This is a genomic window from Microbacterium sp. HSID17254, from assembly GCF_003989315.1.
GTDB lineage: Bacteria > Actinomycetota > Actinomycetes > Actinomycetales > Microbacteriaceae > Microbacterium.
Map to the genome: position 1 here is coordinate 1 of NZ_RBLT01000019.1, position 56,596 is coordinate 56,596.

At 71.5% G+C, this 56,596-nt stretch carries 49 protein-coding genes and 1 riboswitch (1 of these 50 cut by a window edge); of the genes, 26 read left to right on the forward strand and 23 right to left on the reverse strand.

Going from position 1 to position 56,596, the window contains the following annotated elements; translation table 11 throughout:
• From D8M34_RS11765 to D8M34_RS11780, 4 genes are all read right to left on the reverse strand, one after another.
• Positions 1-1,024 (reverse strand): sensor histidine kinase (locus D8M34_RS11765; RefSeq protein ID WP_126894094.1); only part of this gene is annotated, 1,024 nt, incomplete at its 3' end.
• Between the two features lie 29 nt (positions 1,025-1,053).
• Positions 1,054-1,815, reverse strand: a complete 762-nt coding sequence (locus D8M34_RS11770) for an ABC transporter permease (protein WP_085606807.1) — start codon at positions 1,813-1,815, stop codon at positions 1,054-1,056.
• Between the two features lies 1 nt (position 1,816).
• Positions 1,817-2,791, reverse strand: coding sequence for an ABC transporter ATP-binding protein (locus D8M34_RS11775; protein ID WP_126894095.1), 975 nt, complete (start codon positions 2,789-2,791; stop codon positions 1,817-1,819).
• A gap of 80 nt (positions 2,792-2,871) precedes the next feature.
• A complete protein-coding gene (locus D8M34_RS11780) occupies positions 2,872-4,743 on the reverse strand; it encodes an FAD-dependent monooxygenase (RefSeq protein ID WP_025103815.1) in 1,872 nt (623 codons plus the stop codon).
• A 128-nt stretch (positions 4,744-4,871) separates the two neighbouring features.
• Here D8M34_RS11780 and D8M34_RS11785 point away from each other — a divergent pair, with 128 nt between their 5' ends.
• Entirely contained in the window at positions 4,872-5,579 is a 708-nt protein-coding gene (locus tag D8M34_RS11785) for an IclR family transcriptional regulator (protein ID WP_126894096.1), read from the forward strand.
• A gap of 57 nt (positions 5,580-5,636) precedes the next feature.
• On the opposite strand, the gene D8M34_RS11790 is transcribed toward D8M34_RS11785, so the two are convergent.
• Complete coding sequence (locus D8M34_RS11790) at positions 5,637-7,016, reverse strand: MFS transporter (protein ID WP_085606813.1); 1,380 nt, start codon at positions 7,014-7,016, stop codon at positions 5,637-5,639.
• A gap of 143 nt (positions 7,017-7,159) precedes the next feature.
• On the opposite strand from D8M34_RS11790, the gene D8M34_RS11795 reads away from it, so the two are divergent.
• From D8M34_RS11795 to D8M34_RS11830, 8 genes are all read left to right on the forward strand, one after another.
• Complete coding sequence (locus tag D8M34_RS11795) at positions 7,160-8,632, forward strand: fumarylacetoacetate hydrolase family protein (protein ID WP_085606815.1); 1,473 nt, start codon at positions 7,160-7,162, stop codon at positions 8,630-8,632.
• On the forward strand, positions 8,629-9,315 hold the full coding sequence (locus D8M34_RS11800; protein ID WP_025103811.1) for a GntR family transcriptional regulator: 687 nt from the start codon (positions 8,629-8,631) through the stop codon (positions 9,313-9,315). Before D8M34_RS11795 ends, D8M34_RS11800 begins: the two co-directional genes overlap by 4 nt.
• Positions 9,312-10,811 (forward strand): 5-carboxymethyl-2-hydroxymuconate semialdehyde dehydrogenase, encoded by a 1,500-nt coding sequence (hpaE, locus tag D8M34_RS11805; RefSeq protein WP_126894097.1) that lies wholly within the window; start codon positions 9,312-9,314, stop codon positions 10,809-10,811. The genes D8M34_RS11800 and hpaE overlap by 4 nt, the downstream gene beginning before the upstream one ends.
• A 30-nt stretch (positions 10,812-10,841) precedes the next feature.
• Positions 10,842-12,008, forward strand: coding sequence for a 3,4-dihydroxyphenylacetate 2,3-dioxygenase (gene hpaD / locus D8M34_RS11810; RefSeq protein ID WP_025103809.1), 1,167 nt, complete (start codon positions 10,842-10,844; stop codon positions 12,006-12,008).
• Between the two features lie 9 nt (positions 12,009-12,017).
• Positions 12,018-12,803 carry a fumarylacetoacetate hydrolase family protein gene (locus tag D8M34_RS11815; protein ID WP_062766317.1) on the forward strand — a complete coding sequence of 262 codons (786 nt, stop codon included), beginning with the start codon at positions 12,018-12,020 and terminating at the stop codon, positions 12,801-12,803.
• Positions 12,788-13,591, forward strand: coding sequence for an HpcH/HpaI aldolase family protein (locus tag D8M34_RS11820; RefSeq protein WP_126894098.1), 804 nt, complete (start codon positions 12,788-12,790; stop codon positions 13,589-13,591). Before D8M34_RS11815 ends, D8M34_RS11820 begins: the two co-directional genes overlap by 16 nt.
• Positions 13,592-13,672: 81 nt before the next feature.
• A complete protein-coding gene (locus D8M34_RS11825; RefSeq protein ID WP_161973068.1) occupies positions 13,673-14,917 on the forward strand; it encodes an MFS transporter in 1,245 nt (414 codons plus the stop codon).
• A 22-nt stretch (positions 14,918-14,939) separates the two neighbouring features.
• Positions 14,940-15,662: a DUF6882 domain-containing protein gene (locus tag D8M34_RS11830; RefSeq protein ID WP_126894100.1), complete on the forward strand. Its 723-nt coding sequence runs from the start codon at positions 14,940-14,942 to the stop codon at positions 15,660-15,662.
• A gap of 81 nt (positions 15,663-15,743) precedes the next feature.
• Here the strand turns inward: D8M34_RS11830 and D8M34_RS11835 are convergent, their stop codons facing one another.
• Together D8M34_RS11835 and glyA are read right to left on the reverse strand one after the other, a co-directional pair.
• A complete protein-coding gene (locus tag D8M34_RS11835) occupies positions 15,744-16,622 on the reverse strand; it encodes a bifunctional methylenetetrahydrofolate dehydrogenase/methenyltetrahydrofolate cyclohydrolase (RefSeq protein ID WP_025103804.1) in 879 nt (292 codons plus the stop codon).
• Positions 16,619-17,893 carry a serine hydroxymethyltransferase gene (gene glyA / locus D8M34_RS11840; RefSeq protein WP_025103803.1) on the reverse strand — a complete coding sequence of 425 codons (1,275 nt, stop codon included), beginning with the start codon at positions 17,891-17,893 and terminating at the stop codon, positions 16,619-16,621. The genes D8M34_RS11835 and glyA overlap by 4 nt, the downstream gene beginning before the upstream one ends.
• Before the next feature lie 38 nt (positions 17,894-17,931).
• Positions 17,932-18,016, reverse strand: a riboswitch (ZMP/ZTP riboswitch).
• A 116-nt stretch (positions 18,017-18,132) separates the two neighbouring features.
• Here glyA and D8M34_RS11845 point away from each other — a divergent pair.
• The 6 genes from D8M34_RS11845 to D8M34_RS11870 all read left to right on the forward strand — a co-directional run bounded on the left by D8M34_RS11845 (position 18,133) and on the right by D8M34_RS11870 (position 25,582).
• Positions 18,133-19,644 carry a family 20 glycosylhydrolase gene (locus D8M34_RS11845; protein WP_126894101.1) on the forward strand — a complete coding sequence of 504 codons (1,512 nt, stop codon included), beginning with the start codon at positions 18,133-18,135 and terminating at the stop codon, positions 19,642-19,644.
• A complete protein-coding gene (locus D8M34_RS11850) occupies positions 19,641-20,813 on the forward strand; it encodes an N-acetylglucosamine-6-phosphate deacetylase (protein ID WP_126894102.1) in 1,173 nt (390 codons plus the stop codon). Before D8M34_RS11845 ends, D8M34_RS11850 begins: the two co-directional genes overlap by 4 nt.
• 519 nt (positions 20,814-21,332) lie before the next feature.
• Positions 21,333-23,426, forward strand: coding sequence for a sigma-70 family RNA polymerase sigma factor (locus tag D8M34_RS11855; RefSeq protein ID WP_161973069.1), 2,094 nt, complete (start codon positions 21,333-21,335; stop codon positions 23,424-23,426).
• 9 nt (positions 23,427-23,435) lie between these two features.
• Positions 23,436-23,807 carry a YrdB family protein gene (locus tag D8M34_RS11860; protein ID WP_126894104.1) on the forward strand — a complete coding sequence of 124 codons (372 nt, stop codon included), beginning with the start codon at positions 23,436-23,438 and terminating at the stop codon, positions 23,805-23,807.
• A gap of 10 nt (positions 23,808-23,817) precedes the next feature.
• Positions 23,818-25,182, forward strand: coding sequence for an FAD-binding oxidoreductase (locus tag D8M34_RS11865; RefSeq protein WP_126894105.1), 1,365 nt, complete (start codon positions 23,818-23,820; stop codon positions 25,180-25,182).
• Positions 25,175-25,582 (forward strand): NUDIX hydrolase, encoded by a 408-nt coding sequence (locus D8M34_RS11870; protein WP_025103797.1) that lies wholly within the window; start codon positions 25,175-25,177, stop codon positions 25,580-25,582. The genes D8M34_RS11865 and D8M34_RS11870 overlap by 8 nt, the downstream gene beginning before the upstream one ends.
• A 9-nt stretch (positions 25,583-25,591) precedes the next feature.
• Here D8M34_RS11870 and nagB read toward each other — a convergent pair whose 3' ends face one another.
• From nagB to D8M34_RS11895, 5 genes are all read right to left on the reverse strand, one after another.
• Complete coding sequence (nagB, locus tag D8M34_RS11875; RefSeq protein ID WP_126894106.1) at positions 25,592-26,371, reverse strand: glucosamine-6-phosphate deaminase; 780 nt, start codon at positions 26,369-26,371, stop codon at positions 25,592-25,594.
• Positions 26,364-27,329: an ROK family protein gene (locus D8M34_RS11880; protein ID WP_062766292.1), complete on the reverse strand. Its 966-nt coding sequence runs from the start codon at positions 27,327-27,329 to the stop codon at positions 26,364-26,366. The genes nagB and D8M34_RS11880 overlap by 8 nt, the downstream gene beginning before the upstream one ends.
• A 31-nt stretch (positions 27,330-27,360) precedes the next feature.
• Positions 27,361-28,548 carry an ROK family transcriptional regulator gene (locus tag D8M34_RS11885; protein WP_025103794.1) on the reverse strand — a complete coding sequence of 396 codons (1,188 nt, stop codon included), beginning with the start codon at positions 28,546-28,548 and terminating at the stop codon, positions 27,361-27,363.
• A gap of 79 nt (positions 28,549-28,627) precedes the next feature.
• Positions 28,628-31,897 (reverse strand): family 20 glycosylhydrolase, encoded by a 3,270-nt coding sequence (locus D8M34_RS11890; protein ID WP_126894107.1) that lies wholly within the window; start codon positions 31,895-31,897, stop codon positions 28,628-28,630.
• Positions 31,888-33,105 (reverse strand): alanine racemase, encoded by a 1,218-nt coding sequence (locus tag D8M34_RS11895; RefSeq protein WP_082758484.1) that lies wholly within the window; start codon positions 33,103-33,105, stop codon positions 31,888-31,890. Before D8M34_RS11895 ends, D8M34_RS11890 begins: the two co-directional genes overlap by 10 nt.
• Before the next feature lie 25 nt (positions 33,106-33,130).
• Here D8M34_RS11895 and D8M34_RS11900 point away from each other — a divergent pair, with 25 nt between their 5' ends.
• Together D8M34_RS11900 and D8M34_RS11905 are read left to right on the forward strand one after the other, a co-directional pair.
• Positions 33,131-33,535: a RidA family protein gene (locus D8M34_RS11900; protein ID WP_025103791.1), complete on the forward strand. Its 405-nt coding sequence runs from the start codon at positions 33,131-33,133 to the stop codon at positions 33,533-33,535.
• A 115-nt stretch (positions 33,536-33,650) separates the two neighbouring features.
• Positions 33,651-35,138, forward strand: a complete 1,488-nt coding sequence (locus D8M34_RS11905; RefSeq protein ID WP_238695650.1) for a L,D-transpeptidase family protein — start codon at positions 33,651-33,653, stop codon at positions 35,136-35,138.
• An 85-nt stretch (positions 35,139-35,223) separates the two neighbouring features.
• Here the strand turns inward: D8M34_RS11905 and D8M34_RS11910 are convergent, their stop codons facing one another.
• Positions 35,224-37,443: an NADP-dependent isocitrate dehydrogenase gene (locus D8M34_RS11910; protein WP_025103789.1), complete on the reverse strand. Its 2,220-nt coding sequence runs from the start codon at positions 37,441-37,443 to the stop codon at positions 35,224-35,226.
• A 153-nt stretch (positions 37,444-37,596) separates the two neighbouring features.
• On the opposite strand from D8M34_RS11910, the gene D8M34_RS11915 reads away from it, so the two are divergent.
• Entirely contained in the window at positions 37,597-38,055 is a 459-nt protein-coding gene (locus D8M34_RS11915) for a GNAT family N-acetyltransferase (protein ID WP_025103788.1), read from the forward strand.
• Positions 38,056-38,140: 85 nt separating this feature from the next.
• Here the strand turns inward: D8M34_RS11915 and D8M34_RS11920 are convergent, their stop codons facing one another.
• The 8 genes from D8M34_RS11920 to D8M34_RS11955 all read right to left on the reverse strand — a co-directional run bounded on the left by D8M34_RS11920 (position 38,141) and on the right by D8M34_RS11955 (position 48,932).
• A complete protein-coding gene (locus D8M34_RS11920; protein ID WP_126894108.1) occupies positions 38,141-38,962 on the reverse strand; it encodes a hypothetical protein in 822 nt (273 codons plus the stop codon).
• A 91-nt stretch (positions 38,963-39,053) separates the two neighbouring features.
• Complete coding sequence (locus D8M34_RS11925) at positions 39,054-40,865, reverse strand: ABC transporter ATP-binding protein (RefSeq protein WP_060923216.1); 1,812 nt, start codon at positions 40,863-40,865, stop codon at positions 39,054-39,056.
• Positions 40,862-42,808 (reverse strand): ABC transporter ATP-binding protein, encoded by a 1,947-nt coding sequence (locus D8M34_RS11930; protein WP_238695651.1) that lies wholly within the window; start codon positions 42,806-42,808, stop codon positions 40,862-40,864. Before D8M34_RS11930 ends, D8M34_RS11925 begins: the two co-directional genes overlap by 4 nt.
• A gap of 309 nt (positions 42,809-43,117) precedes the next feature.
• A complete protein-coding gene (locus D8M34_RS11935) occupies positions 43,118-43,615 on the reverse strand; it encodes a methylated-DNA--[protein]-cysteine S-methyltransferase (RefSeq protein ID WP_025103784.1) in 498 nt (165 codons plus the stop codon).
• Entirely contained in the window at positions 43,612-45,120 is a 1,509-nt protein-coding gene (locus tag D8M34_RS11940; RefSeq protein WP_126894109.1) for a DNA-3-methyladenine glycosylase 2 family protein, read from the reverse strand. The genes D8M34_RS11935 and D8M34_RS11940 overlap by 4 nt, the downstream gene beginning before the upstream one ends.
• Positions 45,121-45,264: 144 nt before the next feature.
• The gene (purH, locus tag D8M34_RS11945) at positions 45,265-46,872 is read right to left on the reverse strand and encodes a bifunctional phosphoribosylaminoimidazolecarboxamide formyltransferase/IMP cyclohydrolase (RefSeq protein ID WP_025103782.1); all 1,608 of its coding nucleotides are present in this window, start codon (positions 46,870-46,872) and stop codon (positions 45,265-45,267) included.
• A gap of 32 nt (positions 46,873-46,904) precedes the next feature.
• On the reverse strand, positions 46,905-47,492 hold the full coding sequence (gene purN / locus D8M34_RS11950; RefSeq protein ID WP_025103781.1) for a phosphoribosylglycinamide formyltransferase: 588 nt from the start codon (positions 47,490-47,492) through the stop codon (positions 46,905-46,907).
• 60 nt (positions 47,493-47,552) lie between these two features.
• Entirely contained in the window at positions 47,553-48,932 is a 1,380-nt protein-coding gene (locus tag D8M34_RS11955; RefSeq protein WP_025103780.1) for a cell division protein PerM, read from the reverse strand.
• A gap of 91 nt (positions 48,933-49,023) precedes the next feature.
• Between D8M34_RS11955 and D8M34_RS11960 the strand changes: the two genes are divergently transcribed.
• Entirely contained in the window at positions 49,024-50,490 is a 1,467-nt protein-coding gene (locus D8M34_RS11960) for an NCS2 family permease (protein WP_126894110.1), read from the forward strand.
• A gap of 253 nt (positions 50,491-50,743) precedes the next feature.
• Here D8M34_RS11960 and sucD read toward each other — a convergent pair whose 3' ends face one another.
• Both sucD and sucC read right to left on the reverse strand, forming a co-directional pair.
• Positions 50,744-51,646, reverse strand: coding sequence for a succinate--CoA ligase subunit alpha (gene sucD, locus D8M34_RS11965; RefSeq protein ID WP_025103778.1), 903 nt, complete (start codon positions 51,644-51,646; stop codon positions 50,744-50,746).
• 28 nt (positions 51,647-51,674) lie between these two features.
• Positions 51,675-52,841, reverse strand: a complete 1,167-nt coding sequence (gene sucC / locus D8M34_RS11970; RefSeq protein ID WP_025103777.1) for an ADP-forming succinate--CoA ligase subunit beta — start codon at positions 52,839-52,841, stop codon at positions 51,675-51,677.
• A gap of 170 nt (positions 52,842-53,011) precedes the next feature.
• Here sucC and D8M34_RS11975 point away from each other — a divergent pair, with 170 nt between their 5' ends.
• The 7 genes in view from D8M34_RS11975 to D8M34_RS12005 are tightly spaced (at most 9 nt apart) and all read left to right on the forward strand, a layout consistent with a single transcriptional unit that may run on beyond the window.
• On the forward strand, positions 53,012-53,425 hold the full coding sequence (locus D8M34_RS11975) for a YbaB/EbfC family nucleoid-associated protein (protein WP_062635924.1): 414 nt from the start codon (positions 53,012-53,014) through the stop codon (positions 53,423-53,425).
• Positions 53,425-53,754, forward strand: a complete 330-nt coding sequence (locus D8M34_RS11980; RefSeq protein WP_025103775.1) for a type VII secretion target — start codon at positions 53,425-53,427, stop codon at positions 53,752-53,754. The genes D8M34_RS11975 and D8M34_RS11980 overlap by 1 nt, the downstream gene beginning before the upstream one ends.
• Positions 53,751-55,214 (forward strand): TNT domain-containing protein, encoded by a 1,464-nt coding sequence (locus D8M34_RS11985; protein ID WP_126894111.1) that lies wholly within the window; start codon positions 53,751-53,753, stop codon positions 55,212-55,214. The genes D8M34_RS11980 and D8M34_RS11985 overlap by 4 nt, the downstream gene beginning before the upstream one ends.
• Positions 55,211-55,495: a hypothetical protein gene (locus D8M34_RS11990; protein ID WP_126894112.1), complete on the forward strand. Its 285-nt coding sequence runs from the start codon at positions 55,211-55,213 to the stop codon at positions 55,493-55,495. The genes D8M34_RS11985 and D8M34_RS11990 overlap by 4 nt, the downstream gene beginning before the upstream one ends.
• A complete protein-coding gene (locus tag D8M34_RS11995; protein WP_126894113.1) occupies positions 55,492-55,935 on the forward strand; it encodes a glycohydrolase toxin TNT-related protein in 444 nt (147 codons plus the stop codon). The genes D8M34_RS11990 and D8M34_RS11995 overlap by 4 nt, the downstream gene beginning before the upstream one ends.
• Positions 55,932-56,219: a hypothetical protein gene (locus tag D8M34_RS12000; protein ID WP_126894114.1), complete on the forward strand. Its 288-nt coding sequence runs from the start codon at positions 55,932-55,934 to the stop codon at positions 56,217-56,219. Before D8M34_RS11995 ends, D8M34_RS12000 begins: the two co-directional genes overlap by 4 nt.
• Positions 56,220-56,228: 9 nt before the next feature.
• A protein-coding gene (locus tag D8M34_RS12005; protein WP_126894115.1) for a TetR/AcrR family transcriptional regulator crosses the window boundary here: on the forward strand, positions 56,229-56,596 show its 5' portion. 298 nt of this gene lie beyond the right edge of the window; only the first 368 of its 666 coding nucleotides appear in the window; its start codon is at positions 56,229-56,231; its stop codon lies off the right edge, out of view.

The following is a 56,596-nucleotide window of genomic DNA, read 5'->3' on the forward strand; positions in this document are numbered from 1 at the left end:
TCTCGCGATGCCCGGTCGCGGACGCGGGCCCGACACCGTCGTCCTCCACGGTGAGCACGCCCGGAGCGATGCGCACACGGACGGCCGCGGCACCGGAGTGCCGCAGCGTGTTGGTCGTCGCCTCGCGGAGGATCCAGCTCGCCGTGATCGCCTGGACCGGCGAGAGGGCGTCCGGGGTCCCGTCCACGACGAGCGCGATGTCCGCGGCGCGCAGCGAATCCTCGGTCGACGCGAGCTGCTCGACGAGGGTCGTCGCCCGCGCACCCGCGACGGTCTGCCGCACTCCGGCGATGGCCTCCGCGGTCAGACGTTCGATGTCGGCGAGCTCGGCCTTGGCGCGCTCCGGGTCGGAGTCCATCAGCCGCCGCACGAGCTGGGCCTTGAGTCCGACGACCGTCAGCGAGTGGCCGATGAGGTCGTGCACGTCGCGCGCCACGGCCTCCCGCCCCTCGCTGGTCGCCAGCTCCCTGCCCAGCCGCTCCGCCTCCGCCGAGCGCACGATGAGCCAGGTCGAGACCGTGTTCACGACGCCGAGGAGGGCGACGATCGCGAGGACGGACAGGTAGGAGAGGTTGTCGGGGATGAGGAAGACGCAGCCGGCCGCCACCACGAGCGCGGCGATGGTCGTGATCCAGTGCCAAGCACGGGTCAGTCCGTACGAGGCGAACGACATGATGAACGGCAGGAAGCTCAGCGCCGACCCGCCCACGGCCGGGATCGTGACCAGCGCGCACGCGATGAGCGCGGCGAACGTGATCCACTGTCGCCGCGAGGGGGTGCGACCGAGGCCCCCTCCGCCGCGCATGCCGTGCAGGAACCCCGTCACATAGAGGACGATGAACGCGACCAGCGCCACCCACCCCGTGACGACCCACGCCGGCGGAGCGGCGGAGGCGAGCAGCGCGAGGACCGGATAGATCAGGAACACGAGCCAGACGACCGCCATCAGCCAGCCGAACCGCGCCCAAGGGTCCTTGCCCGTCCCGGATCGGGCGTCCGCCTCCCGGCCCTCCTGCATCGTCATCCGTCCAACCTACTGTCGCGCCGGGGCGCTCACCGTCGTGACCGCGAGCGCCGCACGCCCACCGTCACCAGCACCGCGAAGACGACGAGCCAGACCGCGACGTTGAGGAGCAGCATCCACAGCTCATCCGTCTGCCCCGTCGTCAGCACGCCCTCCGTCAGCGGCCACCGACTCAGGGCGACGAAGCCGTACAACGGGGTGAATCGGGCGATGTCGAGCATGACGCCGTCGAGCGGCATGAACACGTTGCCGAAGAAGGCGAAGAAGGTCATCGAGATGGACGCGAGCGCGGCGGCGGAGTCGGAGCCGAAGAACAGGCCGACCCCGAGCCCGTAGAGGCCGAACATGAGGCCGATGCCGAGGATGAGGGCGGCGGTCACGACCCAGCGCCAGGCACCGTCCGCCTCCGCCCCGGTGAGCAGCCCGGCGACGAACACCGCGACGAGGGCGAGCGCCGCAAACGACACGGCGGTGAGCAGCTTCGTCAGGGCGTAGCCGGTGGTCGTCAGCGGCGTCATCGCGAGCTGCCTTCCCCACCCCTGCTTGGCCTCGGTGGCCGCGAGCGAGGTGAGCGAGCTCATCGCCACCGCGGTGCCGTAGGCCGCCATCGAGACCATCACGGAGAAGGAGACGTTGCCGTTGCCGGCGGAGAGCGTGCCGTACCCCATGCCCGCACCGAAGAGCAGGTACATGGCCACGGGCATGGCGAGGGTGAAGGCGAGCGTGTAGGGGTTGCGCAATTGGCGCAGCCCCTCGATGCGCAGCATGGTGGGCGAGACGGTCGTGGTCATGTCAGTCCTCCGTGAGGGCGGTGAAGGCGGTCTCGAGCGTGGGGGCGGCGATCTCCAGGTCGTGCGCTCCCCCGTCGAGCAGCAGGCGGGCGGCGGCGTCGGAGTCGGTGGCGCGGAGGCTGAGGCGGTCCCCGTCGATGCGCACACCGTTCACGCCCTCCGCGGCGGTCAGGGCGGCGACCAGCGCGTCCGACACGTCGGGCACGGTGGCCGAGACCGTACGCTCGCCCAGGCTCGCACGGAGCAGGGCGGTGGGCGCGTCCGCGACAACGGTGCCCCGATGCATGACCACCGTGCGGCGGGCGAACTGCTCCGCCTCCTCCAGATAGTGCGTGGCGAACACGATCGTGCGCCCCGCGTCCGCGTCGGCACGCATCACGTCCCAGAAGTGGCGCCGCGCGGTGACGTCCATACCGGCGGTCGGCTCGTCGAGCACGAGGATGTCGGGATCGGAGATCATCGCGAGCGCGAACTTCACGCGCTGCTGCTCGCCGCCCGAGCACTTGGACACCCGGCGGCGCGCGAGACCGGCGAGGTCGGCACGGCGCATCACCTCCGGCACGCGTGCGAGGGCTTCCCGCCCGTACAGCGAGGCGATCAGCCGCACGGTCTCGCCGACGGTGAGGTCGCCGAGCAGGCCCCCGGTCTGCAGCACGGCTCCGATGGCCCCGTTCGCGGTGGCCCGTTCCGGAGCCGCCCCGAGCACGCGCACGGTCCCGCTGCTGGGGGCGGTGAGCCCGAGGAGCATGTCGAGCGTGGTGGTCTTGCCCGCGCCGTTGGGGCCGAGCAGGGCGACCACCTCGCCGCGCCGGATGGAGAGGTCGACACCGTCGACGGCCGGCACGCGGCGCTCGCCGGTGCCGAAGTGCTTGCGCACGTCGATCAGCTCCAGCGCCACGGGTCTGTCATCGACGGCGGGGGACGCGGAGGACGACGCGACGCGCGGTGCCGCCTCCTGCACGGATGTCTCGTTCATGCCTCCAGCCTCGCGCCGGAGCGCGCGGCCGTCCGGAGGGCGGTGTCATCTCCTCGGCATGACACGTGTCATGCCGAGGTTCAGCGCGCGGGAAGCAGCGCCCCGTCCAGGAAGCCCGCCAGCTCGTCCACGCCGTCCACCCCGTCCAGCGGGAGGATCGCGGCGACGTACTGGTCCGGGCGCACGACGATCACGACGCCGTCACGGGACAGCTCCCGCGCCTCGAAGATGTCCGTGCCGCACCACTTGCTCGGGCCGGCCGCGTAGACCTTCTCCCAGTCGGTGAGTCCGAGCGGGCCGGTCTTCGGCTGGAAGAGCTCGGGCGTCGTCGTGACCTCGACCTCCTCGAAGGGCTGCTGATACACGGCCTTCACGTCGAACACGGCGTCGGCGTCGGCGTCCGCCGGGGTGAACCGTGCGAACACGGGCGCCGCCATCTCCGCCCACGCGGCGAGCGCTTCGCCGGTCCGGTCGCCGAACGCGTAGACCCGCCACCGGCCGTCGGCCTTCGCGTGGTGTCCGAGGTGGACGACGTTGCCGTCCCCGACCCGCACGACCTCCGCCGACTTGAAGCGCTTGCCCAGCGGGTACCCGACGGCGAGCGCCTGGTGGGCGTCCGTGCCGGTGATCATGGAGGACGTGTACTGGGTCATGAACCCGGACGGGAACTCGGCCGTCGCCAGGTAGTACGTGGCCAGCTCGTTCGGGTCGGAGATCTCCTCGGGCTTGCGCGCCATGAGGCTGGACCACTCGCGGTCGAAGTCGATGAGCTGCTGCGCGACGGGACGACGCTCGGCGCCGTACGTGGCCAGCAGCGACTCGGGCGCACGGCCGCTCAGCACGGAACCGAGCTTCCAGCCGAGGTTGAACCCGTCCTGCATCGACACGTTCATGCCCTGGCCGGCCTTGGCGCTGTGGGTGTGGCAGGCGTCGCCGGTGAGGAAGACGCGCGGGCTGCGGTCGACGCCGGGGTCGACGTCGTCGAAGCCGTCGGTCACACGGTGGCCGACCTCGTAGACGCTGTGCCAGGCGACCTGCTTCACATCGAGCGTGTAGGGGTGGAGGATCGCATTGGCGCGCCGGATGATCTCCTCGATGGGCGTCTGGCGCACGCGGTGGTCGTCGTCCGCCGCGACCTCGCCGAGGTCGATGTACATGCGGCTGAGGTAGCCGCCCTCCCGCGGGATGTGCAGGATGTTGCCCGCCTTCGAGTTGATCGCGCACTTGGTGCGCCAGTCCGGGAAGTCGGTGTTGACGAGCACGTCCATGACGCCCCAGGCGTGCGCGGCGCTCGCGCCGACGTGCGTGCGTCCGATCGCCTGACGCACGCCGCTCCGGGCGCCGTCGCAGCCCACCACGTACTTCGCCCGGACGACGCGTTCGTCGGCTTCGCCGACATGGCGGACGCGCACCTCGACCGGGTACTCGCCCTCCTCATGCACGGTGAGCCCGAGGAATTCGACGCCGTAGTCCGGCACGATCCGTCCGGGGCCGTCGGCCGCCGCTTCGGCGAAGTAGTCCAGCACGCGGGCCTGGTTGACGATGAGGTGCGGGAACTCGCAGATGTCGTAGGCGTAGTCGGCGGTGCGGGTGGTCCGCACGATCTGATCGGGGTGCTCGGGGTCGGGGCCCCAGAAGTTCATCCAGCCGATGTTGTAGGCCTCGGCGATGATGCGCTCGGCGAAGCCGAAGGCCTGGAAGGTCTCCACGCTGCGGGGCTGGATGCCGTCGGCCTGTCCGAGGACGAGGCGGCCCTCGCGCTTCTCGATGATGCGGGTCGTGATGTCGGGGTACTGCGACATCTGTGCCGCGAGCAGCATGCCCGCGGGCCCGGAGCCGACGATGAGGACGTCGACCTCGTCGGGCAGGGCGGCGGGGCGGTCGATCCCGGTGCCGGCGGCGTCCTGCACGCGCGGGTCTCCGGACACATAGCCGTGGTGGTGGAACTGCATCGTCGTCGATTCCTTCCGGACGTCTTCGTCGGGTGTTGCGTCCAGGAACACTGTGTTCTATATTCGAACACAGTGTTCTACTATTGAACACAGCCTAGACCGGTGCCTCGCGCATCGCAAGGAGAGCCATGTCCGAGCGCCCCGCCGCCCCCGCCTCGCAGACGCTGAGCCGCGGCATCCGCATCCTCGAGGTGCTCGCCGACGCCCGCGGTGCGCTGACCATCGACGACATCGCCGGACGCCTCGAGGTGCATCGCTCCATCGCCTACCGGCTTCTCCGCACCCTCGAGGATCACGGTCTCGTCACCCGCGACGCGAGCGGCGCCGTGAGCCTCGGCGCTCGCATGGCCGCCCTCGCCGCCGGTGTCGCCCACGACCTCCAGGCCGAGGCCCTGCCGGAGCTCACCGCCATCGCGAACGAGCTCGGCATGACCTGCTTCCTCGCCGTCCTGGACGGGGCCGAGTGCATCACCCTCGCCAGCGTCGAGCCGCGGCACGCCGTCGCCAGCGTCGCCCAGCGGCCCGGCGCGCGGCACTCCGTCACGGTCGGCGCCCCAGGGAAGGCGATCCTCGCGCAGCTCGACGGCGCGGAGGTTCCCGTCGCCATCTCCCCCGCCCTGCGCGCCGACGTCGACAGCGCCGCCGCGCGCGGCTACGCCACGAGCCACGACGAGGTCATCCCCACGGTCCAGTCCGTCGCCGTCCCGCTGCGTCTGCGCGGCCAGCGTCCCGCCGCGATCGCGGTCGTGCACGTCGCGACCGACCTGGACGACGGGGAGATCGCCGCGCGCCTCCGGCGCTCCGCCGACCTCATCCGCGAGGCCCTCGAGGGCTGAGCCGGAACACACGAGAGCGCACGCCCCTCAGGGACGTGCGCTCTCGTGGCAGGGAGGTCAGACCTTCGCGAGCCCGCGGATCGGGCTGACGGACTGCTCCTCCTCGTGGTCCGGACCGAGCGGGATGCCCGAGCGGTCGCGCAGCAGGAGCGTGGCGACGAGGCCGAGGAGGGTCATGCCCGCGAGGTACCAGGTGACCGCCTCGGTGGAGCCGGTCTGATCGACGATGAACGTCGCGATCGTGGGCGCGAAGGCGCCACCGGCGATCGCGCCGATCGCGTACGAGATGGAGACGCCGGAGAACCGGATGCTCGCGGGGAACAGCTCGGTGTACAGCGCCGCCTGCGGCCCGTAGGTGAAGCCCAGGCCGATCGTGAGGATCGCGAGACCGGCGAACAGCAGCCCCACCTCGCCGGTGTTGACGAGCGGGAACAGCGTGAACACGCCGACGAGCTGGAGCACCCAGCCGATGAGGTAGGTCGTGCGACGGCCGATGCGGTCGGACACCCAGCCGGCCAGCAGCGTGGTGAGCAGCCAGGTGACGGCCGATCCGGTGACCGCCCACAGCACGGGCCCGCGCTCGAGGCCGATGGGCCCCTCGGGGTTCGTGGCATAGCCCTGGATGTAGCCGCCGGTGGTCATGTAGCCCACGGCGTTGTTCCCGGCGAAGACGAGGGCGGCGATGATGACGAGCAGCAGGTGCTTGCGGAAGAGCTGCACGATCGGCATCTTCGCCTTCTCCTTGCGCTCGGCGAGCTCGGCGAACACCGGGCTCTCCTCCACGCGACGGCGGACGTAGTAGCCGACGAGGATCAGCACGACGCTCAGCAGGAACGGCACGCGCCAGCCCCAGGCGAGGAACTGGTCCCCCGGAGCGATCGCGGTCATCAGCGCCATGACCCCCGACGCGAGCAGCAGGCCGAGCGGCACGCCGATCTGCGGGGAGGCGCCGAAGATGCCGCGCTTCTTGCGCGGGGCGTGCTCGACGGCCATCAGCACCGCGCCGCCCCACTCGCCGCCGGCCGAGATGCCCTGCACGATGCGCAGCAGCACGAGGAGGATCGGCGCCATGACGCCGATGGTCTCGTACGTGGGGAGCAGACCGATCAGGGCGGTCGCGGCCCCCATGAGGATCAGCGTCCACATCAGCACGGCCTTGCGGCCGAGCTTGTCGCCGTAGTGGCCGGCGAGGAACGCGCCGAGGGGCCGGAAGAGGAAGCTCACACCGACCGTGGCGAAGCCGACGAGAGCGCTGTTGGCGCCGAGCGGCGCGAAGAAGAGCTGTCCGAAGACCAGCCCGACCGCCGTGGCGTAGATGAAGAAGTCGTACCACTCGACGGTGGTCCCGACGACGGTGGCGAAGACGACACGACGCCGGTCGGCCGCCGTCGCGATGGTTCCGGTGGGCGTGAACCCACCCTGTGACTGCCCGCTCATGGGGTGTCTCCTTTGTGCTTGTGACCGCGTTGTCACGGCGCGCCCGGACGTGAATCCGATCCGCTTGCCGAGGGGTGAGACGATGATATATGATTTCGGATACGACGCACAATGCGTCCTGACGAGCGCGAGGAGGCGCATCCGTGACGGACACCATCGCCCGCCCGGGGAAGATCATCGCGATCCACCTGAGCTACGCCTCGCGGGCCGACCAGCGCGGTCGACGCCCCGCCCACCCCTCCTATTTCTTCAAGCCGGCCAGTTCGGTCGGGGTCTCCGGCGGCACCGTCGAGCGTCCCGCCGGCACCGAGCTGCTCGCGTTCGAAGGGGAGATCGCGCTGATCATCGGCGCCCCGGCCCGCCGGGTCGCCCTCGCCGACGCCTGGGACCACGTACAGTGGGTGACCGCCTCGAACGATCTCGGTCTCTACGATCTGCGCGCCAACGACAAGGGCTCCAACGTCCGCTCCAAGGGCGGCGACGGGTACACCCCGCTCGGTCCGGAGCTGATCGACGCCCGCACGGTCGACCCGGCGGCCCTCCGCGTGCGCGCCTGGGTGAACGGCGAGCTCCGCCAGGACGACACCACCGCCGGCCTCATCTTCCCGCTGGCCCAGCTCGTCGCCGACCTCTCCCAGCACTTCACGCTGGAGACCGGCGACGTGATCCTCACGGGCACCCCCGCGGGCTCGTCGGTCATCGTCCCCGGCGACGTGGTCGAGATCGAGGTCGACGCCCCGGACGCCCCCGGCGCCCCCACGTCCGGCCGCCTGGTCACGACGGTCACGCAGGGGGATGTCCCCTTCGACGGCGACCTCGGCTCGCTCCCCGCGGTGGACGACCTCCAGCGCACCGAGGCCTGGGGCTCCCGCGAGCTCGCCGGCCTGCCCGCCGAGGACACCGCGCCCACGCTCACCCCCGAGCTCCGCGCCCAGCTCCTCGAAGCCCCCACCGCCGGCCTCTCGGCCCAGCTGCGCAAGCGCGGACACCACTCCTGCTTCATCGACGGCGTCTCCGCCAACCTCCCGGATACGAAGATCGTCGGCACCGCCAAGACCCTCCGCTTCGTGCCGTTCCGCGAAGACCTGTTCCGCAGTCACGGCGGCGGGTACAACGCCCAGAAGCGCGCGTTCGACGCGGTCGCCGCAGGCGAGGTCATCGTCATCGAGGCCCGCGGCGACGCGACCACCGGCACGCTCGGCGACATCCTCGCCCTGCGCGCGCAGACCCGCGGCGCGGCGGGCGTGGTCACCGACGGCGGTGTCCGCGACTTCCAGGCCGTCGCCGAGATCGGGCTTCCCGTCTTCTCGCAGGGTGCGCACCCCTCGGTGCTCGGCCGCAAGCACGTGCCGTGGGACGTCGACGTGACGATCTCGTGCGGCGGTGCCACCGTGCAGCCCGGCGACATCATCGTCGGCGACAGCGACGGCGTGATCGTGATCCCGCCGGCTCTCGCCGCCGAGGTCGCCGCCGACGCCGTGGCCCAGGAGATCGAGGACGCCTGGATCGCCGAGCAGGTCGCCGCCGGGCACCCGGTCGACGGCCTCTTCCCGATGAACGCCGAATGGCGCGCCCGCTACGAGCAGGCGACCGGCACCGGAGCGGAGCGGAAGTGAGCACGGTCGAGAGCGCCAGCAAGTCGGAGCAGGCGTACGCCTGGATCCGCGCGCGCATCTCGGCGCACACCTACGGCCCTGGCTACCGCCTGGTCCTCGGTCCGATCGCCGAGGAGCTGGGGATGAGCGTGGTCCCGGTGCGCGAGGCGATCCGCCGCCTGGAGGCCGAGGGGCTCGTGACCTTCGAGCGCAACGTCGGCGCCCGCGTGACCCTCGTGGACGAGGGCGAGTACGCCCACACGATGCAGACGCTCGGACTCGTCGAAGGGGCGGCCACCGCGCTGTCCGCTCCCCTGCTCGACGCGGACGCGCTCGCGCAGGCCGCCGAGGTCAACGAGCGCATGAGCCGCCTGCTCGACCACTTCGACCCGCACACGTTCACCGAGCTCAACCGGCAGTTCCACTCCGTGCTGTTCGAGCCGTGCCCCAACCCGCACCTGCTCGACCTCGTGCACCGCGGCTGGGCCCGGCTGTCCGGCATCCGCGACTCGACCTTCGCCTACGTGCCCGGCCGCGCCCACCACTCGGTCGACGAGCACACCCAGATCCTCGAGCTGATCCGCGACGGCGCTGAGCCGCTGGAGATCGAGCTCGCCGCCCGCAACCACCGGTGGCGCACGAGGGACGCGTTCCTCGACGCCCTGCACACCCGTTCCGTCCCCGCCGAAGGAGAAGCATCATGACCGACTCCCGCATCCCCGCCGACCTGCCCGACCACATCCAGCACTACATCGACGGCGCCTTCGTCGACTCGATCGACGGCGACACGTTCGACGTGCTCGATCCGGTGACGAACCAGACCTACACGACGGCCGCCGCCGGCAAGAAGGCCGACATCGAGCGGGCCGTCGCCGCCGCCAAGCGCGCCTTCGACGAAGGTCCCTGGCCGCGGATGCTCCCGCGTGAGCGCTCGCGCGTGCTGCACAGGATCGCCGACATCGTGGAGTCGCGGGACGCCCGGCTCGCGGAGCTGGAGTCGTACGACTCCGGCCTGCCGATCACGCAGGCCCTCGGTCAGGCCCGCCGCGCCGCCGAGAACTTCCGCTTCTTCGCCGACCTGATCGTCGCCCAGGCCGACGACGCCTTCAAGGTGCCGGGCAAGCAGATGAACTACGTCAACCGCAAGCCGATCGGCGTCGCCGGGCTCATCACCCCGTGGAACACGCCGTTCATGCTCGAGTCCTGGAAGCTCGGCCCCGCGCTCGCCACCGGCAACACGGTCGTCCTCAAGCCTGCCGAGTTCACGCCCCTCTCCGCCTCGCTGTGGGCGGGCATCTTCGAGGAGGCGGGCCTGCCGCAGGGCGTCTTCAACCTCGTCAACGGCCTCGGCGAAGACGCCGGCGACGCGCTGGTGAAGCACCCCGACGTGCCGCTCATCTCCTTCACCGGCGAGAGCCGCACGGGGCAGATCATCTTCGGCAACGCCGCGCCGTTCCTCAAGGGCCTGTCGATGGAGCTCGGCGGCAAGTCGCCCGCCGTGGTCTTCGCGGACGCCGACCTGGAGGCCGCCGTCGACGCGACCATCTTCGGCGTCTTCTCCCTCAACGGCGAGCGCTGCACCGCCGGGTCCCGCATCATCGTGGAGCGCTCGATCTACGAGGAGTTCGTGGAGCGCTACGCCGCGCAGGCGCAGCGCGTCAAGGTCGGCTACCCGCACGACCCCGAGACCGAGGTCGGCGCTCTCGTGCACCCCGAGCACTACGACAAGGTGATGTCCTACGTCGAGATCGGCAAGACCGAGGGCCGTCTGGTCGCCGGCGGCGGTCGTCCCGAGGGCTTCGAAGAGGGGAACTTCGTCGCCCCGACGGTGTTCGCCGACGTGGCCCCCGACGCCCGCATCTTCCAGGAGGAGATCTTCGGCCCGGTCGTCGCGATCACCCCGTTCGACTCCGACGAGGAGGCGCTGGCGCTCGCGAACAACACGAAGTACGGCCTCGCGGCCTACATCTGGACGAACGACCTCAAGCGCGCCCACACGTTCGCGCAGTCCGTCGAGGCCGGCATGGTGTGGCTGAACAGCAACAACGTCCGCGACCTCCGCACGCCGTTCGGCGGCGTGAAGGCGTCGGGCCTGGGCCACGAGGGCGGCTACCGCTCCATCGACTTCTACACCGACCAGCAGAGCGTGCACATCACGCTCGCCTCGACCCCGCACAACCCGACGTTCGGCAAGAACTGACGCCCGCCGGACACAAGCAAGGACGCTGACATGACCGACAAGACCGCCAAGACCCTCACCTCCTCCGGCTACTACGTGAGCCAGGAGGCCCCGATCCAGAGCGACAACCCCGTCGCGACGCCGAAGAGCACGCCGCCGGACATCCTGCGCTGCGCGTACATGGAGCTCGTCGTGACCGACCTGGCCGCCTCGCGGCAGTTCTACGTCGACATCCTGGGCCTGTACGTGACCGAGGAGGACGACGAGGCGATCTACCTGCGCTCGACCGAGGAGTTCATCCACCACAACCTCGTGCTGCGTCAGGGGCCCATCGCCGCGGTCGCCGCGTTCTCATACCGGGTGCGCGCCGCGGAGGACCTCGACCGCGCCGTGGAGTTCTACACCGAGCTCGGCTGCGACGTCCGTCGTCAGGAGAACGGCTTCGTGAAGGGCATCGGCGACTCCGTGCGCGTCGTCGACCCGCTCGGCTTCCCGTACGAGTTCTTCTACGCCACCGAGCACGTGGAGCGCCTGTCCTGGCGGTACGACCTGCACACCCCCGGCGAGCTCGTGCGCCTCGACCACTTCAACCAGGTCACCCCCGACGTGCCGCGCGCGGTGCGCCACTACCAGGACCTCGGCTTCCGCGTGACGGAGGACATCCAGGACGACGAGGGCACCGTGTACGCCGCGTGGATGCGCCGCAAGCCCACCGTGCACGACACCGCGGCGACGGGCGGCGACGGTCCGCGCATGCACCACGTCGCCTTCGCGACGCACGAGAAGCACAACATCCTCGCGATCTGCGACAAGCTCGGGGCGCTGCGCCGCTCCGACGCCATCGAGCGCGGCCCCGGCCGGCACGGCGTCTCCAACGCGTTCTACCTCTACCTGCGCGACCCGGACGGCCACCGCGTCGAGATCTACACGCAGGACTACTACACCGGCGACCCGGACAACCCGGTCGTCACGTGGGACGTGCACGACAACCAGCGCCGCGACTGGTGGGGCACCCCGGTGGTGCCCTCCTGGTACACCGACGCCTCGCTCGTGCTCGACCTCGACGGCAACCCGCAGCCCGTCGTCGCCCGCACGGACTCCAGCGAGATGGCCGTGACGATCGGCGCCGACGGCTTCTCCTACACCCGCGCGGACGAGGGCGAGACCTCGATGCCCGAGTACAAGCAGGGCGAGTACAAGCTCGGCCACCAGCTCTAGGAGACGCTCATGCTGCCTGAGGAGACCATCGCGCAGATCGCCGCGGAGCTCGCGGAAGCCGACCGCACGCACGGGGTGATCCCGCGCATCACCGCGCGGTACCCGGAGGCGACCGTGGAGGACTCCTACGCCATCCAGGGCGTGTGGCGGGATTCGCAGGTCGCGGCGGGCCGCCGGCTGGTCGGGCGCAAGATCGGCCTGACGTCGAAGGCCATGCAGCAGGCGACGGGGATCACCGAGCCCGACTACGGCGTCATGTTCGACGACACCGTGTACGAGTCGGGCGCGGAGATCCCCACGGATCACTTCTCCAACGTCCGCATCGAGGTCGAGCTGGCGTTCGTGCTCAAGGAACCGCTGGAGGGCCCCGACTGCACACTGGAGGACGCCCTCGCCGCGATCGACTACGCCGTGCCGGCCCTCGAGGTGCTGAACTCGCACATCGAGCTCGAGGGCCGCACGATCGTCGACACCATCAGCGACAACGCCGCGTACGGGGCGATGGTGCTGGGGACGGTGCGCAAGCGCCCGGACGAGATCGACCTGCGGTGGGTGCCCGGCGTGCTGTCCCGCAACGGGGAGATCGAGGAGACCGGTGTCGCCGCCGGCGTGCTCGGGCATCCGGCCACCGGGGTCGCGTGGCTCGCGAACAAGTTCCATCAGCACGGCGCGCGTCTGGAGGCGGGCGAGATCATCCTGGCAGGATCGTTCACACGCCCGATGTGGGTGTCGCGCGGCGACGAGGTGCTGTGCGACTACGGACCGATGGGGACCATCACATGCCGCTTCGTCTAGACCCGTCCTTCCGCGCGCAGCTCGCCGCGTCCGATCGTCCCTTCGTGGGGATGTGGGTGTGCTCCGGGAGCCCGCTGCTCGCCGAGGTCGCCGCGGGCTCCGGGCTGGACTGGCTGCTCATCGACATGGAGCACTCGGCGAACACGCTCGAGTCCGTGCTGACCCAGCTCCAGGCGGTCGCGGCCTATCCGGTCGCCCCGCTCGTCCGGGTGCCCTTCAACGATGCGGTCGCGATCAAGCAGGTGCTCGACCTCGGCGCGCAGAACCTCATCGTGCCGATGGTGTCGTCCGCCGACGAGGTCAGGGCTGCCGTGGCCGCGACCCGTTATCCCCCCGAGGGCGTCCGCGGCGTCGGCAGCGCCCTCGCCCGCAGCGCCCGCTGGAACCGCGTCGACCGCTACCTGCAGGAGTCGGCGCAGCACGTGTCGCTCACGGTGCAGATCGAGACGGCCGCGGGGGTCGGGGCCGCCGCCGACATCGCCGCGGTCGACGGGGTGGACGCGGTGTTCGTCGGCCCCTCCGACCTGTCCGCGTCGATGGGCCTGCTCGGACAGCAGACGCATCCGGACGTGGTCGCCGCTGTGGAGTCGGTGTTCGCCGCGGTGCACGGTGCCGGGAAGCCCGTGGGCGTGAACGCCTTCGATCCCTCCGCCGCCGACGCGTATCTCGCGGCGGGTGCGGACTTCGTGGCCGTGGGCGCCGACGTCGCCCTCCTCGCCCGTGCCTCCGAGGCCCTCGCCGCCCGCTTCCTCCCCCGCTCCGACGCCTCCGGCCGCCCCAGCTACTGACTTCGAGTCGCGCACCTGGCTCCATCCGCGGCCGGAATGGGGCCATTTGCGCGATTCGAAGCGGCCGGGAAGGATGAGCCGGTGCACAGACTGGCGGCGATGCAGGACCGCAAATTCCGGTGGTTCTTCCTCGCGCGCACCCTGACGCTCGTCACGGGCTCGATGTCGGCCATCGCCCTGGCCTTCGCGGTGCTCGAGATCGACAACGACGCCCGGTCGCTCTCGATCGTGCTGGCCGCCTTCACGATCAGCAACATCGTGTTCGTCCTGTTCGGGGGCGTCGTCGCCGACCGCCTCCCCCGCGCTCTCATCATCCAGTCCTGCTACGTCGTGGACATCCTGTCGGTCGGAGCGATGGCGGCTCTCCTGTTCACCGGCACGGCCACGGTCCCGCTCCTCGCCGTGCTCTCCGCGATCAACGGCGCCTCGTCCGCGTTCGTGCTCCCCGCGATGCAGGGCATCATCCCGCAGCTGACCACCCCCGCGCACCTCCAGCAGGCGAACGCGATGCTGTCGTTCGTCCGCTCGGCCGTCACGATCGGCGGACCGGTCGTCGCGGGCGTCCTGGTCGCCACCGCAGGACCCGCGTGGGCCATGGTCGTGCAGGCGGCGGGGTGGCTGCTCGCGATCCCGGTCCTCGCGCTCGTGAAGCTCCCGCCGCCCGCGGCCTCCGGCGGCACCACGATGTTCCACGACCTCCGGGTGGGGTGGCACGAGTTCTGGAGCCGCTCCTGGCTGTGGACCATCGTGCTGGCCTTCATGATCATGAACGCGATCCACGTGGGCGCCTGGGGCGTCGTCGGCCCGTACATCGCGAAGAACGACGATCGCCTCGGCATCTCCGGCTGGGGGTGGGTCGTGAGCGCGGAGGGCGCAGGAGTCCTGGTGATGACCCTGCTGCTGATGTGGTTCCCGCTCCGCCGGCCCCTGCGCTACGGGATGATCGGGATGGCGGCGTTCGCCCTGCCGCTCACCCTCCTCGGCGTGCACCCGGCCGTGGTCATGCTCGCGATGGCGGCGTTCGTCGCCGGAGCCGGAGCCGAGGTCTTCGCGACAGGCTGGAACCTCGCGATGATGGAGAACATCCCCGGGGAGAAGCTCTCGCGGGTCGCGAGCTACGACATGCTCGGCAGCTTCGTCGTGATGCCCATCGGCACGCTCGTGTACGGCTGGCTCATCACGCACGCGGAGCCGGCCACCGTGCTCACCACCTCCGCGGTCCTCTATGCGGCGATCGCCCTGATCACCCTGCTCGTCCCCGCGGTGTGGCGGATGGGGCGGCCCGCGGCGGCCGTCCCGGAGCGCGCGGGAGTGGCGGATTCATAGCAATCCCGGCGAGACTGTGGGCATGACCTTCCCCCCGCTGCAGCCCCTCGCCGACCGTGCCGCCCTCTTCACCGCGCTCCGCCAGGACGCCCTCTCCGCGGCCGCCGATGCGCTCGGCGAGCACCGGTGGGACGCCGACCTCGCGGCGGGAACGCTGACCTTCACCGCGAACGACGACCCGACCCGGCAGCTCGTGACCCGCGCGCACCTCATCGCCACGATCGCCCCCGGCCCCCGCTCGCTGCTGTGGGCATGGGCGCACCCCCAGGGCGACCCCCAGGGTGTCGCAGCGCGGCTCCGCGCGTACGGCGAGCAGCACGGGATCGCCGATCTCACCGCCCCCGAGGTCCCGTTCCCGGCCGATGCCTCGGGCGACGCGGAGTGGATCGCCCGCGCGGCGCACACGATCGGCGGCGTGGCGGTGGAGCTCACCGGGCGCTCCCCCTACTACTCGGCCCCCGTCGACGGCGGCACCCGCGCGGTGTTCCTGCTCGACGCCCCGCTCGCCCCGCTCACGGTCGCCGACACGGTGGCGGCCCTGCCCCGCACCCTCGCGCAGACGCCCCTCCCCGACGCCCGCACGGCGGTCTGGGACCTCGCGCGTCTCGCCGGCTGGACCCTCACCTGGACGGACGAGTCCTTCTCCGGCGCCACGGTGACGGACGCCTCGGGCACCGCGACGATCCGCTTCGACGAGCAGGCCCGGATCAGCGGCGTGGAGAGTTCGCTGCACGGCCAGGGCTGAGTCCGCCGAATCGCACGAACGCCGCAGAGATCCCCGGGATCCCTGCGGCGTTCGCGTGAATCTGCGGGCGCGGCGCGGAGGTCAGACCGTCCGCTCGGCCGCCTCGACGACGTTGGTCATGAGCAGGGCGACGGTCATCGGCCCCACCCCTCCCGGATTCGGCGACAGGTACCCGGCGACCTCGGCGACCTCGGGAGCGACGTCGCCGAAGACGAGGTTCTTCCCGGTCTCCGGGTCGGTCTCGCGGGTCACGCCGACATCCAGCACCGCGGCTCCGGGCTTGACGTCCTCGGCGCGGATGAGGTGCTTCACGCCGGCCGCCGCCACGATCACGTCGGCCTCGCGGAGGTAACGCGGCATGTCGACCGTGCCGGTGTGCGTCAGCGTGACCGTGGCGTTGAGGTCGCGACGCGTCAGCAGCAGCCCGATCGAACGCCCGATCGTGACACCCCGACCGACGACCACGACGTGCTTGCCTTTGAGGTCGTAGTCGTTGCGCAGCAGCAGCTCGATGACCCCGCGCGGGGTGCACGGCAGCGGCGTGTGGATCGGCGCGTTCACGTTGAGGACGAGGCGCCCGAGGTTGGTCGGGTGCAGCCCGTCCGCGTCCTTCGCCGGATCGATCCGCTCCAGGATCGCGTCGGTGTCGAGGTGCTTCGGCAGCGGCAGCTGCACGATGTACCCGTGGCAGGCGGGATCGGCGTTGAGCTCGTCGATCAGCGCCTCGACGTCGGCCTGGGTGGCGTCAGCCGGCAGCTCGCGCTGGATCGAGTTCATCCCGATCGCCTCGGACTGCCGGTGCTTCATGCCCACGTAGAGCTGCGAGGCGGGGTCGGCTCCCACCAGCACCGTGGCGATGCCGGGGGTGACGCCCTTCTCCTTCAGCGCAGCGACCCGCTCCGTCAGCTCGGCGCGGATCTCGGCCGCCGCCGCCTTGCCGTCGAGGACGACCGCGGTCACTGCTGCAGGTCCGGGTAGAGCGGGAAGGCCGCGGCGAGCGCGTCCACGCGGGCGCGGAGCGCCTCGATGTCGGCACCGGGGAGCAGCGCGAGGGCGATGATGTCGGCCACCTCGGTGAACTCGGCGTCGCCGAAGCCGCGGGTCGCGAGCGCGGGCGTGCCGATCCGCAGGCCCGAGGTCACCATCGGCGGACGCGGGTCGTTCGGCACGGCGTTGCGGTTCACGGTGATGTGGATGTCGTGGAGGAGGTCCTCCGCCTGCTTGCCGTCGATCTCGGCGTCGCGGAGGTCGACGAGCACGAGGTGCACGTCCGTGCCGCCCGAGCGCACGGCGATGCCGGCGTCCTTCACGTCCTGCTGCGACAGGCGCTCGGCGATGAGCTTCGCCCCGCGCAGCACACGCTCCTGGCGCTCCTTGAACTCCGGCGTGCCGGCGAGCTTGAAGGCGGTCGCCTTCGCCGCGATCACGTGCATCAGCGGACCACCCTGCTGGCCGGGGAAGACCGCGGTGTTGATCTTCTTGGCGAGGTCGGCGTCGTTGGTGAGGATGAAGCCCGAGCGGGGGCCGCCGATGGTCTTGTGCACGGTGGAGGACACGACGTGCGCGTGCGGCACCGGGTTGGGGTGCAGGCCGGCGGCGACGAGGCCGGCGAAGTGCGCCATGTCGACCCAGAGGATCGCGCCCACCTCGTCGGCGATGGCACGGAACGCGGCGAAGTCCATCGTCCGCGGGTAGGCGGACCACCCGGCGATGATGACCTTGGGCTTGTGCTCGATGGCGAGGCGGCGGACCTCGTCCATGTCGATCGTCGAGGTCTCGGCGTCGACCCCGTAGGCCACGATGTCGTACAGGCGGCCGGAGAAGTTGATCTTCATGCCGTGCGTGAGGTGGCCGCCCTGGTCGAGCGAGAGGCCGAGCAGGGTGTCGCCGGGGCGGGCGATCGCGTGCAGGACCGCGGCGTTCGCGGACGCACCGGAGTGCGGCTGGACGTTCGCGAACTCGGCGCCGAACAGGCTCTTGGCGCGGGAGATGGCGAGCTCCTCCGCGACGTCGACCTCCTCGCAGCCGCCGTAGTAGCGGCGGCCGGGGTAGCCCTCGGCGTACTTGTTGGTGAGCACCGAGCCCTGCGACTGCAGGACCGAGACGGGGACGAAGTTCTCCGAGGCGATCATCTCGAGGAAGGTCTGCTGACGCTTCAGCTCGCGATCGAGGACCTCGGCGATCTCCGGGTCGACCTCGGACAGCGGGGCGTTGAAGTAACGGTCGGTCATGACGTGCTCCTTTTGACGACGGATTCGAAAAGGGTGTTCCTATCGGCCCAGGCGCGCGGTCGAATTCCGTGGTCAGTCGCTCCCCGGTGGTTGTCCACCCAGACGCCAGTCGCGACGGTTACGAGCATAGCCGATGCGCGACGCCGCGCACGCGGTCGTTTCGGGCATCGTGCCCACCGTCTGCAGAATCGTTTCGATCCCCTGTTCCCCTGCGGCGTTTCGTTGGCTAGGTTTTGTTCATGGTCCTACCTCTTGATCTGCCCCTCGTCCCCGCTCCGGTGTCCGCGAAGGCCAGGGAGGGACGTCTGCCGCTCGCCGCGACGACGCGCGTGCTCGGCACCTCCCCCGCCGCCGGACAGCTGATCGACGCCGTCGAACGCCGCACCGGCCTCCGCCTCACCGCGGTGGACTCCGGCCCCGCCGAGATCGAGCTGTTCGTCGACGCGGCCTCGTCCGCGCCGGAGGGCTACGCGCTCGAGGTCGGCGACCGCGCCATCCTCATCGGCGCCGATGAGGCGGGGCTCTTCTACGGGGTCCAGACGCTGCTGCAGCTGCTCCGGGAGGACGACGCCGGCTGGGCGCTGCTCCGCGCCGACATCGCCGACGCCCCGCGCTTCGCCCGCCGCGGCGTGATGCTCGACGTGGCGCGGCACTTCTTCGGGGTCGACGACGTGAAGCGGTTCATCGACAGCACCAGCGCGCTGAAGTTCAACCACCTGCACCTGCACCTCACCGACGACCAGGGCTGGCGCGTGCACATCGACTCCTGGCCGCTGCTCACCGAGCGCGCCGCCGCCACCGCGGCCGACGGCGCCCCCGGCGGCTTCTACACCAAGGACGACTACCGCGAGATCGTGGCGTACGCGGCGGCGCGCCACATGATCGTGATCCCCGAGGTCGACCTCCCCGGCCACACCCACGCGATCGGCGTGGCCTATCCGGAGCTGGTCGAGGCCCCGGTGCTGAACGACGCGCTGGTCGCCCAGTCCGAGCAGCTCGGCCAGCCGCTCCCCGTGGCCGGAGAGCCCTACCTGGGCTGGGGCGTCGGGCACTCCAGCGTGCGCATCCACGAGGAGGAGACGTACCGGTTCGTCCGCGACGTCGTCCGCGAGCTCGCCGAGATGACCCCGGGGCCCTACATCCACATCGGAGGAGACGAGTCCCTCGGCACACCCCAGGCCGACTTCGACCTCTTCGCGGAGCGTGCGACGGCGATCGTCGTCGAGGAGGGCAAGACCCCGGTCGCGTGGCACGAGATGGGGTCGGCGGCCGGCATCGCCCGCGGCACGATCGGGCAGTACTGGGGCATGACGACGCCGACGGGCACGCATGCCGAGGAGGCCGCGCACTTCGTCGAGCGCGGCGGAGCCCTCATCATGTCGGCGGCGGATGCGACCTATCTCGACATGAAGTACACGGCCGAGTTCCCGCTCGGACTCACCTGGGCCGCCATCATCGACGTCCGCCGCGCGTACGAGTGGGAGCCGACCGTCGTCCTCGACGTGCCGGACGAGGCGATCCTGGGGATCGAGGCGCCGCTGTGGTCCGAGACCACCCGCACGCTCGACGAGGTGGAGCAGCTCGTGTTCCCCCGTGCCGCCGCGCAGGCCGAGATCGCCTGGTCGCCGCGCGAGGGCGTGGGCCGCACGTGGGAGTCCTTCCGCGCCCGGGTCGGCGCCCTCGCGCCGCTGTGGAAGGCTGAGGGGGTCGATTTCCACCCCGCCCCCGAGATCCCCTGGAGCGCCCGTTGAAGACCCTCTCCTCCGCGACCGGTTCCCTCGTCATCCACTCCGCCCGCCTCGTCGATCGCGGGGAGATCGTCGAGGACGGCTGGGTGCGCATCGAGGACGGCGTCGTAGCGTCCCGCGGCACCGGACCGGACTGGGAGCCCGCGACGGAGGTCGTGGACGCGACCGCCGTGGCGGGCGCGGGCGCGCTGCTCACGCCGGGCTTCGTCGACATCCACGGTCACGGCGGAGCGGGTGCGGCGTACGACGACGGTGTGGACGCCATCCGGACCGGGCGGGATCTGCACCGCGAGCACGGCACCACCAGGGCCGTCATCTCGCTCGTCACGGGCACGATCGACGACCTCGCCCGCAGCGTCGCCCTGATCGCCACCCTGACCAGGACCGACCCGGACGTCCTCGGCTCGCACCTGGAGGGCCCGTTCCTCGACCCCGGGCACCACGGCGCCCATGAGCCCTCGCTGCTGCGGCACCCCGTCCCGGCCGACGTGGCCCGTCTGCTGGATGCCGGAGAAGGCACCGTCCGTCAGGTCACCATCGCGCCGGAGCTCCCCGGAGGGATCGACGCGGTCCGTCAGATCGTCGCGGCGGGTGCCGCGGCCGCGGTGGGGCACACCGACGCCGACGCCGCGATGGCCGTCGCCGCCTTCGAGGCCGGTGCCTCGCTGCTGACCCACGCGTTCAACGCGATGCCCGGCATCCACCACCGCGCGCCCGGACCGGTGCTGGCTGCGGCCGCCGACCACCGGGTGATCTTGGAGGCCATCGCCGACGACGTGCACCTCGACCCGCACGTCGTCAAGCTCGTGTTCGACGCGGCGCCGCAGCGCGTGGCGCTCATCACCGACGCCATGGCCGCGGCCGGGAGCGCCGACGGCAAGTACGACCTCGGTGCGGTCAAGGTCACCGTCGAGAACGGCGTGGCCCGCGCCGACGACACCGGCTCGATCGCCGGCTCCACCCTGACCCAGGACGTCGCGCTGCAGCGGGCGGTGGCGGCGGGCGTGCCGCTGCCGGAGGTCGTGCGGGCGCTCACGGAGACCCCGGCCCGCGCGATCGGACGTGACGCCCACCTCGGCGCGCTGCGCCCCGGCCTGCTCGGCGATGCGGTGCTCCTGGACGCGGAGCTGCGCGTCGCGCGGGTCTGGACGGGACCGGCGCTGCCCGCCTAGGACGACAGCGCTCCGCGCGACGCGCAGCACTGCGGTCTCCGGTCGATCGGACGAGACGGTGTCACCGGACTCCCCAGATCGGTGACGTGCGTCTCGCAGGTGTGGGAGTGGTGGGCCGCCGTTCTCCCCAGATCGGCGGCCCATTCCCTCCCGCTCGAGCGGGCGGGGCCGGGAGCTCCTCCCCCGAGGATCCCGACCCGCCCACTGGTGCAGTACCCCCCGCACCAGCGCCGGAACTCCGCCCCCCGGTGGAGTCCATTTCGGCTGTCTCTACCGGAAGAGACGAGGGTGCCCCCGGTTCATTACGCGGTTCTCCGAAAAAGTTTGAGAATTCTTCGCCGCTCCCTTCCGCGGGCGTCGTCACCGCGCTCGAGGAGCCGATCCCGAGCATCGGCTCCGAGTCCGTCCTGGGGCTGGCCAGCATGCCGATTTCGCGAGACAATGGAGGGACCGCGTAATGAAAGACGCCTTCTCGCGTCTCTCCTCCTGGGGACGGTTGTGTGCCCCGGGACCAGATGGATGACCGTGCACCGAGAGAACACCACACCAGACGACACCATCGGCGATGCCGACCTGATCCTCCGCGTCCGCTCCGGCGACAAGGGGGCGTTCGGGGAACTCTGGAGGCGGCACTACCCGTCCGGAATGGCGGTCGCACGCTCGGTGACCTCCTCGATCGATCCGGACGACCTGGTGCAGGAGTCCTACACCCGCATCTACCAGGCGATCCTCAAGGGCGGCGGCCCCAACGGCTCGTTCCGCGCCTACCTCTTCACGAGCATCCGCAACACGGCGGCCGCCTGGGGACGAGCACGCCGCGAGACCGCGATCGACGAACTCGACACGGTCGCCGACCCGGACAGCACCGAGCACGCCACGAACGAGGCGCTCGACCGCAGCCTCACGGCCCAGGCGTTCCGCAGCCTCCCCTCCCGGTGGCAGGAAGTTCTCTGGTACACCGAGATCGAGCAGATGAAGCCCCAGGAGGTGGCTCCGCTCCTCGGCATGAAGGCCGGCGCGGTGTCGCAGCTCGCCTTCCGGGCCCGCGAAGGGCTCCGCGAGGCGTGGATCCAGGCGCACCTGCGCAGCGCGAGCCCCGGCTCCGAGTGCCAGTGGACGATCGAGCATCTCGGCGCCTACTCGCGCGGCAACCTCGCCACCCGCGACCACCGTCGCCTGGAGCTGCACCTCGACGAGTGCGCGCGCTGCATGATCGTCGCCGCCGAGGCCAAGGACGTCTCCAAGCGCCTCGCCCTCGTGCTGCTCCCGCTCGTCCTCGGCGCCACCGGCGCCTCCGGGTACCTCGCCGCCCTCCAGGGCGGTGCACCGGTCCTGGCAGTGGCGGGGATGTCGTCGACCATTCCGGGTGCGGTCTTCGTCGGCGACGGCGGCATCGGTCAGGCCGCGGCAGCCGGCTCCGGCGCCGCCGGGTCGGGAGCCGGCTCCGCCGGCGGCACGGGCGCGAGCACGGGTGGCGTCTTCACGGGCATGGGCGCCGTCGTCGGTGCCGGGTCCGCCGCCCTCGTGGTGGCCGGAGTGGTCGCCGCTGCGGCGATCGTCCCCGGCCTCACCGGTTCGAACCCGGCGACCTCGCTGCCCAGCGCCTCCGACACCGATCCGTCGTCGATCACGACCGACATCGCGCCGGACTCGTCGCTCGACCTCGACGAGCCCGTGGTGATCGAGATGCCGGACGTCGAGCAGCCGCCGGCTCCGCCCGCAGAGGACGAGGCGGCTCCGCCGGTCTCCTCGGAGACCGGACCCGACGCGGCTCCCGCCGCCCCGGATGTCCCCACGGCGCTTCCTGAGGCCACGCTGCCGCCCGTCGCTCCGGTGGACCCGATCGATCCCGTGGACCCTGTCGATCCGGTCGACCCCGTGGATCCGGTGGACCCTGTCGATCCGGTCGACCCTGTGGATCCGGTGGACCCTGTCGATCCGGTCGACCCCGTGGATCCCGTGGATCCGGTGGACCCTGTCGACCCGGTGGACCCCGTCGGCCCTGTGGACCCCGTGGATCCTGCGATCCCGACGGAGCCGCCCACCTGGAGCCCCGCCGACTACTGGCTCGGCGATGATCTGCACTGGTACTACCTCGTGCCGATCGCCGGAGCCCCGGGCACGATCGTGCAGGCTCTCCTCGGCACCGCAGACGCCGGCAGCGTCGTCCTCGGCGAGGACGGCACCGGCACCCTCGAACTCCGCGCCTCGCTGGACCAGTTCGTGTTCGCCAGTCTCGTGCCCGTGACCTTCCGCTACGTCCTCCCCTCCGGAGCGGGCGCCCCGTCGGCCGTCACCACGCTCTACGCCTTGCAGCCCGAGGACGCGGCGGCCGATGAGCGCGCTGCGGCCGCTGCGCCCGTCGAGCAGACGGCGGTCGTCATCGACGAGGCCGAGCCGGTGACCGCTCCGGTCGAGGCCCCGGCGCCCGCCGTCTCTGAGGACACCGCGACACCCGCCGACGAGGTCGAGGCAGCTCCTGCACCCGTGGAGCCCGCGCCGACGGAGCCCGCACCGGCCCCCGAAGCTGCACCGGCTGCTCCCGCCCCGGCCGAGGAGGCCCCGGCCGCGGAGGCCCCGGCTCCGGCGGAGGACGCTCCGGTCGCGGAATAGACTGGACGCATGACCCCGGATTCCTCCCCTGTCGCCGGCGTCGATCGTCCGGCCCTCACGGCCCTCGACATCGTGCGCGTCGTCGTCCTCATCGCGGCGATCGCCTCGCTCGCCCTGTGGGGGTTCGCGAGCTGGGACCTGCCGTGGAACGTCGTGATCGGCGTCGGCGCCCCCGTCGTCGCCCTCCTGCTGTGGGCGCTGTTCCTCTCCCCGCGCCCGGTGCTCCGCGTGCACCCCTTCCTCCGCGCGGTCGTCGAGCTCTTCATCTACGTCGGCGTGACCATCGCGTGGTGGTCCATGGGCCAGGCCCTCATCGGCACGGCGTTCGCGCTGGTGGCCGTCGTCGCCGGGGTCCTCAGCGGACGCCGCGCGCTGGCATGAGCGCACGGTCGTGAGCGTCGTCTCGCTGCTCCGCGACGCCCTCGGGGCGCGCGTGGACGTCAGCGAGCAGGCGCGGCGCGAGGCCAGAGCCGACCGCTCCGGTCATGCCGCGGTGGGCCTCCCCCTGGCCGTCGTCCATGCCGAGAGCGTGGACGACGTGCAGCAGACCCTGCGCATCGCCACGGCCACGCGCACGCCCGTCGTCGTTCGCGGTGCCGGGACCGGGCTCGCCGGGGCCGCCAACGCCGGTGAGGGGGAGATCGTCCTCTCCCTCCGCCGGATGGACGCCGTCCTCGAGGTGCGGCCGGACGACCTCCTCGCCGTGGTCGAGCCCGGCATCCTCAATGCCGACCTCAACGCGCACCTGGCGGCCCAGGGACTCTGGTGGCCGCCCGACCCCGCCAGTCGCGACATCTCCACCGTCGGCGGCAACATCGCGACCGGAGCCGGCGGACTGCTCTGCGCGAAGTACGGCGTCGTCCGCGATGCGGTCCTCGGCGTCGATCTCGTCCTCGCCGACGGACGCCTGCTCCACCTCGGGCACCGCAGCGTGAAGGGCGTGACCGGGCTCGACCTCACCGCCCTCGTCGTGGGGTCGGAGGGAACGCTCGGCGTCGTCGTCGGAGCCACGCTCAAGCTGCGCCGCCTGGTGCCGGGCGAGACCTGCACCGTGACGGCGACCTTCCCCGGTGTACGGGCGGCGGCCGCAGGCTCCGCGGCCGTGACCGCCGCGGGGATCCAGCCCGCGATCATGGAGCTCATGGATGCCGCGAGCCTCGCCGCCGTCCACGCCCTGCTCGCCCTCCCCGCGCCGACCCCGGGCGCCGCACAGCTGACGATCCAGACCGACGGTCCGGCCGCGCGTGCGGAGGCGGACGCCATCGCCGCGATCCTGAGCGCCCACGAGGGCGTCCCCGTGGTCTCGCACGACCCCGTCGAGGGCGATCGCCTGCTGGCGATCCGGCGGTCGATGCACGCCGCGATGGCGTCGCTGGGGACCACCCTCATCGAGGACGTCTCGGTGCCGCGGAGCGCCATGCCCGCGATGTTCGACGAGATCGCCCGGATCGAGCGCCAGTTCGACATGGTGATCCCGACCGTGGCCCACGCCGGCGACGGCAACCTGCACCCGAACTTCATCTTCGAGGGTCCGGAGACCCCGCCGCAGGTATGGGCGGCGGCCGACGAGCTCTTCCGCGCCGCGATCCGGCTGGGCGGCACCCTCACCGGCGAGCACGGCATCGGCGTCCTCAAGCGGCGCTGGCTGGCCGACGAGCTCGGCGACGACCAATGGCGCCTCCAGCGCGACATCGCCGCGGTGTTCGACCCCCTCGGCATCCTCAACCCCGGAAAGGTCTTCTCTCACGATGCCTGACATCCACGTGAGCGCGGCCGTGATCGTCGATGCGGAGGGGCGGGTCCTCGTCGTCCGCAAGCACGGCACCACCCGCTTCATGCAGCCCGGGGGCAAGCCGGAGCCGGGCGAATCCCCCGTCGAGACCCTCATCCGCGAGCTGCACGAAGAGCTCGGGCTCGAGCTCACGGACGCCGATCTCCGGCCCCTGGGGCGCTTCGTGTCGGCGGCCGCCAACGAGCCGGGGCACCGCGTGGTGGCCGACGCGTTCTCGGCCTCGATCGATCCCGACGGGGTCCGCGTGCAGGCCGAGCTCGCCGAGCTGCGCTGGATCACCCCGGAGGACGCCGCGGCGCTCCCGCTGGCCCCGCTGAGCGTCGAGCATCTGCTGCCGCTCGCGTGGCCGGCCGGAGCGCGCTAGCGCCTCGGATCAGATGCCCTGCCAGGCCGGCTTGTTCTCGAACGTGTAGCGGTAGTAGTCGGCGAGCTGCAGCTTCGACGCGGCGGCCTCGTCGACGACGATGGTCGCGTGCGGGTGCAGCTGGATGGCCGAACCAGGCAGCAGGGCCGTGAGCGGCCCCTCGACCGCACCGGCCACGGCCTCGGCCTTGCCCGCGCCGAACGCCAGCAGCACGAGGTGACGCGCTTCCAGGATGGTCCCCAGCCCCTGCGTGATGCAGTGCATCGGGACGTCGTCGATCGAGTCGAAGAACCGGGCGTTGTCCTCGCGGGTCTGCTCCGTCAGGGTCTTCACCCGGGTGCGGGAGGCGAAGGAGGACCCGGGCTCGTTGAACCCGATGTGCCCGTCGGTGCCGATGCCGAGGATCTGCAGGTCGACCCCACCGGCCGCGGCGATGGCCGCGTCGTAGTCCTCACCCGCGTGCTGGATGGTCGCCTCCGCGCCGTTCGGCACGTGGATGCGCTCCGGGTCGAGGCCCAGCGGCTCCACCACCTCGCGGGTGATCACCGAGCGGTAGCTCTCCGGGTGGGAGGGGTCGATCCCGACATACTCGTCGAGTGCGAAGCCCCGCACCTGCGAGACGTCCCGGCCCGCGAGGCGGCTGCGGAGAGCCTGGTACACCGGCAGCGGCGTGGAGCCGGTCGCGAGTCCGAGCACCGCGTCGGGGCGGCGGTCGATGAGCTCGACGATCTCGGTGGCGACCAGGGCGCCGGCGGCCTCGGCATTCTCGACGATGACGACCTCAGCCATGCGGAACGATCTCCTTCTCAGAAATGGATGCGCCCACCAGAGCGGCGCCGAAAGCGGCGGCGGGGGAACCCGCGGGGAGCAGTTCGATTCTCTCATCCAGCCGCAGGGACTTCAGGAACGGTGACGCCTGGGCGCCCGCGTGCAGGGCGGCGCGGATCCCGTCCGCGAGCCGACCACCGAGCGCGGTGAGACCGCCGCCGATGACCACCGTCTCGACGTCGGCCGAGAGCACGAGCACGCGCACGGCCGCCGCGGCCCCGAAGAAGAGGTCCGCCTGCAGGGCGAGGGCGTGCGGATCGCCGGCGTCGGCCGCCTCCACGATGTCCTTGACCGGGAGCGCGCCGGGGCGTCCCCAGGCCTTGGCCAGCGCCCCGCCGCCGCAGAACGTCTCCACGCAGCCGCGCTGTCCGCAGCCGCACAGCCGTCCGCGGGGGTCGACGGAGAGGTGCCCGACCTCGCCCGCGGTCCCCCGCGCCCCACGCCAGATGCGGCCGTCGATGACGATGCCGGCCGCGACGCCGGTGCCGAGGTTCAGGTAGGCCATCGATCCGGCGACGTCGCTCAGGACGGCGGCGCCGAGCGCGGCCGCCTTCACGTCGTTCTCCACCCGGAAGGGGACGCCCAGCGCCTGCTCGGCGCGCGCCGCGAGGTCGAGGGATTCCACGCCGAGGTTCACGGCGTGCAGCACGCGCCCGGTCTCCGCGTCCACGAGGCCGGGGATGCCGATGCCGGCGGATCCGACGGCGGACAGCGGCAGCCCGCTCTCCTCGGCGAGCGCGGCGACGGTCGAGACGATGCTGTCGACGACGGCGTCCTCTCCCCACCCGGTCGGGCGGCGGAGGCGGGCGAGGATCGTCCCCGCCGGGTCGACGGCGACGGCGTCGATCTTCGTGCCGCCGACGTCGAGGCCCACGCGAAGGGGCCGACCGGCGCGGTCGGCGGAGGCGGGGACGATCATCGGATGCCGTTCCCGGTCATGGTCGCGAAGATCACGACACCCCCAGCTGCCCGGAGAGCACCATCACCGCGGCGCCCCGGAGCACGATGTCGTCCTGGCGGGTGAGCCGCACCATGACGTCCTCGAAGACGCCCTCGAGCGTGCGGGCGTGGAGCGTCTCGACGGCCGCGTCGATGAGCGTGCCGTCCAGCAGCTCGGCGGGTCCGGAGAGCACGACCTCGGACAGGTCGAGGGCGGCGACGATCGGGGCGATCGCGATCGCCATGCGGGTCCCGGAGTCGCGGAGGATCTCCTCGCGCGCGGCCGGGTCGGCGTCGATCGCCTCCTGCATGCGGCTCACGCTCAGCCACGCCTCCAGGCAGCCGATCTTGCCGCACGCGCAGCGGGGGCCGCCGTCCGTGCCGACGACGACGTGACCGATCTCCCCCGCCGCGAAACGGCTGCCGAGGAGCGGCTGGCTGCCGGTGATGAGCCCGGCACCCACGCCGCGGCCGATCTTGATCAGCATGAAGTCGGCTTCCGCCTCGCCGAACGTGTACTCCGCGAGCACCGCGGCGTTGGCGTCGTTGCGCGCCAGCACGGGGAGGTCGAGCTCGGCGCTGAGCTTCGCCTCCAACGGGAAGTCGGTCCAGCCGAGGTTGGGCGAGCTGAGGACGAGGCCGTCCGGACGCACGACACCCGGGGTGCCGATGCCGACGCCGAGCACCGGCTGCGTGGCGATCTCGACGAGGGTCTGCGCGAGGCCGCGGAGGGCGTCGTACGCGGCATCGCCGTCGGGCGTCGCGGGACGCGGCACCTGACGCCGCTCCAGCACGTCGCCGTCGAGGCTGAGCACGGCCCCCTCGAAGGCGGTCGGACCGGACAGGTCGAGTCCGATGATCTGATGCCCCACGCGGTCGATGTCGATGAGGATCGGCGGCTTTCCGGGGCCCACCGCCTCGCGGACGCCGATCTCGACGACGATGCCGTCGGCGATGAACTCCGCGACGAGGTCGGAGATCGTGACGCGCGTGAGGCCGGTCTCTCGGGAGAGGTCGGCGCGGCTCATCGCCCCCGAGTGATAGAGCGTCTGCAGCACGAGGGCGCGGTTGTGACCGCGCGCGTGCTCGGGGAGCACCTTGGTGCGCGAACGGAGATGCCGCGCGGGGCCGAAGGCGTGGGCGTTCGCGGCGACGAAGTCTGTCGTCGCCGCGGGGCGCTGATCATCCGAAACGGACATGTTTGTTAGTAGACCTTACGAACAGGAATTGTGCAACTGTTCCGCGCGATTCCGCGGGCAGGGTTACCGAAACGTGACATCACGCCGACCGCGGATCCTCGTCAGCGGCCCGGCGGAGGAGGCGCTCGACGAGGCCGGCGACGATCGCCTCCCGCGTCTCCACCGTCATGGGCTTGCCGGGGACCCCCGGGCGCCGCTGCTCGGGCGACGGGCCGTCCAGCGGACGATACCGCACCGCCGCCGCGGCGAGGCGCCGCAAGTGCGTGGGCAGCCGCCGCGCGAAGTCGGCGAACGGGGCGGGCTCTCCCCCGTCCCAGAGCCGCTCCGCGATCGCGCCGAGACGCGGGAACATCGCGAAGTCGACCCGGTCCCTGCTCGGCAGGTGCTCCGTCCACACGTTCGCCTGCCCGCCGACCGCCCCCTCGACGACCTGGAAGGAGTACGCGCGCTCGATGGTCAGCGGCGGACCGACGCGGATGGGCTCCTCGGTCGATTCCGACTGCGGGTAGTCGAGGTAGACCTCCAGATCCGGACACCCCACGACCGGGATCCCCCGGCGCAGCGCCTCGCGCATCGCGACCGGTCCGCGCCAGGCGAGGATGCGGACGCCGTCGGGCACGTCGCCCTCCAGCACCTCGTCCCAGGCCAGCGCGGTCCGACCGCGGCGGCGGACGTGGTCGACGAACTGCGCCGTGAACCACGGCTGCACGTCGTGCGCCGTGGCCAGCCCCAGCTCCTGCATGCGCGCGGCGGCGGCCGCGCTCTCCGCCCACTCGGTCACCGGGACCTCGTCCCCGCCGATCCCGATCCACGGGGACGGGAACACGTCGCACAGCGCGTCGATGGCGGCACGGCCGAAGGCCAGCGCCTCCGGGGTGGGCGCGAGGGTGCGGGCGTTCACGCCGAAGCGCTCCCACGGCCCGGTGGGCGGCGTCCCGACGTCGAGGTTGCCGAGCTCCGGATAGGCGGCGAGCGCGGCCTGGATGTGTCCCGGCAGCTCGACCTCGGGCACGAGCGTCACGAAGCGCTCCTCCGCGTACCGCACGAGGTCGCGCAGCTCGGCGGAGGTGTAGAAGCCCTCGTGCACGCCGGGCTCGACCGTGGCCTCCGGTCCGTGACCGCGTTGGGTGGCCTCGCGCCGCGCGCCGACCTCGGTCAGGCGCGGGTAGCCGGGCACCTCGAAGCGCCAGCCCTGATCGTCCGTCAGGTGCAGGTGCAGGATGCTGAGGTGGTGGTCGGCGAGCAGGTCGATGAGGCGACGCACGTCCTCCGCAGGGCGGAAGTGCCGCGCCACGTCGAGCATCGCTCCGCGCCAGGCGGAGGCGGGAGCGCCCTCCCAGCGCCCGGCCGGGATGATCGCGGGGAGGGCGCGGTCGTGATCCGGGTCGCGGAGCTGCCGGAGCGTGGTCGCGCCGCGGAAGACCCCCTCCGGCGTCGCCCCCGCGATCTCGATCCCGGAGGCCGTCACGGTCACCCGGAAGGCCTCGGCACCGTGGCGCCCCGAGGCGGAGGCCGCGGCGCCCAGCTCCTCGTCGATCACGAGGCGGATCGCGGGCAGGGTGTCGTCCGCTCCCCCGCCGCCGAGCCGTGCGACCGCGGCCGCCAGCTCCGGCGCGCCGAGGATCGGAGTCGAGGGCGTCCACCGGAAACCAGGCGCCAGGGAGTCGATCTCTGCGGGGATGTGCGGCACCGTCGCCCGCGGCGCGGACGGAGGCATCCGCAGCGCACGGCCGGCGACGGCACCCGTGGGGTCGCCGTCGATGACGACCGGCACACCGCCGACGAGCACCTCATGCACGCCCTGCGGCGCGCCGTGCGGGTCGTCGAAGGTGGCTCCGGCTGCGATCGTCTCCGGGTCGAAGAGCACCAGGTCGGCGGTGGCGCCCTCGCGGATCACGCCGCGCGGTGCGTCGCTGCGGTCGAGGCGGAGGCGGGCGGCCGGGTTGCCGGAGAGATGACGCACCGCTTCCTCGAGGCTCAGCACCCCCAGCTCCCTGACGTAGTGCCCGAGGTAACGGGGGAACGTGCCACGGCCGCGCGGGTGCGGGCGCGCGCCGATGAGGATGCCGTCGCTGCCGCCGGAGTGCCGGGGGTGCCGCATGATGGCGCGGACGTTGTCCTCGTCGCCGATGTGCATGAGCACACCCGTGGCGCCGGCATCGGCGAGGATCGTGTCGATCACGACATCGACGGCGCGCTGCCCGGTCTCCGCCGCGATGTCGGCGATCGTCCGGCCGACGAGCCCGGCCAGATCGGGGTGGGCGGTCCCGGAGATCTGGATCGCCGACCAGTCCGCCGCCTCGCCGTGGAACCCGTCGCAGCCGATCTCCTCCAGCTCGACCCGGACCGCCTCGCGCCCCTCTGCGTCGAGGGCTGCCAGGACGCCGAGCAGGTCGCCGGTCGCCGCCAGCCGGCTCGGCAGGAGCGCGGCGAGGGTCGTCGCCCCCGGGAGATAGGGGTAGGTGTCCAGGGTCACGTCGACGCCGTCGGCCGTCGCCGCGTCGACGAGCGCCAGCAGCTCGGCGGCGCGACCGCGGTTCGGGGCGAAGTTCATGGTCGCGTGGGTGAGATGGACCGGGCACCCGGTGCGGCGGCCGATCTCGATGGCCTCGCGGTACGCGTCCAGCGCCGCCCGCCCGTAGCTGCGGGTGTGCGGCGCCCAGTAGCCGCCGCGCTCCGCCACCACCCGGCAGAGGGCTTCGAGCTCCGCGGTGTCGGCGTACATCCCCGGGGTGTAGGTCAGGCCACTCGACATGCCGAAGGCCCCCGCGTCGAGGGCCTGCCCGAGCAGGTCGGCCATGGCCGCGATCTCGGCAGGGGTCGCCCGGCGGTCGTCGTGTCCGACCACCATCATCCGGAGGTTGCCCTGCGGCACCAGCACCGCGGCGTTGGCCACCGCGGCAGCGTCGATCGCCCGCAGGAGGTCGTCCATCGACCGCCACGGGACCACTGACGGCCGCCCGTTCCAGCCTGCGATCTGCGCGGGGATGACGGCGGCTGTCGCCTCGTCCAGCGGCGCGTAGCCCAGGCCGTCCTGCCCGAGCACCTCGGTCGTGACCCCCTGACGGATCTTGGCGTCGTGCGCGGCCCCCTGGAGCACCGCGAGATCGCTGTGCGCGTGCATGTCGATGAAACCGGGCGCCAGGACGAGGCCGGACGCGTCGACCTCGACCGCGCCGTCCGGCAGCTCGAGCGTCGTCCCGTCGCCGTCGCGGACGACGGCGACGACCCTGGCCCCCTCCACCGCGACGTCCGCGACGACGCGCGGAGCACCGGTACCGTCGACGACGGTCGCCCGACGATAGACGCGCACCAGGCCGGCCGCGGCCTTCTCGGCGCTCAGAAGCATGTCGCCACCGCGTCGATCACCCGGGGGTCCTCGGCGTCGGGGTCGTCGATCACGGCGACGACGCGCCACTTGTCGAACGCGGTGCACGGATGCGAGAGACCCAGCCGCACGACCTCGCCGACCGCGACGGTCGCCCCGTCGGCGGGTCGGAGGAAGGCGTGCTGGTCGTTCAGGGCGGTCACGGCGCCGGCGACCGACTGCGGCACCGGGAGGTCGATGTCGAACGGCACGTCTCGCCGCCCGGCGTCGAGCAGGGCGAGGCCGGGCTCGGGCTGCGAGACCACCCGTGACCACGCGTGCATCGCAGAGCGCAGCGGGGCGGTGTCCGTCAGCGGACCGAACGGCGACATGCGGGAGTAGAAGCCGTCGTCGTGGATCTGGAACGCACCGGAGCGCAGCACGACCTCGGCGTCCCCTCCCGCAGCGCCGAGGACCGCGGCGGCGCGATCGGGGAAGGAGCTGCCCCCCGCGCTGAGCACGGGGCGGACGCCGTCGGGGTAGTCGAGACGGTTGTGCAGCTCGACGAGCGTGGCCAGGAAGCCGTCCACCGCGGCGACCGAGGCCGCGGAGCGATCGGGACCGAAGGGCCCCTCGTAGCCCGTCACCCCGGCCAGGCGGAGACCAGGGGCGGCCGCGATCGCCGCGGCGATGCGCTCACCCTCCGCCACCGTGCGCGCGCCCGTCCTGCCCTGCGCGCCGCCGAGCTCCACGAGCACGTCCAGCGGTCGGGGGGCGCCGGCGAGGGCGTCGGCGAGGATCGCGACACCGGCGAGGGAATCCGCGCCGCAGAGGATCCGCAGGCCCTCGTCGGCCGCGAGCATCGCTCCGAGCTCCCGGGCCGCGGCGCCGTCCGTCACCCCGTTGGCGATGAGCACCGTGGGCACACCGGCGTCGACGGCGACGCGGGCCTGCCAGGGTGTGGCGACCGAGATCCCCCAGGCTCCCGCGTCGAGCAGCCGCTGCCAGAGCGCGGGCGCCATGGTGGTCTTGCCGTGGGGGGCGAGGCGGACGCCCTCGCGCGCGGCCCAGCCGAACACCGTGTCCTCGTTGTGCGCGATCGCGTCGGCGTGCACCGTGAGCACCGGGGTGCCGAGGTCCGACAGGTGCAGACCGGCCGCGCCGACCTCCGACAGACGCAGCCCCGCGGCGTGCGCCGGGAACCCCTTCGCCCAGGCGCCGAGGACGGGATCCGGAATTTGTAGAGGCATCTAACAAGGCTACTAGGCTGGCGGCATGACCGCGAAGACACGAGTTTCCACCGACGCCGCCCCCGCTCCCGCGCACACCTTCTCGCAGGGCGTCCGCAAGGGCCCGATCGTCCAGGTCTCCGGCCAGGGCCCCGTCGACCCGCAGACCAACGAGTACCTGTACCCGGGCGACGTCGCGGCGCAGACCACCCGCACGCTCGAGAACGTCAAGGCCATCGTGGAGGCCTCCGGCGCCACGTTCGACGATGTCGTGATGCTGCGCGTGTACCTCACCAAGCGCGAGGACTTCCCGATCATGAACGAGGCCTACGGCGCGTTCGTCGAGGCCCACACGACCAGCGGCGTGCTGCCCTCCCGCACCACCGTCTTCACCGGACTTCCCCGCGAGGAGATGCTCGTCGAGATCGACGGACTCGCCGTCGTCGACTGACCCCCGACACCCCTGGCGAACGGGGAGGCACCTTATCAGGACCGTTGCCTCCCCGTTACCAGCCATCCCGTACCATGGACGACAGGACACGTCGAGACTGCGGGGGGTGTAGTTCGTGACCGATCTGATTTCCACGCCGGGCACTGCGACGGGGGCACAGCCCGACGATGCGACACCGACGAGCGTCCTGACGCCGGAGGCGGCGACCGACACGGCCCCGCCGCAGACCGGCGAGCAGCCCCTGGCCTGGGCTCCCGTCGAGCCCGCCCCGAAGAAGCGCCGCCTCGGCCTGTGGATCGGTCTCGGCCTCGGCGTGGTCGCGCTCGGCGCCGGCGCCGCCTCGATGATCCTCATCGCCCCCGGCACCACCGTCGCGGGCATCCCGGTCGGCTGGATGACCCCCGGGGCCGCCGCCGACGCGATCAGCTCCCGCCTCGCGCAGACCGAGGTGACCCTCACGGGCGATGGCGACGACGCCGTGCTCACGGGCGCCGACCTGGGCGCGACCGCCGATGCCACCGCCCTCGCCGACGCCGCGTTCGCCGCACACCCGATGTGGAACCTCGGCGCGTGGATGGGCGACCCCGTGCCGGCCGAAATCGTGCTCGACCAGGAGACCGCCGCCGCAGCGCTCCGCAGCGCCGTCCCCGGCAGCTTCGTCGACCCGGTCGACGCCGGAGTGGTCTTCGACGCCGCGAAGGGCACCTACACCGTCACGCCGTCCACGCCAGGAACGGGCATCGACGTGACCGCACTGAACGCGGCCTTCGTCGAGGCCGTGGGCGACGGCCGCACGACGTTCGAGTACCCCGGTGGTCCGGCCGAGGCCGCGCCCGCCGTGTCCGACGACGACGCCACGGCGACCGCGACCACGCTCAACACCATGCTCTCGACCATCGGCTTCTACGTCGGCGAGGAGCGGACCGTCCCGGTCTCCCCCGAGGTCGCTGCTTCCTGGCTGACCGTGGTCGACGACGACGGCCAGCTCCGCATCGAGGCCGACCCCGAGGCGATCCAGGCCACGGTCGACACGCTGCCCGCCGCGGTGGACCGCGCCCCCGTCGACGCGACCAACATCGTGGACTCCGCGGGGAACGTGCTGCGCGCCGAGAAGGAGGGCGCCACCGGACGCGCCCTCGGCGACACCGCGGACATCGCCGACGACTTCGCGACGCAGCTCGCCGCGGGAGACGGCGTCTTCGCCCTCTCCGTGACGGAGACCCCCTTCGAGACGACGAACCTGTTCCGCCGCGCCGAGATCAACCTCAGCACGCAGCGCGCCTACCTGTTCGAGAACGACAAGGTCGTGCAGTCCTGGGCGGTGTCGACCGGTCTTCCCGGTACGCCCACGCCGACCGGCAACTTCAAGGTGTTCGCGCACACCGCCATCCAGGACATGGGCTGCTACGAGGGCGCGCCGTACTGCACCGAGGACGTGCCCTGGATCACGTGGTTCGCCCCGAACATCGGCTTCCACGGCACGTACTGGCACAACAACTTCGGCAACCGGATGAGCCACGGCTGCGTGAACCTGCCGATCGACCTCGCCAAGTACGTCTACGACTGGTCCCCCGTGGGCCTCGAGGTCTCCGTCTACAACTGATCCGGAGCCCGGCACCGGGCGAACCCGGCTGGGGAAGACAGCAGAAGGGGGCGGATGCCGCAGCATCCGCCCCCTTCTCGTCGTCTCAGCGCAGGGCGTCGACGATCTCGTTGAGCGTCGTGGACGGGCGCATGACCGCCTCGACGAGCTTCTCGTCCGGACGGTAGTAGCCGCCGATCTCCACCGGGGAGCCCTGCACCGCGTTCAGCTCGGAGACGATCGTCTCCTCGTTCGCGGCGAGCTTCTCGGCGATGGGCGCGAAGGCGGCGGCGAGCTCCGGGTCCTTCGTCTGCTTCGCCAGCTCCTGCGCCCAGTACAGGCCGAGGTAGAAGTGGCTTCCGCGGTTGTCGATCGTGCCGAGAGCGCGGCCGGGCGAGCGGTCCTCCTCGAGGAAGGTGCCGGTCGCGGCGTCGAGCGTCTCCGCGAGCACGCGGGCCTTCTCGTTGCCCGTGCGGTCGGCGAAGTGCTCGAGGGAGGCGGCCAGCGCGAAGAACTCGCCCAGCGAGTCCCAGCGCAGGTAGTTCTCCTCGACCAGCTGCTGCACGTGCTTCGGAGCCGAGCCGCCGGCACCCGTCTCGAACAGTCCGCCACCGGCGAGCAGCGGCACGATGGAGAGCATCTTGGCGCTCGTGCCGACCTCGAGGATCGGGAACAGGTCGGTGAGGTAGTCGCGCAGCACGTTGCCGGTCACCGAGATGGTGTCCAGACCGTGACGCATGCGGGCGAGCGTGTACCGCGTCGCCTCCTCCGGCGCGAGGATCGTGATCGTCAGGCCCTTGGTGTCGAGCGTGGCGAGACCCTGGTGCACCTTCGCGATGATCTGCGCGTCGTGCGAGCGGTTCGCGTCGAGCCAGAACACCGCCGGGGCACCCGTCGCGCGGGCACGGCCGACCGCGAGCTTGACCCAGTCCATGACCGGGATGTGCTTGGTCTGCGTCGCACGCCAGATGTCGCCCTTGCCGACCTCGTGCTCGATGAGGACGGTGCCCTCGCTGTCGAGCACCTGGACGATGCCGTCCGCCGCGATCTCGAACGTCTTGTCGTGGCTGCCGTACTCCTCGGCCGCCTGCGCCATGAGGCCTACGTTCGGCACGGTGCCGATCGTGGCGGGGTCGAGCGGGCCGTTCGCGATCACATCGTCGATCACGGCCTGGTAGACGCTCGCGTAGGAGGAGTCGGGGATGACCGCGATCGTGTCGGCCTCCTCGCCGTCCTTGCCCCAGAGCTTCCCGCCGTTGCGGACGAGCGCGGGCATGGACGCGTCGACGATGACATCGCTCGGCACGTGCAGGTTCGTGATCCCCTTGTCGGAGTTCACGTACGACAGGCGCGGCCCTTCGGCGATGGCCTTGTCGAACGCCGCGGCGATCTCCTCGCCACCCGCGACGGTGGCCAGGCCCGCGAGGATCGAGCCGAGGCCGTCGTTCGCGCTGAGTCCGGCCTCGGCGAGCTGGGTGCCGTACTGGTCGAAGACGTCCTTGAAGAACGCCTTCACGACGTGACCGAAGATGATCGGGTCGCTGACCTTCATCATCGTGGCCTTGAGGTGCACCGAGTAGAGCACGTCATCGGCCTTGGCCTCCGCGAGGGTGTCGGCGAGGAACGCGTCCAGCTCCTTCGCGGACAGGAACGTCGCGTCGATGATCTCGCGCGGGAGGACCTTGAGCCCCTCCTTGAGGACCGTGACGGTGCCGTCCTTCGCGGTGTGGCGGAAGGAGAGGACGTCGTCGTGAGCGGCGACCCACGAGCGCTCGTTGTGCTTGAAGTCGTCGTGGCCCAGGGTGGCGACGCGGGTCTTGGAGCCCTCCGCGAACGGCTTGTTGCGGTGCGGGTGCTTCTTGGCGTAGTTCTTCACCGCCAGCGGCGCCCGGCGGTCGCTGTTGCCCTCGCGCAGCACCGGGTTCACGGCGGAGCCCTTGATGCGGTCGTAGCGGGCGCGGATGTCCTTCTCCTCCAGCGACGAGGGCTCGTCCGGGAAGTCGGGGATGTCGTACCCCTGCTGCTGCAGCTCCGCGATGGCCGCCTTGAGCTGCGGGATCGACGCCGAGATGTTCGGCAGCTTGATGATGTTGGCCTCGGGGAGGGTGGCGAGGCCGCCCAGCTCCGCCAGCGCGTCGCCGACCTGCTGCTCGGGGGTGAGCTTCTGCGGGAAGGCGGCGAGGATGCGGCCGGCCAGAGAGATGTCCCGCGTCTCGAACTCGATGCCCGCCTGGCCCGTGTAGGCCTGGACGATCGGCAGGAACGAGGCGGTGGCCAGTGCCGGTGCCTCGTCGGTGTAGGTGTAGATGATGGCGTCGTCGGTCACCGGGAGGTTCTCCGTTCACGAGGTCTATTTGTCTCGATACCAAGATACCTGAGCGGGGTCGGCCCCGAAGCGGCGGCCCCGAGGGAGGCGCCCGGTCCGTGAAAAGTCCTCCCGAGTGATGAATGCGGTGACCGGAGGGGCTAGCCTGGGGACATGTCCGAACTGCGCATGGTCGAACTCTCCGCCGCGACGATCGTCGCCGTGAACAACCTGTCGCTCAAGCCCGGACAGGAGCAGTTCCTCGCCCCCGTCTCGTACGGCATCGCGGCCACCGTCATCAACCCGCAGACCTCCTGGCAGCGGGTGATCCTGGACCGCAACGAGGTCGTGGGCTTCGTGAGCGCCAACTTCGACGACGAGGCCCCGGAGGAGCACTTCCGCTCCGTGCTGTGGCGCATCAACGTCGACGCGGACGACCAGGGTCGCGGCGTCGGCCGCTTCGCCGTGGAGAGTCTCATCGACGAAGCACGCAACCGCGGCGTCGACCACGTCAACGTCATCTACGAAGCCGGCGAGGACGGCCCGGAGGCGTTCTTCCGGCGCGTCGGCTTCACCCCCGTCGGGGAGACGGCCTACGGCGAGGTCATCGCCGAGATCCGGGTCCCCTCCTGAGACCGGCGGCGGGGTCTCGAATCCCCTCCCCCATCGAGACTCCGTCGCCCTCGGATTCCGCCGGGCGGCGCGACCTCGATCCCTCTCAGCGCTGACCGCTGTCGCCGGGAGGCGTGCCCTTCCCCCGACGGCTGTTCCACGCGGCGAGCGCAGACGCGGCAGCTCCGGCCGCCCGGTCGATGGCCTCCGCAGACCGGTGCAGCATGTCCTGCGCGGCGTCCTGCCAGGCCGGAGTCGGCGGCGCCTCCCCCGTCTGCACCTTCGCGGCGTGCTCGGCGGCCTCGAACGCCCGCTCCAGCTCGGCGACGGCGTCGCGGTAGGCCGCGTACTCGGCGGCGGTCACGCGGCCCGTCGTCTGCCGACGCGCCTCGACCGCCGCGCCGGCGGCCCGGAGGTAGGCGGCCGTCTCCGGGCGCTTCACGTCGGTCATCTCGGGGTAGGTGATCTGCAGCGCGGGGTCGGTCTCGTATCGCATCCACCGTGCCGTCACTGCCTCGTGCTCCGCGTACAGGCGCTCCAGCGGCCGCGGGGCGGAGCCGGCGGGGATCGCGACCCGGGCGGCATTCACCCTGACGCGTCGGGCGCGGACGTCGGCCGCCGCCGCCCTGGCATCGCGTTCACGCTCCTTGAGCATGCGCCGGGCGCCGGCCACCTGCTCAGCGCTCGCGCGCTGCGCGGCCCGCTCGGCGGAGACCCTCGCGAGGTCGGCTCGTGCCACCTTCAGCGCCGTCCGTCGGACCACCGCGCGCTGCTGGGCCTCACGGAGGTCGTGCCGCGCGGCGTCGTACTCCAGTCGGCGGCCGCTGCGGGTATTCCGACGACGCACCCCGATCGCGCCCGCGGTCACCCCGGCGGCGGCGGTCGGCGCGAGCCACCACCACTCCGCGACGAGGAGGAAGGGGTCCATCCTTCGATGCTACCGACCGCGGCGCGCCCGCGCCCGGACGCAGCGGCCCCGGCATCCGTGCGGATGCCGGGGCCTCAGTCGCGTCACGACGTCAGACGAGCGTCTCCTGCCAGGCCGCGTGCAGCTGGGCGAACTTCCCGGTGCCGCCGATCAGGGCGGCCGGGGTGTCGTCCTCGATGATCCGGCCGTGTTCCATCACGAGCACACGGTCCGCGATCGCCACCGTCGACAGCCGGTGCGCGATGATGATCGCCGTCCGGTCGGCCAGCAGCGTCTGCAGCGCATCCTGGATCAGCCGCTCGGACGGGATGTCCAGCGAGGCCGTCGCCTCGTCGAGGATCAGCACCGCCGGGTCGGCGAGGAAGGCGCGGGCGAACGAGATGAGCTGGCGCTGCCCCGCCGAGACACGACCGCCGCGCTTGTTCACGTCGGTGTCGTACCCGTCCGGCAGCGCCGAGATGAACGCGTCGGCGCCCACCGCCCGTGCCGCCTCGCGGATCTCATCGAGCGTCGCGTCCGGGCGCCCGAGCGCGATGTTGTCGGCGACGGTCCCGCTGAACAGGTACGCCTCCTGCGTGACCATGACGATCGCGCGGCGGAGATCCTTCGGGTGCAGCGACCGCAGATCGACGCCGTCGAGCGTCACCGTCCCCGCGGACGGGTCGTAGAACCGCGAGATGAGCTTGGCCAGCGTGGACTTGCCCGCCCCCGTCGTCCCGACCAGCGCGATGGTCTGCCCGGCCGGGATGTCGAGCGAGAAGTTCGGCAGGATCGTCTTGTCCTCGTTGTACGCGAACGTGACCTCGTCGAAGCGGATGTGCCCGCGGGACTCCCAGAGGTCGACCGGCTTCTCGGGGTCCGGCACCGTCGGGACCTCCTCCAGGACGCCCGACACCTTCTCCAGCGCCGCGGTGGCGGACTGATAGGAGTTGAGGAACATCGCGATCTCCTGCATCGGAGCGAAGAAGTTGCGCACGTAGAGCACGGCGGACAGCAGCACGCCGACCGTCAGCGCTCCCTCCGAGACCCGGATGCCGCCCCACAGCACGACGACCCCGAGCACGAGCGCCGCGACGCCCATGAGGCCCGGCTCGAACGTGCCGAACAGCAGCATCGAGCGACGGTTCACGTCCCGGTACTCGCCGGCCACGCCCTGGAAGGCCTCGTCGTTGCGCGGCTCCTTCCGGAAGGCTTTGACCGCGCGGATGCCCGTCATGGTCTCCACGAACTGGACGATCACCTTCGCGCTGATCACCCGGGACTCGCGGTACACGAGCTGCGAGCGCGAGTAGAACCAGCGCATGAGGAAGAACAGCGGCACGCCGCCGATCGCGAGGATGAGACCGGACTGCCAGTCCCACACGCACAGCGCGATGAAGGTGAAGACACCGAAGAGCACGCCGGAGACGAGCTCGTTCAGGCCGCCGTCGAGGAGCTCCTTGATGGAGTCCAGGTCGCTCGTCTGGCGCGAGATGATCCGCCCCGAGGTGTACGACTCGTGGAACTCCAGGCTCAGGCGCTGGGTGTGCAGGAAGATGCGCTTGCGCAGGTCCAGCAGGACGGCCTGGGTCAGCTTCGCCGCGATGATGACGTACCAGGCGATGAGCACGGCGGCGAGAGCACCCGCGAGCAGGTAGATCCCGCCGACGACGAACGTCGGCATCCAGTCGGCGTCGTCGAGCACCGCGGGGAGCGCCCGGTCGAGGCCGATGCTGATGAGGATCGGCCCCGCCACCTGCAGCGCCGTCGAGATGACGAGCACGGTCGCGGCGAGCACGATCTGCGGCTTGAGCGGACGCACGAGCGAGCCGAGCAGCCGCAGCGAGCGGCGGCGGATCGCCCTGCTCTCCTCCGTGGTGAGGCGGGAGCGGTCCTCGTCCTGGGTTCCGGTGAGGGAGCTCATCGCTGCACCTCCTCTCCTGCGAATCGGGGGGCGCCTCCCGGCGCCTCGTCATCCGCCTCCTCGCGGATGCCGTCCTGCACGGTCTCGTGGATCTCGGCCTGCTCGTCGCGGATGATCGGGATGGCCCCGGTGCGGGCGGCCTCCTCGGCTTCCAGACTGGAGATGACGTGCCTGTAGTGCCGGCTCGTCCTCAGCAGCTCGGCGTGCGTGCCGACGGCGGTGATCCGGCCGTCCTCGAGCAGCGCCACGCGATCGGCGAGGGCCACGGTGGACGGACGATGCGCGACGATCATCGCGGTGGTGTCGGCGAGCACGTGCCGCAGCGCCTCCTCGACGAGCGCCTCGGTGTCGACGTCCAGCGCCGACAGCGGATCGTCGAGGACGAGCACGCGGGGGTTGGCGGCCACGGCGCGGGCCAGGGCGAGCCGCTGGCGCTGTCCGCCGGACAGGCTCAGCCCCTCCTCGCCGATCACCGTCTCGACGCCCTCGGGGAGCGTGTCGACGAAGGCGGCCTGCGCCACGTCGAGCGCCTCGCGCAGGACGCGCTCGGCTTCGGGGCTGTGCACGTCGAGGTCGGCGCGCCCGAGCAGGACGTTCTCACGGACCGACGCCGAGAAGAGCGTCGCGTCCTCGAACGCCATCGCGATGTGCTCCCGGAGCTCGGCGAGCGTCAGGTCGCGCACGTCGACGCCGTCGAGAGTGACCCGGCCTCCCGTCACGTCGTACAACCGCGTCGGCAGCGTCGTCAGCGTCGTCTTGCCGCTGCCGGTGAGGCCCACGAGCGCCATGGTCTCGCCCGGCCGCAGCACGAGGTCGATGCCGTCGAGCAGGTCCCGCTCGTCGGCGGACGCGTCCTGGTACCGGAAGTGCGCGTTCTCGAACGCGAGCTCGCCGCGCGGGTTCTCGATGTGCACCGGGTTCTCCGGATCGGTGATGGTGTTCGTCTCCGAGAAGATGTCGAAGACGCGGTCCGTCGCCGTGCGCGCGTCGAGCATGAACGAGAACAGGAAGCCGATCGACTCGATCGGCCAGCGCAGCACGACGGCCATCGCGAAGAAGGCGAAGAGCTCCGCCGACGTGATCGCGTCCTGCGAGATGAGCCAGATGCCCGACATGAGGCTGAGGCCGAAGGCGATCTGCGGCATGAGGTCGAGCCAGAACCAGATCGAGGCGATGGCCCCGGCCTTGCTCATCTCGGTCTCGCGCAGCGTCTCCGCCTGACGGCTGAAGCGGCGGAGGGCGTGCGTGCCGCGGCCGAACGCCTTGAGCACGCGGATGCCGTGCACGCTCTCCTCGACGCTGGTGGCGAGATCGCCCGCCTGGTCCTGGCTGCGGCGGGTGAGCGCGCCGTAGCGCTTCTCGAAGAGGTAGCCGCGGATCCACAGCGGGACCGCCGTCACGAGGAAGATCGTGCCCAGCAGCCAGTGCCAGCGGAACAGCAGCACCGAGCCGATGAGGATCGTCAGCACGTTCACGACGAGGAGCACGAGGCCGAAGGCGAGCCACCGGCGGATGAGGCCGATGTCCTGCATCATGCGGCTCAGCAGCTGCCCGGACTGCCACCGGTCGTGGAACGCGACGGGAAGCGTCTGCAGGCGCGCGTATAGCTCGGTGCGCATGCGGTACTCCACCTGCGTGGCGGGGAAGAGCACGAACTGCCGGCGGAGCCACACCATGAGCGCCTCGCCGAGGCCGAGGGCGAACACGGCGAGCGCTCCCCAGATGATCGCGTCGAGCGCTCCGGACTGCACCGGCCCGCCGATGATCTGCTCGAGCACGATGGGGATCATCAGGGCGATGAGCGCGGCCGCGAGCGCGCTGGCGGCACCGCCGGCGAGGCGCCAGATGACGGGCTTCACGAACGGCTTGAGCCGCCACAGCGCGGCGGGCGTGGAGAGGGAGGACGAGGGGGACGGGTTCTGCGCGGAAGACGAGGAAGACATGTCTCTCAGAGGAGTCGAAGGGGAGAAGAGCGGGGGAACGGATGCGAGAGCGGGCTCACGGAGCCCGGCATCCGGTGCAGAAAGGGGGGGCGGAGGCTCTAGGAGAGCGGGCGCGCCGGGGTCGAGCCGAGGGTGGCGATCCGCGCGGTGGCGATCGTGGTCATGGTGTCCTCCTCAAGGGCTCGGCGAGGTCGTCCGGTTGGCGCGACAGCCCATCAGCCTATTCCTGTGAACCAGCTGAGCGCAAGGGGAATTCCCGGGACGCCGAAGAGCCCGCTCCGTGCGGGGCGGGCTCCTCGGATCGGAATGTCAGCGGGCGGCGCGCTCCCGCGCCAGAAGGCTCTCCTTCACCGGGAGCCCCCACGCGAAGCCGCCGAGGGAGCCGTCCGTGCGGAGCACCCGATGGCAGGGCACGAACAGCGCCGGGGCGTTGCGGGCGCAGATCGACGCCGCCGCCCGCACCGCCTGCGGGTTGCCGAGCCGGGCCGCGAAGCCGGTGTAGGTCAGGGGCTGCCCCGGCGCGATGCCGCGGAGCGCCGCCCAGCCGGCGAGCTGGAGGGCGGTGCCCGTCTGCGCGACGGCGACCCCGTCGATCGCCGCGACGTCACCCGCGTAGTACGCGCCGACCGCGCCGGCCGCCTCCGTCTCCGCGTCGCGCACGGCGTCGGGGCGGACGCGGGCGGGAAGACGTCCGAGGATCGCCTCGACGTCGTCGGTCCACCCGGACACGAGCACCCGCTGGCGCTCGTCGGCGAGGATCGTGAAGGGACCATCGGGGGTGTCGAGGGTCTGGATGAGAGCGGTCATGAGGTCTCCTCGGTGTCGGATGCGATGTCGCGGGCGGACCGGACGGCGGATCTGCGCCGCGGTCCGGCGGGACGGATCGGGGCGGCACGCCACAGATGCGCGCTGAGGTAGCTCCGCCACGGTGCGGTGCGCTCCGCCCAGGCGGTGAGGGTCTTCGGGTCGGCGGGCAGCCCGGAGGCCGCGGCACCGGCACGGAGAGCCACGTCGCCGGGGAGCAGCACGTCCGGATCGCCGAGCACCCGCATCCGCACGTAATCGGCGGTCCAGGGTCCGATCCCCGGCATCGCGAGGAGGGCGGCGCGCTGCGTCGGGCCGTCATCGCCCACGGTGAGGGTCAGGCTCCCGTCCGCCAGGGCCGCGGCGGCTCCCGTCACGGCGCGGATCCGGGCGGCGGGGCCGCGCAGCACCTCCGCCCCGTGCTCCGCGATGGCCGACATCGTCGGGAACAGCAGGCCGTCGGGGGTCCGCTCCCCCAGCGCGTCGGTGAGGGCGGTGAGCGCGGTGCGGGCGGCGACGACCGTGATCTGCTGCCCGATCATCGCGCGGATGAGCATCTCGTGCGGATCGGCAGCCCCGGGCACGCGGATGCCGGGGGTCCGCGCCACGAGGGGGGCGAGGGGCGGGTGCGCGGCCAGGGCCTCGTCGACCGCGAGCGGGTCGGCGTCGAGGTCGAAGATGCGGCGTGCGGTGGCCACCAGCGGCGCGAGGTCGCCGAGCTGCGCGACGCAGGCCCGGAGATGCAGCCGCTCCGTCTCCTCCTGACGCACCTCGAACCACGCGGGGCCGCCCGGCATCCGGAGATGACGGGAGAACGACGTCGCCGTGGCCTCCTCGACGCCCGTCACGGCTCGCGCGGCCATCCACGCGAAGACTCCGGCCGCATCCAGGGGGCCCCGGTACGGCAGGACGAGGTCGATCGTGCCGGGTACGGCCGCGGAGGGCATGCGGCGGCGGGCACGCAGCTCCCCCGGCGTGAGACCGAACACCTCGCGGATCGTGTCGTTGCCCTGACGGACGCTGTGGAAACCGGCGGCGAAGGCGACGTCCGCGATGGGCATGTCGGTGCCCACGAGGAGCATGCGGGCCGTGTGGGCGCGGTGCGCTCGCGCGAGTGCGAGCGGTCCGGCGCCGAGCTCGGTCGTCAGCAGCCGCGTGAGGTGACGGCTCGAGTAGCCGAGTCGCGACGCGAGTCCTGGCACACCCTCGCGCTCGACCACGCCGGACGCGATCAGGCGCATGGCCCGCGCGGCCGTGTCTCCGCGGACGTCCCACGCGGGCGACCCGGGGGCGGCCTCCGGCAGGCACCGCTTGCACGCGCGGTAGCCGGCCTCGTGCGCCGCGGCACTCGTCGGATAGAACGTGACGTTCTGCGGCTTCGGCGTGCGGGCCGGGCAGCTGGGCCGGCAGTAGATCCCCGTCGAGCGCACGGCGGTGACGAACTGCCCGTCGAAGCGGGTGTCCCGAGCGCTGATCGCCCGGTAGCGCTCGTCGAAGGAGGGGCTCATGTCCTCCACTCTCTCATCCCCGCACGGCTACGGCTGGCGGAAATCGGACATCGCGGTTCCTTCCCCGAGACCCCGCCTACGCGGCGAGGCCCCGGCGTGCAGACGTGCGCACGCCGGGGCCTCGGCGGAAGACCGGGGGCTCGATCAGTGGAAGAAGTGACGCTCCCCCGTGAAGAACATCGTGACGCCGGCCTTGCGCGCGGCATCGACGACCTCCTCGTCCCGCACGGAGCCGCCGGGCTGCACGATCGCCGTGACACCCGCGTCGATGAGCACCTGGGCACCGTCCGCGAACGGGAAGAACGCGTCGGAGGAGGCGACGGATCCGGCGGCACGATCTCCCGCACGCTCCACCGCGAGGCGGCACGAGTCGACGCGGTTGACCTGGCCCATGCCGACGCCGACCGTCGCGTTGTCCTTCGCCAGCACGATCGCGTTCGACTTCACGGCCCGGCAGGCCTTCCACGCGAAGATCAGGTTCTCCATCTCCTCGTCGCTCGGGCGCTCCCCCGACACGAGCTCCCAGTTCTTGGCGACGGAGACGATGTCGTCCGGGAAGCGGTCCGCGTCCTGGAGCAGGAGGCCGCCGGACACGAGGCGCACGTCCATGCGCTCCTGCTGCCAGTCCTCGGGGAGCTGCAGCAGACGCAGGTTCTTCTTCGCCTTGAACACCTCGAGGGCCGCGGGCTCGAACGACGGCGCGACGATGACCTCGGTGAAGATGTCCTTGAGGTTCTCGGCCATCTTCAGCGTCACGGTGCCGTTCGCGGCGATCACGCCGCCGTACGCCGACACGGGGTCGCACTCGTGGGCGCGGAGGTGCGCGCTGGCGATCGGGTCGAGGGCGTTCGGCGCGGTCGTGGCGATCCCGCACGGGTTCGCGTGCTTGATGATCGCCACCGCCGGCTTGACCATGTCGTAGGCGGCGCGCAGGGCGGCGTCCGCGTCGACGTAGTTGTTGTACGACATCTCCTTGCCCTGCAGCTGCGTGGCCTGGGCGATGCCGTGGCCGCCCGCGCGGGTGTAGATGGCGCCGCGCTGGTGGGAGTTCTCGCCGTAGCGGAGCGTGGCGAGGCGCTCGGCCTGGATCGTCAGGTGCGCCGGGAGGTCGCCCGGGTCGTTGAGGGTGCCCTCGGCGAACCACTGCGCGACGGCCGTGTCGTAGGCCGCAGTGTGCGCGAACGCCCGCGCCGCGAGCTCCCGCCGCTGGGCGAGCGAGGTGCCGCCCTGCGCCACGGCCGCGATGATCGCCGGGTAGGACTGCGGCGACACGACGATCGCGACGTTGGCGTGGTTCTTCGCGGCCGCGCGCACCATGGCGGGGCCGCCGATGTCGATCTGCTCCACCACGTCGTCGCCCTCGGCGCCGGAGGCCACGGTCTCCACGAACGGGTAGAGGTTGACGACGACGAGCTCGAACGGCGCGATGTCGAGGTCGGCGAGCTGCCGCTCGTGGTCCTCCAGGCGCAGGTCGGCGAGCAGGCCTCCGTGCACCTTCGGGTGCAGCGTCTTGACCCGGCCGTCGAGCATCTCGGCGACACCGGTGACCGCGGCGACGTCGGTCACCTCGAAGCCGGCGTCGCGGATGGTGGACGCCGTCGACCCGGTCGAGACGATCTCGACGCCCGCCTCGGCGAGCGCGGCGGCGAGCACGAGCAGGTCGGTCTTGTCGCTGACCGAGACGAGAGCGCGCCGGATCGGCACGGTGTCGCGATCGCGGTAGAGCGTGGGGTCGTGGCGGGGGCCGGCCATGATGGGCTCCTTCGTGCGGGGGCGTCGGGGGGTCAGGGGGCGGAGGTCAGGGCGAGGTCGCCGGTCGCGATGCGCCGGACGACGTCGATGAGCAGCCGGCGCTCGACCGGCTTGATGCGCTCGTGCAGCGTGTGCTCGGTGTCGTCGGCCCGGATCGGCACGCGCTCCTGGGCGAGGATGGGGCCGGTGTCGACCCCGTCGTCCACGACGATCACGCTGGCGCCCGTCTCCCGGACGCCCGCGGCGAGGGCGTCGCGGACGCCGTGCGCTCCGGGGAACTCCGGGAGGTACGCGGGATGGGTGTTGATGATCCGCGGCGCATAGGCGGCGACGAGGGAGGACGGCAGCAGCCGCATGAGGCCGCTGAGCACCACGAGGTCCGGCGACCACACGGCGAGCTGACGGCCCAGCTCCTCGCCCCACGCCTCGCGGCTCTCGTGCTCGTGCCACGGCACGGTGAAGCTGGGGATGCCGAACTCCTCGGCATGGGCCAGCCCGTCGGCTTCGCGATCCGCCCCGACGACGACGACACGCGCCGGGAAATCGGGGTGACGAGCGGCCTCGAGGAGGGCGCGAAGGTTCGAGCCGGCGCCCGAGATGAGTACGGCGACCGTGAGCACGCGCCCAGTCTACCGGCGTGCCGCACAGGCGCCGTCCCGACCGCGGGGCGGGCAGGGCCGCTAGGGGCGATCGTCCTCGACGGGTCCGCGCGGTGTCCCGCGGTCGCGCAGCGCGTCCAGTGGCGCGGTGTCTTCGGAGGACGGAAAGCCCGGGTGCGGGCTCCGGTCGTCGCCGGCGTCCTCGGAGGTCAGCGTGGACATCTCGGCGATCCAGCGGTCCGTGCGCTCCTCGGCGAGTTCATCCCGGTGACGGGGCGACAGCAGCAGGATCGCCGCACCCACGAGGACCTCCGCGCCGAGGGACAGCGCGAACGGCAGCACCGCCGGACCGACCGTCCCGAGGCGTCCCGGCCCCATCGACCCGTTCGCGAACATCGCGGCGAGCGCGGCGACACCGGCCGCGACCGCAGCGATCCCCACGGCGATCACGGTCCGCTGCGGGATGCCGAGCGGTGTCCCCTCCCACACCAGACGCGAGCGGACGGCCCACCCCGCGAACGCACCGGCGGCCACGGGGATCAGGACCACGATGAGCATCCAGATCGAGGAGTTCTCCGGCAGCAGGCCGAACGCCGGGATGCCGGGCACGACGCCGAGCTGGGTGCCGGCGGGCGACACCGCGGTCCCCGCACCGACCGCGAACCCGGGCCCGGCCAGCCACGCGGCAGCCCACACCACGAAGGTCGGCAGATACGCGAGCTGCCCGAGGGTCAGCACGGTCGCGCCGAGGGCGTCGACCCGCGCCGCCTGGAACAGCGCGACGACCTCTCCACCGCGCGTGAGGACCGACAGGGCGACGGCCAACGCGGCGGCTCCCGTCACGCCCACGAGCGCGAACGCGGCGCCGCGCACGATCGAGGAGGGCACCGGCGCCCAGTCCTCCCTGGCGTCCAGGACGTCATGGACACGGTCGAGCAGTCCGCCGTCGCCGTCCTCCCATGCCACCCGCACGGCGCCGCACACCGCGCCCACGAGGTACACAGCGGGCGGCAGCAAGATCGCGAGAGCCAGCGGGACCCGCGCGGCCCCGAGCGCCGATGTGAGGGCGACGACCGTGGAGATGACGGCGAAGACGACGGTCCCCGACAGCGACCCCAGAAGCCATGCCCCGGAGCGCGCCGCGCGGCCCCCGGAGCGCGCGGCGAAGAGCAGGGTGAGGAGCAGGAAGGCCAGCGGCGTGACCGAGACGACGAACCGCGCGGCGTCTGCGGGGATCGCCAGGGCGACGAGCAGCGTGTCCGGGATCGTGATCTCCAGGGGGACGCCGTGGCCGAACTCCCAGAGCGTGCCGGTGAGCGGCCAGAGTGCGCCCCAGTCGGCCGTGATCCCGAAGGCCAGCGTCCAGAGGAGCGTCAACGGCGCCAGCAGCACGACGAGCCCGATGGCCGCCGCGATGGCGGCATCGAGGGCGGCGAGGAGCGCGACGAGGAGGCGTTGCATAGCGCTTCCGAGACTACGACGAGTTCCTTCCCGTCCCCCGTGGGCGCGCGCGGGGGCGGCGACACGGTAGCGTTTCTCCGGAGGTTTCCCGATGACAACTGCCCCGCCCGCCCCGGCGTCCACCGGTACCCTGGACCGCTTCTTCGAGATCAGCAAGCGCGGATCGACGATCGGCACCGAGATCCGTGGAGGCCTCGTGACGTTCGTCACGATGGCCTACATCGTGATCCTGAACCCGATCATCCTGTCCGGAAAGCCGGACGTCGCCGGCGACATGCTCGACTTCAACGCCGTCGGCGCCGCGACGGCCCTGACCGCCGGCGTCATGACGATCCTCTTCGGCGTCGTCACCCGTCTGCCGTTCGGCTTCGCCGCCGGTCTCGGCATCAACGCCTTCGTCGCGTTCTCCGTCGTCGGCCAGGTCACCTGGCCCGAGGCGATGGCGCTCGTGATGATCAACGGCGTCGTGATCGTGCTCCTCGCCGCCACCGGGCTGCGGAAGGCGATCTTCGACGCCGTACCGTTCCAGCTGAAGATCGCGATCACGGTCGGCATCGGCCTCTTCATCGCGTTCATCGGGTTCGTCAACTCCGGCTTCGTCACCGCGACCGGCGCCTCGTCCCCGCCCGTCGGCCTCGGCGTCAACGGCTCCGTGGCCACCGTGCCGAGCCTGCTGTTCGTGATCACGCTGCTGCTCACCGGCATCCTCGTCGCACTCCGCATCAAGGGCGGCATGCTCATCGGCCTCATCGGCGGCACCGTGCTCGCGGTCGTCGTCGAGGCGATCTGGCACATCGGCGCCCGCGGCGTCGACGATGAGGGCAATGTCGTCAACCCCGGCGGCTGGGGTCTCACCGTCCCGGCACTGAACGGCTCCCCCGTCAGCGTCCCCGACCTGAGCCTCATCGGCGCCGTCGACTTCTCGTTCGACCTCGGCAAGGTCAGCCTCGTCGCGCTCGTGATGATCGTCTTCACGCTCCTCTTCACGAACTTCTTCGACGCCATGGGCACCATGACGGGCCTGGCGAAGGAGGCGAACCTCGCCGACGACAACGGCGACTTCCCGCGCATCAAGTCGGCGCTGGTGGTCGAGGGCGTCGGCGCGATCGCCGGTGGTGCGACCTCGTCGTCCTCCAGCACGGTCTTCATCGAGTCCGGCGCCGGCATCGGCGAGGGCGCCCGCACGGGACTGGCGAACGTCGTGACGGGCATCGTGTTCCTCATCGCGATGTTCCTCACCCCGCTGACCTCGATCGTCCCGACCGAGATCGCCGCCGCGGCCCTGATCATCGTCGGTGCGATGATGATGGCCCAGATCCGGCACATCGACTTCGGCGACTTCCGGGTGCTGCTGCCGGTGTTCCTCACGGTCTCCGTCATGCCGCTGACGTACTCGATCGCCAACGGCATCGGCGCGGGCTTCGTGAGCTGGGTGCTCATCCACGCCTTCTCCGGCAAGGCCAAGACCATCAGCCCGCTGCTGTGGGTGGTCGGCGCCGGCTTCCTCATCTTCTTCGCCCGCGGTCCCATCGAGGCCCTCTTCGGCGTCGGGATCTAACCCCGCTTCGAATCGCGCAAATGGCCCCATTCCGACACGGAATGGGGCCATTTGCGCGACTTGAGGGAGGTGGGAGCTCCACCGTCAGGAGGAGTGGGCCGGGGCAGACGGCTCGCCGGAATCGCGTGATTGGTCCCATTCGGCCGCGGAATGGGACCATTTGCGCGACTTGAGGGAGGGGCCGGCAGGAACCGGGGGTATGACGAAGGCCCCGGGGTGGAGCCCGGGGCCTTCAGGTCAAGCGTAGCTCAGATCAGAGCGACTCGATGATCTCGCGCATGAGAGCGGCGGTCTCGGACGGCGTCTTGCCGACCTTGACGCCGGCGGCCTCGAGGGCCTCCTTCTTCGCCTGCGCGGTACCGGCCGAGCCGGAGACGATCGCACCGGCGTGACCCATGGTCTTGCCCTCGGGGGCCGTGAAGCCCGCGACGTAGCCGACGACGGGCTTGGTGACGTTCGCCTTGATGTACTCGGCCGCACGCTCCTCGGCGTCGCCGCCGATCTCGCCGATCATGACGATGGCCTTGGTCTCGGGGTCGGCCTCGAACGCAGCGAGCGCGTCGATGTGCGTGGTACCGATGACCGGGTCGCCGCCGATGCCGATGGCGGTCGAGAAGCCGAGGTCGCGCAGCTCGAACATCATCTGGTAGGTCAGGGTGCCCGACTTCGACACGAGACCGATCGGGCCCTTGCCGGTGATGTTGGCGGGCGTGATGCCGACGAGCGCCTCACCGGGGGTGATGATGCCGGGGCAGTTCGGCCCGATGATGCGGGTCTTGTTGCCCTTGCTCTGCGCGTAGGCCCAAGCCTCGGCCGAGTCGCCCACGGGGACGCCCTCGGTGATGACGACGAGCAGCGGGATCTCGGCGTCGATGGCCTCGATCATCGCGTCCTTCGTGAAGGCGCCGGGGACGAAGGCGATCGACACGTCGGCGCCGGTCTCCTTCATGGCCTCGGCGACCGAGCCGAAGACGGGGAGCTCGACGGCGTTGCCGTCCTTGTCCGTGTGCGAGACCGTGGTGCCGGCCTTGCGGGCGTTGACGCCGCCGACGACCTGGGTGCCGGCCTTGAGCATCAGCGCGGTGTGCTTGGTGCCCTCGCCGCCGGTGATGCCCTGGACGATGACCTTGGAGTCCTTGTTGAGGTAGATCGACATGTTCTGTTCCTTAAATCCTGTCGAAGCGTCAGGCGTTGGCGAGCTCGGCGGCCTTGTCGGCGCCCTCGTCCATCGTGGCGGCCAGGGTCACGAGCGGGTGCGCGTAGTCGGCGAGGATCGCACGACCTTCGTCCACGCGGTTGCCGTCGAGGCGGACGACGAGCGGCTTGGAAGCCGTGTCACCCAGCGTCTCGAGGGCGCCCTTGATGCCGTTGGCGACGGCGTCGCACGCCGTGATGCCACCGAACACGTTGACGAACACGCTCTTGACCTGCGGGTCACCGAGGATGACGTCGAGGCCGGCGGCCATGACCTCGGCCGAGGCGCCGCCGCCGATGTCGAGGAAGTTGGCGGGCTTGACGCCGTTGTGGTTCTCACCGGCGTAGGCGACGACGTCGAGCGTCGACATGACCAGGCCCGCGCCGTTGCCGATGATGCCGACCTCGCCGTCGAGCTTGACGTAGTTCAGGCCGGACGCCTTGGCCTTGGCCTCGAGCGGGTCGGCGGCGTCCTTGTCCTCGAGCGCCTCGTGCTCGGGGTGGCGGATCTCGGAGGCGTTGTCGTCGAGCGTGACCTTGCCGTCGAGCGCGATGATGTCGCCGTCTTCGGTGCGGACGAGCGGGTTGACCTCGACGAGCGTCGCGTCCTCACCCTTGTAGACGTCGTAGAGCTTCACGAACACGTCGGAAACCTTCTCGACGAGGTCCTCCGGGAAGTTCGCGGCGCGGGCGATCTCGACCGCCTTCTCCTTGTCGATGCCGGTCAGCGGGTTGACCTCGACGCGCGCGAGCGCCTCGGGCTTCTCGACGGCGAGCTGCTCGATCTCCATGCCGCCCTCGACGGAGCAGAGGGAGAGGTAGGAGCGGTTGGCACGGTCGAGCAGCACGGAGAAGTAGAACTCCTCGGCGATGCGGGCGCCCTGCGCGACCATGACGCGCTTGACGACGTGCCCCTTGATGTCGAGCCCGAGGATGGCCTTCGCGGCCTCGTACGCCTCGTCGGGGGTCTTGGCGACCTTGACACCGCCGGCCTTGCCGCGGCCTCCGGTCTTGACCTGGGCCTTGACGACCACGACACCGCCGATCTTCTCGGCAGCCGCCTTCACCTCCTCGGGGGTGTCCGCGACGATGCCGGCGAGGACCGGCACTCCGTACTTCTCGAAAACGTCTCGTGCCTGGTACTCGTACAGATCCACTGTGCTTCCTTCACTGGGCTGCGGTCTGGTCTGGTGATTCTCTCGATGTCGAGACATCGACCAGTCCCCCAGCCTACTACCGCAGGCTGAGCGCTCCGACGCCCCGACGCCCTCCCCGACGCGCCGACGCCTCCGGTACGATTCTTGAGCGTCGAGGCAGGGGAGACGAGATGACGGACACCTTCGACTGGTCTGATCCGGTGGCGACACGCGCGCGCATCGAGCAGCAGGTGAAGGACGCGGAGCGCCGCGCCGCGCAGGCCGCACAGGTGCGCGACGACATCGCGGGCGTGCGCGAGCAGGCGGCCTCTCCGGGCCGCGACGTCACCGTGACGGTGGACGCCTCCGGGCGCCTCGCCGACGTCGCGCTCACGGACGCCGCTCTGCAGCGCTCCCCCGCCGCCCTGGGCGCCCTCATCGTCACCCTCGCCGCCACCGCGCAGAAGGCGGCGGGCGCGCGGGCGGTCGAGATCGCGGCGGAGGCCTTCGGCGCGGAGGACGCGGCGGTCGCGCATCTGCGTGAGGAGATCGCCGAGCTCCCCGACCCGAGTCAGGACGGCCGACCGCAGATCGAGTACCGCTGATGGCCGAGCTGATCGCCGTCGACACCGAGACCGTCCGCCAGCACGCCCAGCGCGTCGCGCAGATCGCCGCGGACGTCCGGCTCGCCGAGAACGCCGCCGGCTCGATGAACGTGGGCGGCGGCGCCTTCGGCGTGATGTGCGCCTTCCTCGTCCCCCCGGCGCAGATCGTCTCGTCGATCGCCGCCGGGGCGATCACCGCCGCCGCGACGATGCTGGAGAAGTCCGAGGAGCAGCTCCGCGGCCTGGCGGACGACTTCGATGAGGGAGAGCAGCGTCAGCTCGATTCGATCCGCGGGCTGCTGTCGTCCGTGGAGGGCGCTCGCCGATGACCCCGCCGAACCCGCTGGTGGCGGGACCGATCGACCCGACGACACCGTTCAGCGGAGCCGGTCTGCTCGAGGACGGCTACGACCTCGTGAACGCGATCGAGAGCGGGGACTGGGTCTCCGGAGGACTCGCGTCCTTCTCCGCTCTCGCGAACACCGTGGCCACGGCCATGGATCCGCTCGGCTCGCTGATCGCCGTGGGATTGGGGTGGCTGATGGACCACCTCGAGCCGCTCAAGGGCTGGCTCAACGACCTGACCGGCGATGCGGGCGAAGTCGCCGGTTTCGCGGCGACCTGGGGCAACATCGCGCAGCAGCTGCAGCAGGCGGGCGAGACCCTCGACGCACGCCTCTCCGACGTCAGCTCGATGTCGGGCGAGGCGATCGCGGCCTACCTCCGGCTGCAGTCCGACGTCGCCGCCCACATCTCCGCGGCCGCTGCCTGGGCCGGCGGGATGAGGACCGGCATGGAGACCGCGTCCATGCTGGTGCAGATCGTGCACGAGCTGGTCCGCGACACCCTGTCGCAGCTGGTCGGCTCCCTGATCTCCTATGCGAGCACGCTCGTCGTGTCCCTGGGCACCGCCACCCCGTACGTCATCGCACAGGCCACGAGCCGCGTCTCGGCCATGACCGCCCGGATCTCCGGCACCGTGCTCAAGCTCGTGGACGCCGTGACGGCCCTCACGAAGCACCTCGACGAGCTCAAGTCGCTGTTCCAGCGCCTCGGCGACCTCTTCTCGCGCGGCCCGGGCGGTGGGCACGGCCCGTCCGGCCCCGGTGCTCCGCACAGTCCTGACGGCAGTTCGCCCGGCGGCTCGTCCCCCGACGGCTCGTCACCCGGCGGCTCCGGCCCCGCGGGCCCCAGCGTGCGCGACCAGAGCACACTCACGGACGAGCAGATCCAGACATACCTCGACCGCAACTACCCGGAGTACGCTGACGACTTCGCGGACAACGGCACGCTCCCGCCCGACGTCCAGATCCCCAAGGGACCGGACGTGCTCCAGCCCGACGGGAGCATCGACTGGAGCCAGGTTCCCGGCGACGGGTACGTGCTCGATGCGAGCGGCGAGCCGATCCGGCAGCCGCACACTCCACAGGTGGGAGACGTCCTCGACCGCTACGGTCCTCCAGAGGGCCGCTACACGTCCCCGGTGCCCGAGAACGGCCCGTACACCTACGATCAGCGGTCCCTCCCGTATGTGGAGAACCCGGCCCACTACCACCGCTATGAAGTGGTCGGCGACATGTCCGACCTTCGGAGCGTCTACGACCGCGCTCCGCAACACGTCAAGGACGAACTCCTGGCGGGCGGGCTCAAGCCCGAGTATCTGGGTTCGCAGGGCTACCGAGGAGACATCGCGCCCGGGTTCGGCTCGACGGGTGGCGGGGTGCAGGTCCAGCTTCCCCTCACGGCCGCACAGTTGATCACACTCGGCGTATTGAAGGAGATTCCATGACCGAGCTCACCTCCGACGACGTGCAGCGCATCATCGCCGATGAGAAGCTCACCGCCACCGCGAACTGGTTCGGCCCCACCGGTCGACCACAGTCATCGGCGTGGATCGACCGCGACGGCGACGCGTGGATCGTGTGGGAGACGGACGAGCGTGGCGGCAGATTCCACGATCCCGTCCGCTTCGACTCGGAGTCGGAGGCGTTGGACTTCTTCCTGCGGATCGCGCGCCGCTACCGGGCGTCGGACTCGCACGCCGTCCGACGGATCGAGGGCCGGGAATGACGGAGCTGTGGATCGGACCCGACGGCGTCGCGATCGATCGCGAGCCGCTCCCCCGCGGCGCGGAGGTGTGGGACATGTACGGGCCGCTCAACACGCGCTACGTCTACCTCGTGGAGAACGGACGGCCGGCCGCCTATCCGGAGCGCTCCCTGCCCTGGGTCGAGAACCCCGCGGCGTACCACCAATTCCTCGTCGTCGGCGATTGCGTCCACATCCGCGCAGCATACGAGCGCTCGGAGGACGCCGTCCTCCGACGGGACCTGGACGACCTCGTGGACATCGGCTACTACCGCTGGGACGCCCCGATCTTCCGCGGCACGGTGGCCCCGGCCTTCGGCGACCCCGGCGGCGCGACCCAGCTCCTGCTGCCCCTCCCCCTCACGTTCTACCTGCGTCTCGGCCTGGTCCGGGAGCTGGCCGTCCCCGGAGCATCCGCATGAACCGCGACACCGTCCTCGCCGACCTCCGCGCGCGAGGCTCCGTCGGCTTCTGCTTCTTCGACGACCCCCGGGGCAAGACGAACACCGTCGTGGTGTCGTACGGCAGAGAGTGCTACCAGACCTGGATCCAGGACGAGCGCGCGCAGCCGATCGAGGGGTCGCTGCGGGTGTTCGCCGCAGAGCAGGAGGCGCTGGCCGACTTCGCCCATCGCGTGCAGCTCTGGAACCGCGTCAGCGGCGTGCTCTCGCCGGGGCCGTCGGGCGCCGGTGCCGCGGCGGTCTAGGATTTCGCCATGCACGAATCCGCAGAGCTGCGCACCGGGGGCGTCGTCGCCGCCGCGCTCGAACTCTTCAACGCCCGGGGGTTCGACCAGACGTCCGTGGAGCAGATCGCCAAGGCCGCCGGCGTCTCCCGGTCGACCTTCTTCCGGCAGTTCGGCGGCAAGGAGGACGTGGTCTTCGCCGATCACGAGGTCCTGCTGGAGCAGCTCCGCGAGTTCCTCGACGAGGGGCACGACGATCCGTGGGGCGCGGTCTGCGCGGCATCGGAGTCCGTGTTCACGCACTTCGCGAACGACCCGGAGCTCGCGCGACGGCGCTACCAGATCGTGCGGGAGGTGCCGGTGCTCCGCGAACGCGAGATCATCACCGTGTTCCGCTA

Excerpts from the sequence above, each read along its gene's own strand:
- D8M34_RS11770 (WP_085606807.1), bottom strand. The coding sequence starts at position 1,815 with ATGACCACGACCGTCTCGCCCACCATGCTGCGCATCGAGGGGCTGCGC.
- D8M34_RS11775 (WP_126894095.1), bottom strand. The coding sequence starts at position 2,791 with ATGAACGAGACATCCGTGCAGGAGGCGGCACCGCGCGTCGCGTCGTCC.
- D8M34_RS11780 (WP_025103815.1), bottom strand. The coding sequence starts at position 4,743 with ATGCAGTTCCACCACCACGGCTATGTGTCCGGAGACCCGCGCGTGCAG.
- D8M34_RS11785 (WP_126894096.1), top strand. The coding sequence starts at position 4,872 with ATGTCCGAGCGCCCCGCCGCCCCCGCCTCGCAGACGCTGAGCCGCGGC.
- D8M34_RS11790 (WP_085606813.1), bottom strand. The coding sequence starts at position 7,016 with ATGAGCGGGCAGTCACAGGGTGGGTTCACGCCCACCGGAACCATCGCG.
- hpaE (WP_126894097.1), top strand. The coding sequence starts at position 9,312 with ATGACCGACTCCCGCATCCCCGCCGACCTGCCCGACCACATCCAGCAC.
- hpaD (WP_025103809.1), top strand. The coding sequence starts at position 10,842 with ATGACCGACAAGACCGCCAAGACCCTCACCTCCTCCGGCTACTACGTG.
- D8M34_RS11815 (WP_062766317.1), top strand. The coding sequence starts at position 12,018 with ATGCTGCCTGAGGAGACCATCGCGCAGATCGCCGCGGAGCTCGCGGAA.
- D8M34_RS11820 (WP_126894098.1), top strand. The coding sequence starts at position 12,788 with ATGCCGCTTCGTCTAGACCCGTCCTTCCGCGCGCAGCTCGCCGCGTCC.
- D8M34_RS11830 (WP_126894100.1), top strand. The coding sequence starts at position 14,940 with ATGACCTTCCCCCCGCTGCAGCCCCTCGCCGACCGTGCCGCCCTCTTC.
- glyA (WP_025103803.1), bottom strand. The coding sequence starts at position 17,893 with ATGACCGACCGTTACTTCAACGCCCCGCTGTCCGAGGTCGACCCGGAG.
- D8M34_RS11845 (WP_126894101.1), top strand. The coding sequence starts at position 18,133 with ATGGTCCTACCTCTTGATCTGCCCCTCGTCCCCGCTCCGGTGTCCGCG.
- D8M34_RS11855 (WP_161973069.1), top strand. The coding sequence starts at position 21,333 with ATGACCGTGCACCGAGAGAACACCACACCAGACGACACCATCGGCGAT.
- D8M34_RS11860 (WP_126894104.1), top strand. The coding sequence starts at position 23,436 with ATGACCCCGGATTCCTCCCCTGTCGCCGGCGTCGATCGTCCGGCCCTC.
- D8M34_RS11870 (WP_025103797.1), top strand. The coding sequence starts at position 25,175 with ATGCCTGACATCCACGTGAGCGCGGCCGTGATCGTCGATGCGGAGGGG.
- nagB (WP_126894106.1), bottom strand. The coding sequence starts at position 26,371 with ATGGCTGAGGTCGTCATCGTCGAGAATGCCGAGGCCGCCGGCGCCCTG.
- D8M34_RS11880 (WP_062766292.1), bottom strand. The coding sequence starts at position 27,329 with ATGATCGTCCCCGCCTCCGCCGACCGCGCCGGTCGGCCCCTTCGCGTG.
- D8M34_RS11885 (WP_025103794.1), bottom strand. The coding sequence starts at position 28,548 with ATGTCCGTTTCGGATGATCAGCGCCCCGCGGCGACGACAGACTTCGTC.
- D8M34_RS11890 (WP_126894107.1), bottom strand. The coding sequence starts at position 31,897 with ATGCTTCTGAGCGCCGAGAAGGCCGCGGCCGGCCTGGTGCGCGTCTAT.
- D8M34_RS11895 (WP_082758484.1), bottom strand. The coding sequence starts at position 33,105 with ATGCCTCTACAAATTCCGGATCCCGTCCTCGGCGCCTGGGCGAAGGGG.
- D8M34_RS11900 (WP_025103791.1), top strand. The coding sequence starts at position 33,131 with ATGACCGCGAAGACACGAGTTTCCACCGACGCCGCCCCCGCTCCCGCG.
- D8M34_RS11915 (WP_025103788.1), top strand. The coding sequence starts at position 37,597 with ATGTCCGAACTGCGCATGGTCGAACTCTCCGCCGCGACGATCGTCGCC.
- D8M34_RS11920 (WP_126894108.1), bottom strand. The coding sequence starts at position 38,962 with ATGGACCCCTTCCTCCTCGTCGCGGAGTGGTGGTGGCTCGCGCCGACC.
- D8M34_RS11925 (WP_060923216.1), bottom strand. The coding sequence starts at position 40,865 with ATGAGCTCCCTCACCGGAACCCAGGACGAGGACCGCTCCCGCCTCACC.
- D8M34_RS11930 (WP_238695651.1), bottom strand. The coding sequence starts at position 42,808 with ATGTCTTCCTCGTCTTCCGCGCAGAACCCGTCCCCCTCGTCCTCCCTC.
- D8M34_RS11935 (WP_025103784.1), bottom strand. The coding sequence starts at position 43,615 with ATGACCGCTCTCATCCAGACCCTCGACACCCCCGATGGTCCCTTCACG.
- D8M34_RS11940 (WP_126894109.1), bottom strand. The coding sequence starts at position 45,120 with ATGAGCCCCTCCTTCGACGAGCGCTACCGGGCGATCAGCGCTCGGGAC.
- purH (WP_025103782.1), bottom strand. The coding sequence starts at position 46,872 with ATGGCCGGCCCCCGCCACGACCCCACGCTCTACCGCGATCGCGACACC.
- D8M34_RS11955 (WP_025103780.1), bottom strand. The coding sequence starts at position 48,932 with ATGCAACGCCTCCTCGTCGCGCTCCTCGCCGCCCTCGATGCCGCCATC.
- D8M34_RS11960 (WP_126894110.1), top strand. The coding sequence starts at position 49,024 with ATGACAACTGCCCCGCCCGCCCCGGCGTCCACCGGTACCCTGGACCGC.
- sucD (WP_025103778.1), bottom strand. The coding sequence starts at position 51,646 with ATGTCGATCTACCTCAACAAGGACTCCAAGGTCATCGTCCAGGGCATC.
- D8M34_RS11975 (WP_062635924.1), top strand. The coding sequence starts at position 53,012 with ATGACGGACACCTTCGACTGGTCTGATCCGGTGGCGACACGCGCGCGC.
- D8M34_RS11980 (WP_025103775.1), top strand. The coding sequence starts at position 53,425 with ATGGCCGAGCTGATCGCCGTCGACACCGAGACCGTCCGCCAGCACGCC.
- D8M34_RS11985 (WP_126894111.1), top strand. The coding sequence starts at position 53,751 with ATGACCCCGCCGAACCCGCTGGTGGCGGGACCGATCGACCCGACGACA.
- D8M34_RS11990 (WP_126894112.1), top strand. The coding sequence starts at position 55,211 with ATGACCGAGCTCACCTCCGACGACGTGCAGCGCATCATCGCCGATGAG.
- D8M34_RS11995 (WP_126894113.1), top strand. The coding sequence starts at position 55,492 with ATGACGGAGCTGTGGATCGGACCCGACGGCGTCGCGATCGATCGCGAG.
- D8M34_RS12000 (WP_126894114.1), top strand. The coding sequence starts at position 55,932 with ATGAACCGCGACACCGTCCTCGCCGACCTCCGCGCGCGAGGCTCCGTC.